The organism is uncultured Roseobacter sp. (genome assembly GCF_947491795.1).
In the GTDB taxonomy this organism is placed as follows: domain Bacteria; phylum Pseudomonadota; class Alphaproteobacteria; order Rhodobacterales; family Rhodobacteraceae; genus Roseobacter.
In genome coordinates this window covers 1-57,671 of sequence record NZ_CANLKW010000004.1, presented here as the reverse complement: position 1 = coordinate 57,671, position 57,671 = coordinate 1, and the positions used below count along the sequence as shown (strand labels likewise).

Here is a 57,671-nt window from a genome sequence, read left to right as displayed (position 1 = left end):
CAGGTCTGCAAGACCGGCCCGAGGCGCGCAATCTGGTGAATATCTACGCCGCGCTGAGCGAACAGAGCGTGGATGCGGTTCTGGCGGATGTGGGCGGTCAGCAGTTCGGTGCTTTCAAGCCACAGCTGGCGGAACTGGCTGTCTCCAAACTGTCCCCGATTTCGAATGAGATGGCGCGGTTGATGGCCGATCCCGGCGAAATCGACCGTATTCTGGCGAAAGGCGCGGTTCAGGCGCGGGAAATCACAGCGCCGATCCTGGCGAAAACCTACGAGATTATGGGAATGGTGCGCTAAGCCTTTCGGAAACTGCGCACCAGAAATGACAGGCGGATCGGTCTGGCGGTCTGCTGCCATGTGTGCAGCTGTACGGCATCCGCCGCGTTGATTTTTGCGCGCGCATCTGAGATTACCAGCACGCCTGCGGTAAAGAACGCTGCGCTGAACGAGAAAATGCCGTTTGCGCCCGTCATATACATGCCCGACAGGAAAGCCCGGGAATCCGGCGTAAAGAGGCCGCTGAAAAAGAGGCTGAGCGCCAGCGCCATGCCCGCAGCACTTACGATCAGCACGATTGTCAGACGCCGGGCCCAGCGAAACGGGCGTAATACCTGCAGCGGGTTGTCCCGGTCCTGCCCGTAGTGAAGCCAGATGCCCAAAGCAGCGCCAAGCAGCCCGGACAGGGCGACAAAGAAGAAGGCGGTCCACATAACAGCAACACACAGAACCAGCGCCAGGCAGAGCGACACCCTGCCGGTCTGTCCGGAATTCATGACTTTGTGGACCAGGTCAGATGGTGACGGGATGTTTTTGAAACGTGTCATTTCCTTAGCCCCTCAGAACAAAGGATAAAATAGCACGCCAGGCGCATTCTGTCTTACAGTTTTCCCGTCAGAGGCGAAAATCTGCCGACGGCTTCTCTGAATTTGCACACAGCCGCTGCGCTGTACTGCATCTGGCATTGCTTTGAATGCGCCCTTACCTCTGTGCTCAGAACCGGAACCGAAAGGACAAAAGCATGGCTTCACCGTCTCATCCCAGCGTCGGGCATATCCACCTGAAGGTTGCCGATCTTGACCGTGCAATTTCCTTTTACCGGGACGTTCTCGGCTTCGAGGTCACGCAAAGGTATGGGGATCAGGCGGCCTTTCTGGGGGCCGGAGGATATCACCACCACGTTGGTCTGAACACATGGCACAGCAAGGCAGGTCCGGCACCGGCGCCCGATGCCACGGGGTTGTATCACGGTGCATACCTGTACCCGGACCGTGCTGCACTGGGCGCCGTGATCAGGCGGGTTCTGGCTGCGGGTTACGCCCTCGATGGAGCGGCGGATCATGGTGTGAGCGAGGCCGTGTATCTGCGCGACCCGGACGGCAACGGTGTTGAGCTCTATCGTGACCGCGCGCCTGCAGATTGGCCACGTGACGCGCAGGGCGGGCTGGCCATGGTCAACGACCCTCTGGATGTGGAGGCCCTCATCAGTGAGGCGGACTGATCCCGGGTTCTGCACAATGGACAAAACACTTTCACCAGGCCAGTTTCCCCCCAAACGGAGAACGGGGGCACGACCATGACCACAGGGTTTTTTCATGACGAAAGGTGTTTCTGGCACGCCGGTGGAAATTATGCCTTTACCATTCCGCTGGGCGGTCACGTGCAGCCTTTGGCGGCAGGCGGGTTGCCGGAAAATCCGGAAACCAAGCGCCGTCTCAAAAACCTGATGGATGTCACCGGCATCACAGCCGATCTGTCCATGCGCAGCGCTCCGGCGGCGACCCGCCAGGACATGCTGCGTGTACACCCGGCAAGCTACCTGGATGCGTTCAAAGAGATGTCTGACGCAGGCGGCGGAGAGATCGGCCGCGCCACCCCCTTTGCCCGGGGCGGATACGAAATTGCAGCATTGTCTGCGGGCCTTGCCAAATCCGCAGTTGCGGATGTTCTGCGCGGCGATCTGACCAATGCCTATGCGCTGTCGCGTCCGCCGGGGCATCACTGTCTGCCGGACTTTCCCAACGGGTTTTGCCTGCTGGCCAATATCGCCATTGCGATCGAAGCTGCACGCGCAGAGAACCTTGCACGCCGGTTTGTCGTTCTCGACTGGGATGTGCACCACGGCAACGGAACCGAAGCAATTTTTTATGACCGGGATGATGTGCTGACCATTTCGCTGCACCAGGAAGGCAACTACCCCCTGGATACCGGTTATGTGACCGACCGGGGAGAGGGTGCAGGACACGGGTATAACGTCAACCTGCCGCTGCCTGCCGGAACGGGCCACACCGCCTATCTGCACGCTATGGAAAGCGTTGTGATCCCGCAGATCACTGCATTTAAGCCCGATATCATTATCGTGGCCTGCGGTTTTGATGCCTCTGCGATTGATCCGCTGGCGCGGATGCTTGCGACCGCCGATACATTCCGGCAGATGACCCACCAGATCAGGGAAGCCGCCGAAACACTGTGCGACGGGCGTCTTGTCCTGGTGCATGAGGGCGGGTATTCGGAGGTTTATGTGCCATTCTGCGGACATGCGACCCTCGAAGCTCTTTCAGGCAGTGCGGTCACTGCGCCCGACCCGATGGCGCATGCCCTGAACATCCGCCAACCCGGGCCACGTTTCGATGCCTTTCTCAGGTCCGAGATCGATCATCTCGCCGGTCAGCTCTGAAGACACGGAGGATTTTGAATGCCAGCACCCAATCCAGGCGCCACCGCGTTTTTGCAGACACGCCGCTCGCGACCGGCCAAAACGCTGCAAATGCCCGTTCCGGATGCGACACAGATCGCCGCGCTGCTGGAAATGGCCGCGCGCACGCCGGACCATGGCAAGCTCGAACCCTGGCGCTTTGTCGTTATCGAACAGCCCGCAATGGCGCGACTGGCCGGGGTCGTCAGCGATCGGGGTGCCGCGCTCGGCCTTGATGCAGAACAGATCACGAAAGGGCGCAATCAGTTTGATCAGGGGCTGCTGGCCGTTGCGGTCATAGAAGTGCAGAAACCCTCGGAAAAAATCCCCGCGCTGGAACAGACTTATTCTGCCGGCGCTGTTTGTCTCGCTCTGCTCAACGCAGCCCTGGCGGCAGGATGGGGCGCGAACTGGCTGTCTGGCTGGCCCAGCCATGACCGCGGGTTCATGACGGATGCTCTGGGCCTTGCAGCGCACGAGCGGATTGCCGGATTTATTCACATCGCAACCGAGACAACCGCCCCGCCGGAACGCCCGCGACCAGACACCAAAGCCATCACCAGCTGGATGGACGCATGATACTGGACGCCTTCTTCCGGTCCCTGGGGCAGCTTTCTGATCCCAGATTTCGAAGGGTTTTCCTGACGGGCATCATCCTGACGCTTGCACTGCTTATCGGTACGTCGGCCGGATTTGTATGGCTTATCGGCTGGATTGTCGGCGAGGAAACGACGCTTCCGCTGATCGGCGAGGTCCGCTGGCTGAATGATCTTGCCAGCTGGGGCTCGGCGCTTTTGCTCGCAGTGTTGTCCATCTTTCTGATGGTGCCTGTCGCCTCGGCCATTACGTCAATGTTTCTGGAAACCGTGGCTCAGGCCGTCGAGGATGAACATTACCCGCGTCTGGGGCCCGCAGAGCGTGTCCCGTTTGGCGACGCTCTGCGCGATACGATCAACTTTCTCGGAGTTCTTGTGGGTGCGAATATCGTCGCCCTGATACTGTATGTATTGTTTGCACCCTTTGCGCCCTTTATTTTCTGGGCGCTGAACGGCTTTCTTCTGGGCCGGGAATACTTCACTCTGGCGGCAATACGCAGGGTTGGCCGCACGAAAGCCCGCGCGTTGCGCAACCGTCACAGTATCCGGATATGGGTGGCCGGGATCCTGATGGCCGTGCCACTTTCAATCCCGTTGCTGAACCTGCTGATACCGATCCTCGGTGCCGCGACCTTTACCCATCTGTTCCATCGGCTGGCGCCTCAGGCGCCATATGACCGTACCAGTCCAGATCCCTGACAGAGACTACTTCTGACAGAATGATCCCGGCGACAATCGCCCAGACTACGAGGCTGATGGCTGTCGTAAGCTTTGCCTTTTTGCCCAGGTTGTGAACCTCCGGCGCTCCGGCATGTGTGCCAGGTACAATCTCCCCCAGATCTCCCTGGGTTTTGACGCGGAACGGCAGGATAATCAGAAATGTCATCGACCAGATGACAGCAAAGAGTACAAGTGCGGATGTAATGCCCATGCTGCCTCTCAGACCTGCTCAAGTTCTACAAGACAACCATTGAAGTCTTTGGGGTGCAGAAACAGCACAGGCTTGCCATGCGCACCGATCTTTGGCTCGCCGGTGCCCAGCACCCGGGCACCGGTTGTGACCAGATGATCCCGCGCTGCCAGAATATCCTCCACTTCGTAACAGACATGGTGAATGCCACCCGAAGGGTTTTTGTCCAGAAAACCCTGGATCGGGCTGTTTTCTCCGAGCGGGTACAACAGCTCAATCTTAGTATTTGGCAGTTCGATAAACACAACGGTAACCCCGTGATCCGGTTCATCCTGCGGCGCACCGACACGCGCGCCAAGCGCCGTGCGGTACTGTTCCGACGCGGCCTCCAGGTCAGGGACAGCGATGGCGACGTGGTTCAGGCGTCCAATCATGTTCGGCTCCGATAAATATCTTCTGTGCGTATATGCTGCGCGCGGGACTGCTGCGCAAGTGACGCACCGCCGCAGGCAGGCGAACACGCATTAACCGGCTGTTAGTCATGTATGCGCCATGCTGAGTCGCGACCCCGAGTCACCTGCCTGGAGACCACAATGGACAAAACAGACCCTTTTGCACCGGTAATTCCGACGCCGACGGCCCTGCGACCACTGTTGGGACTGACCGTACTGGTGATTGAAGACAGCCGGTTTGCCTGCGAAGCAATGCGCCTTTTGTGCCTGCGCAGTGGCGCGCGTATCCGTCGTGCGGACTGTCTGAAGTCGGCCCGCCGACACCTGCAGGTCTATCGCCCGTCGGTGGTGATTGTCGACGTCGGTCTGCCCGACGGCAACGGCCTCGATCTTATTGCAGAACTGACGCAATGCGACCCGCGGGTGGATGTTGTGCTTGGCACTTCGGGCGATCCTGATGCGCAGGCGCAGTGCATGGCATCCGGAGCAGACGGATTTCTGGAAAAACCGATTACCTCTTTGTCGGTTTTCCAGCAGGCCGTTATCGCCAACCTGCCACCCGACCGTCAGCCGGCAGGGCTGCGCGAAGTTTCCGACGATCAGATCAGTCCGGACATCATGGCGTTTCAGGATGACATGGCACATATCGCCGGCGTTCTGGATGATCAGTCGGACGATACAACACTGGATTATGTCGCACAGTTCCTGGGTGGGGTTGCGCGGTCAGCGCGCGACGATGGCCTGGAAAAAGCCGCCGCTGCGATCGCCGCTAAACGCGCGGCCGGAAAGTCAGCTGCATCAGAAGCCGCACGACTATCCGAGCTTATCCAGCAGCGCCTGACGCGCAAGCTGGCCATCTGAGCCAGGGCCGTCAGCCTCTCAGTATCGGATCAGATGCAACCCTGACCGGCGCCGTAAGCGTGGCCAGAGATGTCACCTGATGTCCGTTTTCATCAAAGTTCTCCGGTGACAGCCACGCCCTGTATGCCAGATCCAATGCTGGCCACTCCGCATCAATTATCGCGAACCAGGACGTGTCGCGATTGCGGCCTTTGACAACCGTCGCCTGGCGGAAAACACCCTCAAAGCTGAAACCGAGCCGCTCTGCGGCTCGACGCGACGGAATATTCAGCGCGTTGCATTTCCATTCATACCGCCGATAGCCGTTTTCGAACGCCCAACGCATCATCAGATACATCGCCTCCGTCGCTGCAGGTGTTTTCTGCAACGCCGGACTGTAGTTGATGTTCCCAACCTCGATCGACCCGTTGGCCGGATCAATCCTCAGATAACTCGCCACCCCTTCCCACCTGTTGGTCGCAAAGTTGCGAATCGCGAAAAAGAGATGGCCGGGTGTGCTGACCGTCGCGCGTATCCAGCTGTGGTAGCCGTCGTAATCTGCAAAGGGGCCGTAGGGCAGGTAATCCCAGACTGCGTCCGCATCATGATAGGATTCAAAAAGCTCCGGCCCGTGCACATCGGGATCGAGCGGCTCCAAATGAGACCATCGTCCGGACATAGTCTGGCGCACAGGTGCGGGTGGCGGCGTCCAGTCGGGAACCACAGCGCCGAACTGCGGTGCATCAGTTTCTGTCATCGCCACCGCCCCCTGTCAGATCGTCTGTTACTCCTGCGGAATCACCCGTAGCCCAAGCTCCATCAGCTGATCGCTCATGGGCTCTGAGGGTGCCGCCATCATCAGATCCTCCGCACGCTGGTTCATCGGGAACAGGATCACTTCGCGAATGTTCGATTCCTCGGCGAGCAGCATAACGATACGGTCAATACCAGCCGCGCAGCCACCGTGCGGGGGCGCACCATATTGGAAGGCGTTGACCATGCCGCCAAAGCGTTTACGCACTTCTTCTTCACCGTATCCGGCAATTTCAAACGCCTTGAACATGATCTCGGGCCGGTGGTTCCGGATCGCGCCGGACACCAGTTCATAGCCGTTACAGGCCAGATCGTACTGATACCCCAGAACCTCCAGCGGATCGCCCTGCAGCGCTTCCATGCCACCCTGCGGCATCGAGAACGGGTTATGTTCGAAGTCGATACGCCCGGTCTCGGCATCTTTTTCATAGATCGGGAAATCAACGATCCACGCGAATGCAAAGCGGTTTTCGTCCGTCAGGCCCAGTTCGGCGCCGATCACGTTCCGGGCTTTACCGGCCACAGCCTCGAATGTCTTTGGCTTACCTCCGAGGAAGAAGGCAGCATCGCCGACACCCAGCCCCAGCTGCTGCCGGATTGCTTCAGTGCGCTCTGGTCCGATGTTCTTGGCCAGCGGGCCCGCGGCTTCCATTCCCTCACCCTGATCGCGCCAGAATATATAGCCCATACCAGGCAGGCCCTCTTTCTGGGCAAAGGCATTCATCCGGTCACAGAATTTGCGGCTGCCGCCACCAGGTGCCGGTATTGCACGGATTTCGGTGCCCTCCTGCTCCAGCAATCTGGCAAAGATCGCAAAGCCAGATCCGGCGAAATGTTCGGACACCACCTGCATTTTGATGGGGTTACGCAGGTCGGGTTTGTCCGAGCCATACCAGAGAGCCGCATCTTTGTAGGAAATCTGCGGCCATTCCTGATCCACGGTTTTACCACCACCAAACTCTTCGAAAATGCCGCTCAGAACCGGCTGAATGGTGTCAAACACATCCTGCTGGGTCACAAAGCTCATCTCCAGGTCAAGCTGGTAGAAGTCCGTGGGCGAGCGGTCTGCGCGTGGGTCTTCATCGCGGAAACAGGGTGCGATCTGGAAATAACGGTCAAATCCGGACACCATGAGCAGCTGCTTGAACTGCTGCGGGGCCTGCGGCAGCGCATAGAATTTTCCGGGGTGCAGGCGGCTGGGCACCAGGAAATCGCGCGCGCCTTCGGGGCTGGATGCTGTTATGATCGGTGTCTGAAACTCGCGAAAGTTGCTGTCCCACATCCGTCGGCGAATTGAAGAGACAACATCCGAGCGCAATGCCATATTCTTTTGCATCTTTTCACGGCGCAGATCCAGGTAACGGTACCGCAGACGTGTTTCCTCCGGGTACTCCTGATCGCCGAAAACCTGCAGCGGCAACTCACCTGCCGGGCCAAGCACTTCGATGTCGCGCACGAAAACCTCGACAGCACCTGTCGGGATTTTTTCGTTCACGAGCGACGCGTCGCGTGCTTTGACTTCACCGTCGATGCGGATGCACCATTCAGCACGGACTTTTTCGACTTCTGCAAAGACGGCACTGTCCGGGTCGCACAGCACCTGAGTGACACCATAATGATCGCGCAGGTCGATAAACAGAACGCCCCCATGATCCCGCACACGGTGCACCCATCCGGACAGGCGGACGGACTGGCCAACATTTTCAACGGTCAGGTCGGCACAGGAATGGCTGCGATAGGCGTGCATAGGTATCCCTCCGGGGGTCAGATTTCGCGCCAGATACACTCGCTCGCGCGGCAGAAGTCAAGGTGATGCGGGCTGCGGCTACGGATAATTCAAACAGAGCAACAGGCTTTTGGTGATGTGCCGTCATCTGGCCTGGAAAGAGTACGGTCACTTCCCGGAAGAATAGCTTTCCAGATCGAACTCGCGAACGCCCCTCAGATAGCTGAGTGCCTGGGCCCGTTTGCGGCGCGACAGCAGCGTCAGCGGCGACAGCAGTTTCGCTGTCGCCCGCAGGTAGGCCTGCAAACCCGGAGCAGATTTACCGTGCTTTGTTTCGACATAGATCCGTGACTGGGCAATCAGATAGGCCTTGAGTTGCGCTGTCGCCACGGAGCCTCCAGACGATTTTCCGCCCAGATGCATCAGTTTTGCCGCATGCTCCAGACGCAGCTTTCCACCCGCCTGCTGCAAGCGCACAGACAGGTCATCATCCTCGTGGTACAGGAAAATCGTTTCATCAAATCCACCGATCGCCTCGAACGCCGCCTGCCTGCAAAACAGTGCCGCACCGTGCAGCAACCGGACCTCAACGCTCAGATCATTGTCCGTCCCACCATAAGACCTGGGCGTCCAGTCACGCCGGGGCAGCAGTGCCGAGCGGCGGTTCAGCCGGATACGCCCCCTGCTGTTCAGAACCGCAGGGTTGAAGGCAACGGCTGCGGGATGCGCATCCGCAGCCTTTACCAGCAGCCTGCAGCAATCCGGCGTCAGCGTTGCATCGGGGTTCACAAAAAAGATGAACTCCCTTGTGTTGCCGGCAGCACCGGCATTGCAGCCGGTGCCAAAACCCCGGTTCTGTTCCAGACGGATCAGGCGCACGCCTGCTTCTTCAACGATCCTGCAGGTGTCATCGGTGCTGTTGTTGTCGGCGACGACGACCTCGACACCCTCTGGGACACTGTCCAGAAGATTACCGATCACGCCGGCGCTGTTGTAAGTGACCGTCGCGATGCGGATACGGTTGTGCATGGGTCCTGCCTGGAGGTTCAGCTGCGCAAAATATGTTTGGCCGCCGGTTCGGGAACCGGTGGCGCTGGTGGCTCTTTATGCGGTACCGGAACCGACGGTTTCCCGGTCCTGCTCAGGCACATTCAGCGTCGACCAGGTATCGTCCTGAGGCGGCGCGGGCGGAGTTTCGCAAGCGCGGCGATGGATGTTTACCTTGGCAATAAAATTGGCCGAAATGGGCGCTGTCACAAAAAGAAAGCCCATGATCAGCAGTTCATGCAGCGACCCCTCGGCAAACGTAAACGAGTAGATGACCGATGCCAGCAGCATGGCACCGACACCGACGGTGCCGACCTTGGTGGGTGCGTGCAGACGGGTCATGGAATCGTTGAATTTCAGCAATCCGATAGAGCCAACGAGGGTAAAGCCCGCGCCGATAAGCAGGCAAAGGGCCGCAGCCCAGGATCCGATAACTTCCGGTATCATTCGATGATATCCCCCCGCAGCACAAATCGTGTGTAGGCAACCGTGGATACAAAGCCGAGCATGGCGATGATCAGGGCGACCTCAAAATAAATGCCGGTCCCCTGAGAAATTCCGAGCAATACGATCAGGCCGATGGCATTCACCACCATCGTGTCCAGCGCCAGGATCCGATCACCGGTGTCGGGGCCCACAACCAGCCGGATCATCGCCAGGATCTGGCCGATCACGACCGAAACAAACGCTATCACAAGCGCGATGTCCAGAAAATCAGTGGCGGGATTCATTGGAAAATCTCCTTGAGGCGGCGCTGATACCGGTCGTTTATTTCTTCACGAACGGCATCAGGATCATCTGTGTGCAATACGTGAACCAGCAGGCTGTGACCCTCATCAGACAGGTCTGCTGACACAGTTCCCGGGGTCAGGGTGATCGTACCGGCCAGCAGCGTGATTGCTTCAGGCTCGCGCAGTTCCAGCGGGATAACGATCCAGGCAGGTTTCAGCCTGGAATTGGGGACGGTCAGTACGATCCAGGCCACCTGAACATTGGCCACAAGGATATCCCATATCACGATAATACTGTACCGGATCATGCGTCCCATGTGGAAACCGCGCGGTGATTCCGGCCACCAGACAGAGGTTATCCAGGGGATAATCACGCCCAGAATCACACCAAAGACAATCATGCCAGCAGACACATTGTTCTGCAGCAGGGTCCAGACCACAGCCAGCAACAGCGTCAGAAGCGGGTGTGGCAGCAGCCAGCGATAAGCTTTGCTCAGCATGTCAGTGGCCCTCCTTTGGCTTGCTAAGTTTGCCCGGTGTTTCCAGAACGGTCGAGATGTAGGTATCGGGCGCGAAAAGTTCCGCCGCGATGCCAGAAGTATAGCGGTGCACGGGACCGGCAAAAACGGTATGTGCGACCAGCAGTGCAAGGAGCCCGCCCACAGCGGCATAGGACAGTACCGTCGGCGTGGTGGGCTCAGGGGCTTCGGGATCCGGTTCAATACTGCGGCACTTCCAGAATACGACGCTGCCGGCACGGGCAAAACCGACAACGCTGATCAGGCTGGAAATCAGGATCACTGCCCAGATCCATGCCACGCCCTGAGCGTCGAAGGCTGCATTCATGACCAGCAGCTTGCCCAGAAAGCCCGACAGCGGCGGCAGCCCCGCCATCGCAATTGCCGCCGCAAAAAACATCATTGCGGTAACTGTTCCCCCGGCGACGGGCGGCTGTGGCGTAAGCATCAGGTCGCGCCGTCCGGTACGGACCAGATCCGAAATCAGGAACAGCGCACCGGCGGCAAGCGTCGAGTGCACGATATAGTAAAGGGCCGCAGCGATGCTGACAGGGGTCAGAAGCGAGATCGAGATCATCACCATGCCCATGGATCCGATGACCGAATAGGCGACAAGCCGGTTCAGCTCCTTTGCCGCAAGCACACCCACCATACCAATCGCCAGTGACACAAGCGCGGCGGGCATCAGCCAGGTTTCATGCAATCCTGCAGTGATCTCCAGATCCGGATGGAAAACTATCGTATAGACCCGGATGATCGCATAGGCGCCAACCTTGGTCATGATCGCAAAAAGAGCCGCCACAGGGGCGGGCGCTTCGGCATAGCTTGATGGCAGCCAGAAGTGCAGCGGGACAAGCGCCGCCTTGATTGCAAACACCAGTAACAGCAAAACGGCAGCCACCCGGATACCCACTGTCTCTGCCGGGTCAATCAGGGCCACGCGCTGCGCCAGATCGGCCATATTGAGTGTCCCGGTTTCGGCATATATCGATCCCAGAGCAAACAGAAACAGCGTCGAGCCCAGCAGATTGAAGAGCACATACTGCACCCCGGCGCGCAGTCTTGCGTTTCCGCCCGAGTGAATCATCAGCCCGTAGGACGCGATGAGCAGAACCTCAAAGAAAACAAAGAGGTTAAAGAGGTCACCGGTCAGGAATGCACCCATGATGCCCATCAGCTGGAACTGATAGAGCGCGTGGAAATGCCGCCCCCGGTCATCCCAGCCGGACCCTATCGCATAGAGCAGAACGAAAAGTGCCAGGACAGATGTCAGCAGCACCATCATGGTGGACAGCTTGTCGCCGACCAGGACGATACCGAAGGGTGCTGCCCAGTCACCCAGCTGATAGAGCGTGACCGTACCGTCAGAAGCCTGCCACATCAGGCCGGCAGCAACCGCAATCAGCGCAAGCACACCCGCAACAGAAAACACACGCTGAATGCCCAGATGGTAGCGCGCGGCCAGAACGATGAACGGCGCCATCAGGGCCGGAATAACGACGGGTGCAATGATCCAGTGAATCATGTGGCGTCCCTCCCGCCCTCAGAGGTGGGATCGGCCGGATCATCCACATGGTCATCGTCTGACCCCAGATAGGCCCCCAGCGCAATCATGACGACCACAGCCGTCATGCCAAAAGAAATAACGATGGCCGTCAGAACAAGCGCCTGCGGCAGCGGATCTGTATACGTTTCGACACCTTTTTGCAGGATAGGAGGTGCGCCGACGGTCAGGCGCCCCGAGGCAAAGAGAAACACGTTCACCGCATAGGTGAGCAGCGAGATGCCCAGAATGACCGGAAACGTGCGCAGGCGCAGCATCAGATAGATGCCCCCTGCCGTCAGTACGCCGATCGCAGATGCTACGAGAAGTTCCATGTTACGCCTCCCCCTCTGCTGATGCCGGATCATCACGCGACGGGTCGATATCCATCGGGTGTTCGCTGTCGCGCACATGCGCACGCCGCGCCAGGCGCGAGAAGCTTTCAAGCGACAGCATCACGGCACCTACGACTGCCAGAAATACACCCAGATCAAACAGGGCCGCTGTTGCCAGCTCAAACTCCTGGAACGGGGGGATGCGCACGTAGGTAAAGTCTGAGGTCAGGAAAGGTTTGGCGACAAACCAGGACCCGATGCCCGTCAGACCCGCGATCAGCACACCGGCGCCGATGATGCCGTGGTAGGGATAGCGCAGACGCGCAGAGGTCCAGCTGAAACCACTGGCCATGTACTGCATCACCACGCCGATCGACACGATCAGGCCCGCGATGAAACCGCCACCAGGTTCGTTATGCCCGCGGAGGAAGATGTAGAAGCCGACCATAAGGACCACAGGCATGATCACACGGGTCAGCACCACCATCATGGTCGGGTGCATATCGCCCGCCAGCGGCTTGTCCGGCTTGCGGTTGAGCAGCCGGGCGCGCACCGGGCCGGACAGCAGCGTTTCAGTCAGCGCATAGATCAGCAAGGCGGCAATCCCCAGCACGATGATTTCGCCATAGGTGTCAAAACCCCGGAAGTCGACCAGGATGACGTTGACCACGTTGGTACCGCCACCGCCCTTGTAAGAGTTCGCCAGGTGGAACTCGGAGATCGGCGTCGCGATGGCATCGCGCATCAGGTAATGGAAGGACAGGCCCATTGTTGCCAGCCCACCGGCAACAGCGACAACAGCGTCGCGGGTTCTGCGCATGGCATCGCTTTCAACCGGCGTGTGATTTGGCAGAAAGTTGAGCGCCAGCAGCAGCAGAATGATTGTCACGACCTCGACGGTGATCTGCGTCATTGCAAGATCGGGCGCGCTGAAGAAAACAAACCCCACAGACACCATGAGGCCCGCAATGCCGATCAGAACCAGAGACAACAGGCGGTTGCGGTGCTGGAAGACGAGCGCAACAGTCGCAGCCACCAGCATCAGCCAGCCCGCGATAGGCACAGGACCTGCAGGCTGCATCGTGCGCGTCGCTTCACCGACCGTGCCCGTGGCCCACGCATGATATCCTGCAGCAATCACGGTAATCGCCATGATCGCGCCATAGCGCGAAAAGGCGCCGTTGTGCAGCCGGTGGCTGAACCCCTGTGCGGCGGCCACAACGCCGGCAATCAGCCCTTCAAAGATTGTTTTGGCCTCTGGGCGTGGAGCCGCATCCCAGAAACGCAGTGCCGGGCGGAACGCAAACAGCAGCAGAATGCCGCCCGCAACCGCGGCCATGGACATAAACAGCGCGGGCACCAGACCGTGCCAGATTTTGAAGTAGGCTTTGGGGACAGTCGCGGTGTCGCCCAACACAGAAGCCGTAACTATTTTGACAAAGGGTTCAGCAAGGAAAGGAGCGACGCCGATGACAACGACCAGCACCACAAGGATTGCGGGCGGCAGCCACATCCCCGCACCGGGATCATGCGGCTTGGCCGGATAATCGTCGCGCTTTGCACCGAGGAATGTGTGCGCAATCAGGCGGAATGAATACGCCGCTGAAAAAAGCGAGCCGACAACGGCCAGCGCCGGCACCAGCCAGTGAGACCCGAAGAGCACCGTGTGATGTGCCTCTTCCAGCATCATTTCCTTGGACAGAAAGCCATTGAGCAACGGAATACCCGCCATAGACAAGGCCGCAATTGTCGCAATCACAAAGGTAATGGGCATCAGGTGACGCAGGCCACCCAGTCGTCGGATGTCCCGTGTATGTGCTTCATGATCCACAATACCGGCGGACATAAAGAGGGCCGCCTTGAACGTCGCGTGATTGAGAATGTGGAAAACAGCCGCCATCGCGCCAAAGGCCGTGCCCGTCCCCAGCAGCATTGTGATGAGGCCCAGGTGGCTGACAGTGGAAAAGGCAAGAAGCGCTTTGAGGTCATGCTTGAAGAGCGCAATGACCGCCCCCAGAACCATCGTCACGAGACCTGCCGTGGTCACGATCATGAACCATTCCGGCGTGCCCGACAAAACCGGCCACATCCGGGCCATCAGAAAGATACCCGCTTTGACCATCGTGGCGGAGTGCAGATACGCCGACACCGGCGTGGGCGCGGCCATGGCATGCGGCAGCCAGAAGTGGAAAGGGAATTGAGCAGACTTGGTAAAACAGCCCAGCAGGATCAGGAGAAGTGCCGGCAGATAGAGCGGGCTGTCCTGGATCAGTTCGCGGTTCTGCAGAATAACGCTCAGATCATAGCTGCCTGCAATCTGGCCCAGGATCAGCATGCCACCGACCATCGCCAGCCCGCCCATGCCCGTAACAGTCAGTGCCATCCGTGCGCCCTGCCGCCCTTCGGGCAGATGCTTCCAATAGCCGATCAACAGGAAAGACGACAGCGAGGTCAGCTCCCAGAAAACCAGCAGAAGCAATATGTTATCGCTCAGAACAATGCCGACCATCGCGCCCTGAAACAGCAGCAGATAGGTAAAGAATTCACCCATATTGTCATCGCGTGACAGATAGAACCGCCCGTATGTGATGATCAGCAGCCCGATCCCAAGGATCAGCAGCGCAAAGAAAAAGCCCAGCCCGTCGAGCATAAGCGTGAAGTTCATGCCCAGAGCAGGCAGCCATTCTACCCCCGTCTGTACAACCTCGCCCGCAAACACGGCAGGTGCGTTGGTCAGCAGTCCGATAAAGGCTGCGAGCGACACGGTGAAGGTAACACCTGCACAGGCCTGACGCCCGGCGGAATTCATAAGTCCCGGCAGCAATGCACCAAGGAAGGGAAGGGCAACGATAAGGAAGAGGGACACGCGAACTCCTGATCTGCAGGCCTTTGAAAGTTCATACCTAAATGTGCCACTTTCCGCCTGATCTCAAGGGAAACCGACAATAACTGTCACGTTTTACGCGAAATCTGCACGACAAAGCGGGTTTGCGCGCGGTACCGGGGAATCTTACCGTCCGTCGCCCGAAGGCAGCACCTGGCCGTAAATCAGCGTTTCAGGCCCGCTTCCCGGATCTGGCTGAGAGTCTGTCCCGGTGTAAGTGCTTCGGCGGACACTCTCAGATCGAGCACGGCACCGCTGTCCGACGCCAGCGCACGTTCGAAAGCACCGGCAAATTCGTTCGTCGCGGAAACGGTTTCCGAATGAAACCCGTAGGCCTTGGCCAGGGCCACAAAATCCGGGTTTTCCAGGGTCGTCCCGGACACCCGTTCAGGATAGAGCTTTTCCTGATGCATGCGGATCGTCCCATAAACTCCGTTGTTGAGAATAAGGATAATGGGGCAGGCACCGGCCTGGGCTGCGGTGCCAAGCTCCTGACATGTCATCTGAAAGTCACCATCACCGGCAAAACAGACAACGGTGCGTTCCGGGTGTGCCACCCTCGCCGCGATTGCCGCCGGTACGCCGAAACCCATGGCACCCGACTGCGGAGCAAGCAGCCGCTGTTTTGGACCATACCGAAAAAATTTGCCCGGCCAGGCTGCGAAATTCCCGGCGCCGTTCGTCAGGATGGCATCATCAGGCAGGCGGTTCCGCAGATGTGCCATCACAGTGACCATATCAATCGGGCCCGGCTGCTGCGGTGCGTTTAACCCTGTCTCATAAGCCTCACGCGCCTGCGCTCTCCATGTGCGTCCGGTGACAGTTTCGGCGCAGCCTGCCAGTGCTTTTGAAAACGCGTTGGGCCCCGCATGTACTGCAACATCAGGAGCATAGATTTTGCCGAGTTCCGCATCTGAGGTATGCACATGAAAAAGCGTCTGCGTCGGGACGGGCACCGAGAGAAGCTCCCAGGCGCCGGTTGTCATCTCGCCCATGCGCACATTAAGGGCCAGAATGACATCGCTTTCGCGGATCAGTTTCTGCGTTGCCGGGTTCATGCCGACACCTGCCTCGCCGGCATAGCAGGGATTATGGTTGTCGAACTGATCATGAAACCTGAACGCCGCAACAACAGGAATGTCCGCGCTGGTGGCAAAGTCTTCCAGCGCCGTACGGCCCTGCTCGTGCCACCCCTGGCCACCGGTGACAATCAGCGGACGCTCCGCCGCGATCAGTCGGTGCGCAATGTCAGATACCGCAGCGGGCGATGGTTCAGGTTCCGACACTCTGACCGGTGCGACCAGCGCCGGAACGTCTGACCAGGCCGACAGTACGTCCTCTGGCAAAGCGACCACGACCGGGCCGGGCCTGCCGGAGACTGCCGTCGACCAGGCACGCGAGACATACTCCGGAATGCGGCTGACATCCGGGATCTCTGTCGCCCACTTTGCAACCGTGCCGAAAAAAGCGCGGTAATCGATCTCCTGAAATGCCTCGCGATCTCTGTCCGCAGTACCGACCTGCCCGATAAACAGCAGCATGGGCACGCTGTCCTGCATTGCGGTATGTACCCCGATGGACGCGTTGGTGGCCCCCGGCCCGCGCGTTACAAAGCAGATACCGGGCGTGCCCGTCAGTTTGCCCCAGGCCGCCGCCATAAAGGCGGCGCCACCCTCTTGCCGGCAGAGCGTGAAATCAAAGGCACCTGCGGTGTCGTGCATGGCATCGAGAGCTGCAAGATAGCTTTCACCCGGGACACCAAAGCTCTGGCGCGCGCCCATTCCCATCAGACATTCGATTAAAATCTGTCCGCCGTGTCGTTGTGTCATATCCGTGCCAGTCTGCGATCCGTTTCACCGGGACTTAAACACCGCTCCGACATCGGGTCGAGAGCAAAGCGGTGATCACAGCAGGCCCAGGGGCGTTTTCGCCGCAGCGCGCAGGCGGCAATTCCGGTCAGAGGGCAAGATCTTCAAGCATTGTGGATTTGGCATAGTCAGCCTTGTCCGCCCTTCGCCTGACCCGCCCGCCTTCGATCATGACGAACCTGTCCCCAAGGCCATAGGCGAAATCAGCATTCTGCTCGACCAGCACAATTGCCATATCCCCCCGATCGCGCAGCAACTGCAGGCAAACGCCGATCTGCTGGATCACGTTGGGCTGAATGCCTTCGGTCGGTTCATCCAGCAACAAAATGTCAGGCCGGGTGATCAGAGCGCGCGCAATGGCAAGTTGCTGTTGCTGTCCGCCGGACAGATCGCCCCCTCTGCGTCCCCGCATGTCCTTTAAAACCGGGAAAAGCTCAAAGATATCATCTTCGATGCGACGCTCGGCCACTGGCAGCAGAGCAAATCCGGTTTCGAGGTTTTCCTCGACGGTCATCATCGGGAAAATCTCCCGGCCCTGGGGGACATAGGCGATGCCCGCACGCGCAGAGACAACGGCGTTTCCGCAGCCAGCAGGTTTTCCGGATGCCTGTACATCGCCTGCCGACCAGGGGTGGCGGCCCGCAATTGCTTTGAGCAGGCTGGTCTTGCCGGTTCCGTTGTTGCCCATTACCGCCGTGATCTGTCCGCGCGGAGCATCAAACGAGACATCATAGAGGATCTGGCTCTGGCCGTAGTGCAGGCTGAGACCGGTGACTTCAAGCATTGGAACGCCCCAGATATACATCGATAACCGCCTGATCAGCGGTGACGTGATCAAGGCTCCCCTCCGCCAGCACCGAACCTTCGTGCAGCACTGTCACCCGGCAATCGAGACGGCGGACGAATTCCATGTCATGCTCTACCACAACCACCGCGCAGGTCTTCGCAGCCTCGCGCAGGATATCGGTGGTTTTTTCCCGCTCTTCGACGGTCATCCCTGCGGCGGGCTCATCCACCAGCAGCAAGCGCGGATCCTGCGCCAGCAACATTCCGATCTCAAGCCATTGCTTCTGACCGTGGCTCAACTCACCTGCAACGCGCATCAGGGAATCCGAAAGGCCGATCTCGCCTGCGATTTTGTCAATGCGCGTGCCGTTCGCCGCGGTACGCCGGTGCATCAGAACGGCAAACGGGCTGCGCGGATTTTTGAGCGCCATCGCCAGGTTCTGCCGGACTGTCTGAGTTTCAAAAACTGTAGGTTTCTGGAATTTGCGACCGATCCCCTGCATGGCGATCTCACTTTCGGACATTCCCAGCAAAGAGATGCTCCGCTCGCCCCAGATCACATGGCCTTCGTCTGGTCTGGTTTTGCCGGTTACGATGTCCATAAAGGTGGTTTTGCCCGCGCCGTTCGGGCCGATGATCGCGCGCATTCCGGTTTCGGGAAACTGTACAGACAGGTTGTTAATCGCCCGAAAGCCGTCAAAACTGACCGACAGGCCAGAGACCTCAAGAAGAGTACTGTTCATGGTTTTTTTACCAGATAGTCAAAGAGGCCACCGATGCCGCGCGGGAAAAACAGGGTCACCGCCACAAAAGAAAGACCCAGCAATACCAGCCACCAGTCTGTCCACTGAACTGTGTAGAAACCCAGGTTAATTGGTGGCGCGCCGCCGCCGGTGAACCAGCTGGACAACAGGGAAACAAAAGCCGCACCGATCACAGCGCCATAAAGACGCCCGCGACCGCCGATCGCCACCCAGACGGCCAGGTAAATTGAGGCGATGGGCGCGATCTCACCCGGGTTGATGATCCCGGCCTGGGGATAATAAAGAGCACCGGCAATGCCCGAAACGATGGCCGTGACCGTAAAGATGAAAAGCTTGTAGCTTTCGACGTGATACCCCAGAAACCGCACCCTTGCCTCATTGTCGCGAATGCCCTGCACCACGCTGCCCATCTTGCCCGAGACCACCCAGGCAAAAAACACATAGCCTGCGGCCAGTGCGGCAGCCGAAGCCCAGAAAAACACAATTGAAACCGCCGACTGCGGGGTGGTTTCGAAGCCGGGGATATTCTGCAGGCCGGACAACCCGTTGTTGCCACGCAGACCGGAGTCGTTCTGAAAAAGATAGAGCGACAGCGCCAGTGTCATCGCCTGGGTGAGAATGGACAGGTACACACCGGTGACGCGTGACCGGAACGCCAGCCAGCCGAATACCAGAGCCAGCAGTCCGGGCACCAGCACCACCATCAGCAACTGCAGTAACAGACTGTCGGCAAATGCCCAGATGAGTGGGAATTCGGAGCTGCCCACGACGCCGAAAATCTGGTTGCCGATAGCATCCGATATTTCCTGCGGTGTCGGAGGAATGACCTGTGTGCTTAGGCTTTCGAGAACGATGGTCTCTGTCCGCGCGTACATCAGCCACATCCCGACGGCATAGCCGCCAATCCCGAAAAAGGCGAAATGCCCAAGGCTGAGAATGCCGCAGTACCCCCAGACGACATCCATCGCGATCGCGATCAGACACAGGCACAGCGTCTTGCCGAGAGTTTTGACAAAGGAGGTTGGGATGACCCCTGCACCGGTAAACTCGGACAGCACAGTGATCACCAGGGTGAAAAGCCCCAGCGCCGCCAGAAACCACAGAACAGATGGGTTTTGAGCAATAAAGGATCTGCGCATGATATCAATCCGCCGCCGCCCGGCCTTTGAGCGCGACGATGCCCTTTGGCCGGAACTGAATGAAGAGAATGATGAAAAGGATCATGTATGTCTGGGCCGCCAGGGTGTTCGACGGGTTCAGCCACTCGATGCCCTTTTGCAGGAACCCGATCATGGACGCCCCGGCAAGCGTGCCCCAGACATTGCCAACACCGCCTACAACGACCGTCATAAAGGATTGTACGATGTAATCGGCCCCCATCTCGGATGTCACTTTCGCATAAAGGCCAATCGCAACGCCCGCGATCCCTGCGATGCCCGACCCCAGCCCGAAGGTCAGCATATTGATGCGGTCCGGGTTGATCCCCATGCTGGCGGCCATGCCCGGATTCTGGGTCACCGCGCGGACCTCCAGCCCAAGCCGCGTGCGTTTGAGGATAAACAGGATGAGCGCCAGAAAGAGCAGAGCCAGAACAAAAATGGCTATACGGATATAGCTGATCTGTATCGCGTCCGACAGAACCCAGGCACCATCCAGCCAGCCGGGAGACGTCAGCGGACGGGCCTGGGTACCAAAGATATTTTTGGCCAGCTGCTGGAGGGCGATGGAGATGCCGAAAGTGGCCAGCAGGGTTTCCAGCGGCCGGTGGTACAGATGACGGATCACAAGGCGCTCCATCGTGACACCCGCGCCGAAAGTCACGGCAAAAGCCAGCGGCAGGGCAATCATGATCGACAGCGTATAATCCGGCACAAACAACTGGACGACGTATCCGGTATAAGCGCCCATCATAATGAATTCGCCGTGCGCCATATTGATCACCCCCATCACCCCAAAGGTGATCGCCAGACCGATGGCAGCCAGAAAGTAGATCGATGCCAGCGACAGGGCATCAAGGCCCAGGTCAATGGTCTGCTCCCACCCGACGCGCGCCGTGACGGAGGCGAGTGCTGTTTCCGCAGCAGCTGTTATAGCCGGGTCGGCCTCGTCGTACCGCTCATAGAAAATGTGCTCGGACAGAGCCGTTTCCCGGTCCGCGGCAGTAACAAGCGGTGGCACCAGGCCCTCAGCGGCGAGCTGTATATAGGCGCGTCCACGTTGGGCGTCATTGTCCAGCTGTGCAAGCGGCACCCCCCCAGCGCGACCGTCTTTCACGTTCTGCTCGAGCCCTGCGCGTATTTCTGCAGGCGTAACCACCGGCGGTGCCAGCCCGGCCTCGACCAGCCGCAGGTAAAAGGCATCGGGCGCGACAAACGGGTCCAGAACCCGCGCGATGTTGCCATCCGCCTCGCCCGCCGTGACACCCTCTTTGGTGCTCAGAATGCGGTTGAGAACACTGCGCGCCTCCACGCTGGTATCTTTTGACAGACTTTCGATGGCAGCGATGCGCACATCTGCAGTGTCACCAAACTGCGCCGACAGAAAATTCGCCAACTGCACTTTGCGCGCCCGCAGGCTGTCTTCGGTTTCCGTTTCTACCGAAGCCTGCAGCGGTGCCAGTTGCGACGCTTCGGGACGGCGCGCTATCGCTTCAAGCGCCGCTTTGCGTCGTGCCGGGTCCGGATCGGACAGCTGAAACTGTACAAGTGCGGTACCGATGACACGGCGCACCCCGCCGTTGGGTTTGATCTGGAGAAAACCGTCTTTTGCGATGCTGACGGTCTCGCCGGTGTCCACGTCCCGGATCTCCAGCGTGTCGCCATCAGCGCGCGCGAGGAAAAACAGCCCGTCCGGGCCACGCCAGACGTTTTTCTCGGCCCACTCCTCAAGGAACACGGTCACCTGCGGCAGACCAGAAGCGACCAGATCATCCAGCAGAACACTGACACTGCGCCGCGAGGGCTTGGCCACTTCGTCAGCGTGAATTTGCAGGATGTCCTGCAGATCACCGGCCTGAACCTGCGGCAGCACACCACAAAAAACCGCGATGGCGAGGAGGATACGGCGCATAGTGTCAGTCTTTCAGGGAAATTCAGGTCTTGCGGACAGGAGCGGGGCCATCAGACGACAGCCCCGCCGCATGAGATCAGTAGTTCGAGGTCAGCTGAACGCAGGTCTCGGTTTCCATGTTGTACATACCGCAGCCCAGCTCTTTCCAGTCAGAAGTCAGAACTTTGGAGGCCGGCAGGAAGTCGGTCCATGCGTCGCCGGGTACTTCAGCCGTTTTCGAGATGATGTCGAACTGGCCGTCCGCCGTGATCTCGCCGATCAGCACCGGCTTGGCCAGGTGATGGTTTGGCAACATGACAGCCGTACCGCCTGTCAGGTTCGGGAATTCCTGACCGTACATGGCGTCGCGCACAGCATCCACATCAGTTGTACCGGCAGCGGTTGCCGCATTGACCCACATGTTAAAGCCGATGTAATGCGCCTCCATCGGGTCGTTTGTCACGCGGTCAGCACCAGCGAATTCTTTCCAGGCGTCAATGAATTCTGCGTTCGCTTCTGTTTCTGCAGACTGAAAGTAGTTCCAGGCCGCCAGGTGGCCCACCAGGTTGGACGTATCAAGTCCCGAGAGCTCTTCTTCGCCTACGGAGAATGCGACAACCGGAATGTCATCCGCAGACACGCCGGCGGCTGCCAGCTCTTTGTAAAACCCGATGTTGGCGTCACCGTTGATGGTGGAAATCACGCCTACCTGTTTGCCATCCTCGCCCAGTGCGACCACGTCGGCCACGATTGTCGCCCAGTCGGAATGACCAAATGGCGTGTAGTTTACAAAGATGTCATCCTCTGCAATGCCGTTGTCTTTGAGATACTGCTCGAGAATGTTGTTCGTGGTGCGCGGATAGACATAGTCCGTTCCCAGCAGCGCGAATTTTTCCACGCCCAGTTCTTCCAGATAATAGTCTACAGCCGGGATCGCCTGCTGGTTGGGAGCAGCGCCGGTGTAGAATACATTGCGCGAGCTTTCCTCACCTTCGTATTGCACCGGATAAAACAGCAGGCCGTTCAGTTCCTCGATCACCGGCAGCACGGATTTACGGGAAACGGACGTCCAGTTGCCAAAGATCACGTCAACCTCGTGAACCGTCAGCAGTTCACGCGCTTTCTCTGCAAAAAGCGGCCAATCAGATGCCGGGTCGACAACAACAGCCTCAATCTCGCAGCCAAGGACACCGCCGGCAGCATTCTGCTTTTCGATCAGCATCAGCATTGTGTCTTTGAGCGTTGTTTCGGAAATCGCCATTGTGCCGGAGAGGGAGTGCAGCACCCCTATCTTGACCGGATCCGCGCATTCGGCAGCCGCGATACCTGTCGAAGCAAGCAGCGCGGCGGTTACATATGAAGTGAATTTCAGTGAGTGAGCCATCTGGAAAAAAGTCCCTGAATGAGCTGCGATGCCGGCAAAGTGCGGTTGGCACTATTGTCACCGGTCCAACTGGTATAGTCAGAACCCGCAGCAGTTTTGTTGCAGTCGCGCGGTGGTCAGGATCTGCCAGGATCGTCCATCGCGCGGCGTTTCAGCGCCCCTAAAGGCCGCATCAGTTGGACCCGCGCCCAAAGATTCTGCCACTTAATGCGTCACAAATTCGTTTCAGAGCGACCAAACGCCCAATTGCGCGCCGGAATTGACGAGATGCGCTCAATTATTGGACGGAACGTAAAGTGCGGTTTTCAGCAACCGTTAACCGAACGGTGTCACCGCCCATGTGATCCGCAGAATGCGTGCATCTGTGTCTCGCAGGCGTTCAGCATCGGAATGCACCCGGGCCTCGTTCCGCACATGGATCACCAGCGCGGCAGGTGTCCGGCTGGCAGGCAAAAACTGGTGCTGCGTCAGATGGACCGCAAAGAACGGGAAATCACTTCGGCCCGTCACCCATTCTTTGTCGAATTCGGTATAGCTCGGACTGCAATCACCCGGGGCGCTGGTGATTGACCTGACAGGCGGGCTAGACTGCAGGCATCCGGTGACGCATCTGCCGCGCTGGATGCGCAAAGCAATTAAAGGGTCTGCCTCTGTCTGCTAACGCGGACGAAGTACTTCGGATCAGAATACAAGGAACACGGAAAATGAGCGTTTTTGATGAGGATCTGTTTCTGCAGGGGCTGGAGCAGCGCAAGGCAACGCTCGGCGCTGAGTATGTCGAGAATAACCTGGCCGCGGCGGATGAGTTCACGCGCCCCTTTCAGGAGGCCATGACCGCCTGGTGCTGGGGTTTCGGATGGGGCGATGAAGTGATTGACGCCAAAACCCGTTCTATGATGAACCTGTCGATGATCGGCGCACTGGGTAAAATGCAGGAATGGGAGCTTCATCTGCGCGGCGCGATCAACAATGGTGTATCCAAAGAAGAAATACGCGCAATCATTCACGTCATCGCCATATACTGCGGCGTACCACAGGGCCTTGAATGTTTTCGCGTCGCCAAAAAGGTTTTCGCCGAAGGCTGACCGCCCGGACCGCTGGCCCGGGCAGCTTTCCGTCTACACCAGTTCAGCGTCGGTCATGATTTCGACCAGCGCGGGGCCCTCAACGGCCAGGGCACGTTCGATTGCATCCGCGATCTCATCCGTTTCTGTGACTTTTTCACCGTGCCCGCCGCAGAGCCGTGCAAAGGCTGCAAAAGACGGGTTCTGCAGATCCGTTTCCCACACAGGCCATTCCCCGGAACGCTGCTCCTTGGAGATTTTGCCCAGTTCGCCGTTGTGCAGCAGGATGTGCGTTATATCCATGCCGTATTTTACGGCGGTGGTGAACTCCATCGGGTACTGGCCGAAACCACCATCGCCGGATATCGAAATCACTTTGCGTCCCCGCAGGCTGTCGATGTCCTGCGTGGCAGCCCAGGCTCCCATGGCCGCTGGTAATCCAAAGCCGATTGACCCGAGATACCCGGACATCAGCACCCGCTGGGAGCCCCTGGTCTCCAGATAGCGCCCGAAGGAATAGGTGTTGTTGCCAACGTCCACCGCAAAAATCGCGTCGTCCGGCACAAGACGGCCCAGGGCTTCGAATATCGCAAACGAGTGAATGCCCTTACCGTGTTCCTCTGACAGTCGGCGGCTTTTTTCGTCCCGCCACATCCGCCAGCGATCTGCCAGTTCTGCTTTCTGGTCCTCGGCCTCTGCATGCGGCTTGATGTCTGGCACGGCGGCATCGCAAAAGGCCCCGATCTCACCCCAGACAGGCACTTTGACCGGGCTGAATTTACCCAGCTGCATCCGGTCATAGTCGACCTGGATAATGTTCTCTTTCAGCGCGATGCCGGTGTGGTTGGAAAAACTTGCCCCAAAAGCCACCAGCACATCCGCCTCGTTCATGAACCAGCTGGCAATCGGTGTGCCGGAACGGCCCAGAACGCCTGCGCCCAGCGGATGGCTGTCCGGCACCAGCCCCTTGGCTTTGAAGGTCGTGACTACGGGGGCGCCGATTTTCTCTGCCAGAGCAATGATCTGATCACGCGCCTCATAGGCACCGTGACCCACAATGATCATCGGGCGTTTGGCGCTGTTCAGCAACGCAACCGCGGCGTCCATATCCTCCTGCGACGGGGTGACCCTTGTGCCACCCATCCGGCCATCAGGCGTACCGGCCTTCTGATCTGATGGCATTGTCTGCATGTCATCGGGGAAAATCAGATGCGAGACATCCTGGTGCACGATGGCGTTTTTGCAGGCAAGCGACATCAGCTCCGCGTGATTGGACGTGCTGAGTGCCGTCTGCGAGAACCGCGACACGGCCTCAAAAGCAGAGGCCAGATCAATGTCCTGAAATGCGCCCGGCCCGAACACCTGGGTCTGAACCTGACCGGTCAGCGCCAGAACCGGCGCACGGTCAACCTTGGCATCCCACAGACCAGTCATAAGGTTCGTGGCACCGGGTCCGGCAATCGTCAGACAAGCTGCCGGTTTGCCCGTCAGCTTACCATAGGCAGATGCCGCAAAGGCGGCAGCGCCTTCGTGCCGGATGCCGTAATACTTCAGCTTTTTATCCGCGACAGCCATACGGATCGCGTCCGCCAGCCCCAGGTTGGAGTGCCCGACCATGCCAAAGACCGACTGCACACCCCAGTTGACCATGGTTTCGGTCATGACGTCCGTCGTTGTCCGTTCATGCGGTGGCTCAGGCTCGATGCCCACAAAGATCTCACCCTCGCGGATGTCCAGCGGGTACATCTCCTGGCCTGTATCCTCGTGACCGCCGGGTGGCTTGCCGGTCAGCGGATCAAAATCCCAGCCATGCCAGGGACAGCGGATCCAGCATTTGTCATCGATGCCTTTCTCAATGGATCCTTCGCCCAGCGGACCCCGCTGGTGCGGGCAATGATTGTTCATGGCAGCCCATTGCCCGTCGAAATGCACAAGACAGATCGACGTTGTCCGGGCGGTCACTGTTTTCACACGCCCCTCAGGCAGATCGTCAATATGGCCGACAGAGATCCAGTCCAGATTTTCTTTGTTCATTGTCTCTCTCCTTATGCCACGCCGCCAAAGGCGACACCCGAGATATCAGCCATGTCGCGTTTCCAGGTCGTCAGATCATCCGCATTGAAACCTTTCAGGTGATCGTGCCCGCAGGCCCGGGCCATGACCTGCATCAGCTCGACGCTCGCGCTGAAAAAATTAGCCAGCTGTGCCGCTGATTTATCCGCAATCAGACGATTGACCAGATGGGGTTTCTGGGTCGCAATCCCTACCGGACAGTTGTTTGTGTGGCAGGCCCGCATTGCCAGACAGCCGATCGCCTGCATGGCCGAATTGGAAACCGCAATGGCATCTGCACCCAGCGCCATCGCTTTGATGAAATCCGCCGGTTTTCGCAGCCCCCCGGTGATCACAAGTGTCACATCCGCACGGTCCAACCGGTCGAGATGGTGTCGCGCGCGCGCGAGGGCAGGAATTGTCGGCACCGAAATATTGTCCCGGAAGATGATCGGCGCAGCACCTGTGCCACCGCCGCGCCCGTCCAGGATGATATAGTCAACGCCGACGGCGAGGGCGGCATCGATATCTTTTTCTATGTGCTGAGCGGACAGTTTGTACCCGATAGGGATACCGCCGGTCCGGTCGCGGACCTCATCCGCAAAATCTCTGATCTGCGCCACATCCGTCCAGTCCGGAAAGCGCGAGGGCGAAATTGCAGCGGTACCTGGTTCCAGATCACGCACCTCGGCAATCTTGCCCTGCACCTTCTCGCCCGGCAAATGCCCGCCCGTTCCTGTTTTGGCACCCTGCCCCCCTTTGAAATGAAAGGCCTGCACTTTGTCCAGTTTGTCCCAGCTGAACCCGAACCTGCCGGACGCCAGCTCGTAAAAATAGCGGCTGTTCTCGGCCTGCTCTTCGGGCAGCATGCCGCCCTCACCCGAGCATATGCCGGTACCGGCGAGTTCCGCGCCTTTTGCCAGCGCAACCTTTGCGGATTCCGACAGCGCGCCGAAACTCATATCCGACACAAAAAGCGGGATCTCAAGGCGCAGAGGCTTTTGCGCATTGGGTCCGATCACCACATCTGTTCCAACCAGTGCGTCATCAAGCAGAGGCGGTTTGTGCAACTGAGCCGTGAGCAACTGGATGTCATCCCAATCGGGCAGTTCCGCGCGTGGCACGCCCATCGATTCAACGACGCCGTGGTGGCCGGTTTTTGTCAGGCCGGATTTTGCATAGCCCTGTATCAACCCTGTGTAGGGTTCTTCGGATGTGCCGTGGCTGGGGTCTGCATAGAGCCCAAGATAGGCATCACGGTTGTAAGGTTGCGGATTCTCATACCCCCAGGCGTTTATTTCATCGGCGTCAACACAGATGTCGTCGCCTTCAATCCATGAGGTGAATTTTGGCAGCTTTTCGTCATTGGCATAGGCAGACACACCGCTGTCGAGCCGGTAATCCCAGTTGTGCACACCACAGATCAGATCATTCCCGCGCACATGGCCATCTGACATCAGCGCACCACGGTGCAGGCAACGCCCGTAAAAAACCGAAACCTCTTCGTCAAAGCGGACAACAACCAGATCAACCTCGCCGACGAGTGCGTATTCGGGTTTTCGGTCGGCAAGCTCGCTGAGCCGGTAGATAGATGTCTTGTTCATACGGTGTCCTTCTGTGGAGTTTTCTGTCCGGGAATTGCGAACCAGCATGACAAACCGCGCACACGGTGCTGGCATTCTGATCCTGTTCTGGTCGCACCACGGGCCTTTGAAACGGCCCGGATTGCGCGCTGCAGCCTCCCGGTATTGCACTTCTGCATGCGACCTTGCCCCGGAATGCTGCCACAGAGCCAATCACAATCCAAAAGAATTCTGGCATCGTTCGTTTTCGCCCCGGCAACCCCCATGCCCGCAGTGCCATACCACCGGTTTTCAGCGGCCATGTTGGGGCCTGCGCCCACCTGACCGGACAAAGAACTAGAAAAAATTGAATATCCAAGCAATAATCAACGCATAGTTGATAATTTTCAGAGCATTTTTATGGCCAGTTTTTCCTACCAACTCAAAGAATCCCTGTTTCGCATTGTCGAAGCGATACCGCCCATCGCAGATTTTGCGAACAAATGGGCGATTAACCGCGTGGTGAAGCGCGCAAGGTTCCGCCCCCATCCGCTGAGTACGCGTCAGGGATATGTCTCGTGGCCGGGTCTGACGGATCGCCGCTGGAGCGGGCGTCACCTCCCGCCGAGCCCGCGCGAAGACGCGCCTGACCCCGAAGCACTGGCCGCACTTTTCCGGCGCCGGGACGGACATCAGCGTCTGTGTCCGAAATCCACATGTCTCTTTCCGGCCTTTGCACAGTATCTGACGGACGGATTTATTCGTACCGAGACAGAAGATCTGACAGCCGCCGATGAAACCGCCGATACAAGGCTGAAACGAAACACGTCAAATCACGAAATAGACCTGTGCCCGCTGTATGGTCGTACCGAAGACCAGACGGATGCGCTGCGCCTGAAATCCGGCAAAAAAGGGATGAAAGGGCGGCTGCGCTCGCAGATGATCGGCAGGGAGGAGTTTCCGCCCTTTTTGTACAAAGACGGTGAGGTTGATCCGGATTTCGCAGTGCTTGATCCACCGCTTGGCTCCAGCGACATTGATGACGCCCGCCGCGCGAAACTTTTTGCGGTTGGCGGTGACCGGGTAAATTCAGTGCCTCAGGTCTCTATGATGAACACGCTTTTTATGCGTGAACACAACCGCCTTGCGGCCGAGATAGAGACCGCACATCCGGACTGGGATGACGACCGGATTTTTGAAACAGCGCGCAATACCGTTGTGGTGATTTTCATCAAGATCGTGGTCGAAGATTACATCAATCATATCTCGCCGCTGCCGTTCCATCTGCGTGCCGATCCGTCGGTCGCCTGGGACGCGCCGTGGAACAAACCGAACTGGATCACGACCGAATTCAGCCTGCTGTATCGCTGGCACGCGCTCATTCCGGACCAGATCCGGTGGGGTGGAAACCTGCATCCTGTACATGAGACCTTCATGAACAATGCTTTGCTGATCGACGGTGGTCTGACGGCTGGTTTTGCCGACATCAGCGCCACCCAGGCGGCCGAACTCGGGCCGCGGAACACCGCCGAACCGCTTTTGCACATTGAAATATCCTCCATGAAGCAGGACCGTTTCTGCGAACTGGCGAGTTTCTCCGACTATTGCGACTACCTGGGCCAGAACCGGCCGTTTTCATTTGAGGACATTTCCTCTGATCCCGAAGTGGCCGGCATGCTGCGCGAGTTTTATGACAAACCGCGTGACGTAGACTTTCATGTCGGCCTGTTTTGCGAAGACAGGGTGACCAACAGTCCGCTGCCAAACATCATTCTGCTCTTTGTGGCTCTTGATGCTTTCAGTCAGGCACTGACGAATCCCTTACTGTCGCGCCATGTCTTCAAACGGTCCACATTTTCCGGTCCCGGATGGGACACAATCGCGAAAACGGGCTCAATAAGGGATGTTCTCGAGCGGAATTCGGCCTCCGATCTGACGGATGTGTTTGTCGGATTTACCCGCCCGGAATGGGAGCCCGAATAACCACAGACCGCCTCCGCTCCTGGCTCTCGATCTTCGTTTAAAACATACATGAAATCGTCTTTCAGGCGGGCGGTTCTCTGACCGTCCCGACAGCTGCACGCCATTCTGGAAAAACACGATTTCCGCGCGCGTGCGGCTGCTGTCTCCCGGAAAACGCGAAAAATCCCTTGCCGAAACCGGTTTCGGAGATCAGCCTGATTCCCGGGAGGACAGATTTTTGCGAACGGCTCACGATCATCCGGCGAAAAATACGGGGGCAAACCGCGTAACGATATCCGATGTATCGGACGCACTCGGGCTGACCAAATCCACTGTTTCACGTGCTCTGAATGACTATCCCGATATCGCCGAAGGAACCCGCCTCAAAGTCCGCCGCATGGCGGAAAAGATGGGCTACAATCCACTGAGTTTCGCGCAGGCGATCCGAACCGGTCTCAGCCGTTCGGTCGGGCTGGTTATCCAGATGGCCGATCACGATGCGCACCGCCCATTTCTGGCCGAATTTCTGGCCGGCGTGTCGCAGGGCGCCAGCGCGCACGGCTGGACCCTGACGCTGGCCGCGGCCAATGACCCGGCGCACACGCTTGAGACTTTTTCCAGAATGATCCGCGACAGAAAGGTCGACGGTTTCATTGTCCCGCGGACGCTGGTGCATGATGAGCGCATCGATCTTCTGCGCGAAAAGCAAATCCCTTTCGTGCTTTTTGGCAGAACTGCAGACCCGCGTGACTGTGCGTGGTTCGATCTGCTGGGTGAAGACGCAATGCAGGACGCTGTCCGCCGCCTGGCACACCTGGGGCACAGACGGATCGGATTTATCAACGGCGGCCTGAAATATAATTACGCGGCGCTCAGACAGGATGGTTTTTTGCGTGGCATGAGGGACGCAGGTCTCAGCGTGGATGATGAACTGCTCGGCGACGATGCGGTGACAATCGCAGAAGGACAGGCAGAGGCGACGCGCATGCTGATGCTGGACAAACCGCCAACCGCCTTTGTCTGCGCTGTCGATATGGCAGCCCTCGGCGTCTATCGCGCGGCGGCATCCTTCGGCCTGAACATGGGGTCAGATGTGTCGACGCTGTCGTATGATGGCATCCCTGATGGCGCACATGCGACGCCGCAGCTGAGCACATATGCCGTGAATTTCACACAGTCAGGGAGCACCCTTTCCAGCCTGCTGATCCGCAGGGTTCTGGGCGAAGAACCCGGCAATCTGCGCGAGACGCAACAGGCAGATTTTCTGGACCGGGGGTCGGCAGGTCCGCCTGCCCTCAGTCCTGATGACATCGCGGCACGCGTTGCTCAACACAGATCATAAACAGAAATCCAATGGGAGGATAACGATGAAACTGAACCATAAATCCATACTGCTGACGGGAGCCGCCATGGCGCTGTGCCTGTCTTCGGTGGCTGCCAGCGCGGAATCTATACGTTTCTGGACAACCGAAGAGCAGCCCGAACGCCTGGCACGCCAGGAACAGATGGCCGCAGATTTTGCCGCCGCCAGCGGACATACAGTGGAGGTCATTCCGGTCACGGAATCCGACCTCGGCACGCGTGCGACAGCGGCCTATGCCGCCGGTGATCTGCCGGACGTCATCTACCACCCGCTGCAGTATGCACTGCCCTGGGCTGACGCTGGCATTCTTGACACGGACGCCGCAACGGACGTGATTGAGGCTCTGGGCGAAGACACCTTTGCGCAGGGTGCGCTGAATATGGCCGCGACTGCTGATGGTTTCGCATCGGTGCCTGTGGACGGCTGGACGCAGATGCTGGTCTATCGGGCCGACAAATTCAAGGAAGCCGGCCTTGCGCCACCGACGACATATGCAAACGTGCTGGCCGCGGTTGAGGCACTGCACAACCCACCGTCCATGTATGGTTTTGTTGCCGCGACCAAGGTCGATGAAAACTTCATGTCTCAGGTGCTTGAGCATGTATTTCTTGCCAATGGTGTCTCCCCTGTCGGCCCGGACGGCGTAACAGCCCTGGATGAGGCGGCCACGATCGAAGTGCTTGAGTTCTACAAAGCAATCGCAGAGGCGTCCCCCCCGGGCGATCTTTACTGGGACCAGTCCCGCTCGCTCTATTTCTCCGGGAATGCAGCCATGATCATCTGGTCCCCGTTCATCCTCGATGAACTGGCCGGCCTGCGTGACAGCGCTCCGCCCACGATCAACGATGATCCGACAACGCGCGATCTTGCTGCGGCAACTGGTATTGTGACGAACTTCTCGGGCCCATCCAACCCGGATGGCGCGGCATGGGGCGACATCCGTTACTTCGGCATCACGTCTGACGCTTCAACAGACGCAGCCATGGAGTTCGTTCAGTACTCGATGAATGATGGGTATGGCCAGACCCTGGCGATTGCCCCCGAGGGTAAATTCCCGGTCCGCCGCGGCACGTCAGAAGACCCGGCCGAATTCTCCAAACTCTGGGCGACCCTGGATGTTGGCGTCGACCGCAAGGCCCCTCTGGGTGATCTTTATGACCAGGCGATGATCGATGAAGTTGTCGGCGGTCTGGACGTTGCCAAGCGCTGGGGTGTTTCCGACGGTCAGCTCGCTGTTGCGTCCAAGATCATCAACAGCCAGGTGATCAACAGGCTCGTCCGCGAGTTCATCGACGGTGAGCGCGACGCCGCGGCAACGGTTGCCGAGCTGAACGCCGCAATCGCGGGCGTCCAGTAAACGACCCCGCTCTCCGGGAGGCGGCGGCAGCCGTCGCCTCCCTCAAACTCAAAAATCAGGATAAACCATGACTGATGCTGTTCCCCCCAAGGGCACAGGGCCACTTGCGCGTCTTGAAGCGCGTCTGGCCTGGAGCCTGCTGGCACCAACGATCACAGCTGTTGCACTGGTCGTGGTCCTGCCTCTTCTCGCAATTTTCTGGATCTCGGTGAAACCGGTTTCCCTGTCTGACCTGCGCCCTCCTGAGATGGTTCTGCGTGAGGATATCCGGGGTGACACTGATACTGCAGGGGACGCCGCAAACATCCGCTACAGGCTGCGGAATTCCTCTCAGGAACAACCGATTGCCAATGTGACCTTTCGCGATGTCATCCCCGAAGGCCTGACGGTCAATGAACTGGACACACGTTGTACGCTCGACGGGCGCAGTCTGGAGTGTGATCTGGGCGACTGGGAGGGGGGGCAGCGCGAACGGCTTATGATCCCGGTCACTGTAGGACAGGCCTTTATCGACAATGGTCTCCGCCCGCAGGACAGCCCTGCCGACATTACCGGCAAAAGCTCCAACGTTCTTACAAACACCACATTCACTTTTGACAACTTTGCCCGTGTTTTTGACGGCGACGAGTTCTGGGAAGTGCTCTGGGTTACACTGTTTTACACCGTGTTCGGCACAATCGGCGCGCTGTTGTTCGGGCTGTTCGCCGCACTGCTGCTCAACAAATCGTTCCGCGGTCAGGGTATTCTGCGGGGCCTTTATCTTTTTCCCTATGTCTCCCCGGTGATCGCCGTGGCCTTTGCCTGGATCATCCTGTTTGACCCATTTTCAGGATCGGCCAACGCGTTGCTGGTGCAGATGGGCGTGACGCAGCAATCGATCAACTTTTTCGGCGAGCGCCCCCTGGCGCTGATCATGGTAACTGTGTTCGAGGTCTGGCGCTATTTCCCGCTCTCTTTCCTGTTCATCCTGGCCCGGATGCAAAGCATTGACACCGATATGTATGAAGCCGCCGATATGGATGGTGCCTCTCCGTTCCAGCAGTTCTGGGCACTTTCGGTTCCGCAGCTTCTGGGCATTCTCAGCGTATTGTTCCTGCTGCGCTTCATCTGGACGTTCAATAAGTTCGACGACATTTTCCTGCTGACCGGGGGCAATGCCGGGACACGGACGCTGACCGTGAATGTCTATGAGCAGGCATTTGCCATCTCGAACATCGGCGCCGGTGCGGCGGTGGCCGTGGTGATCTTTGCCTGCCTGCTGCTTTTCTCGGTCTTTTTCTTCAAATTTATCAGCCGGGAGGAAGGGCTATGAACGCGCTGCGTCACGGATATATCACAGCGCCTGTGCTGGGCGTTCTGTGGCTCTTTGTGATCGCCACAACGGTGGCCGTCGCCATGAGCTTTGCGACAGGGTCCGCCTTTCGCCCATCAGGTACCGGCTCGATTTTCTGGGGTGTCCTGGCCGGATTTGCCTGCATCCGCGGAAAGGTCTGGCAGCCGGTGGCAGCCGCTGCTGTAATCACGGTTGCCACCCTGTTCGGTTTTGGACCGATTGTCATTGGCGTCAGTGTTTCTTCCTTCTCGGCTTTTGTTGGCGCCGCAGCCACTGCAGGGTTCTGCGCTCTGGGGCTGTGGATGATGCTGGACGATGTCGTTCCCGGTGCGATCAACCGCCATGTCTTTGAGGCGTCGGTCATCCGGTTCCTCACGGGGTTCGGCTATATCTTTTTCACGGCAATCGTGCTGATCCCCTTTTATGTGATGGTTCTGACCAGCCTGAAAAACCAGTCAGAACTGATCCAGAACCCGCTCGATTTTTCTATCGAGTTCTCGCGCGGGGCAGAACTCTTTCGTTCCTACGTGGAACTCTTCAGTCAGTTTAACTTCGGCACATACCTGCTGAACTCTTTCGTGATCTCAGTGCTGACGGTGTTCATCACGCTGCTCTTTGCCATACCAGGGGCCTATGCAGTCGCGCGTTTGCGGTTCCGGGGCCGGGCGGCATTCTCACGCTCTATTCTGCTGATCTACATGGTGCCAATGATCGTTCTGGCACTGCCTATCTACATCGCCTTTTCCATGACGGGCCTGCGCAATTCCATGATCGGTATTGTCATGATTTACCCGGTCACGACCATTCCGGTGGCACTTTACATGCTGCAGGGATACTTCCGCGGCCTGCCCGGAGAAGTCGAGGAAGCCGGGCTTATGGACGGTCTGAACAGGCTGCAGGTGATCTGGAAAATCACCCTGCCCCTGTCGCTTCCGGCCATGGCATCGGTTTCGCTCTATGTCTTCATGATCGCCTGGAACGAATTCCTTCTGGCGTTTATGTTGCTGGACGATCCCAGCAAGTTCACCCTGACGCGCGGCATCGCCTCTCTGAATTCCTCTGAAATTCCGCGACAGCACCTGATGGCGGGGTCGGTGATTGCCACAGTCCCGATCATGGCAATTTTCCTCGGCCTTGAACGGTTCATGACCAAAGGCCTGACCGCCGGATCGGTCAAAGGATGAGACATGCAGCGTGTACCTCAATCACAGCCAAAGCAACGGGGCCCGCAGTGCGGACAAGCAAAAGGACTGAGCCATGACTGAACTCACAGAACGCGCCCGCAATATTCTGCGCCAGAATGACAAAGGGGGTTACACCCTGCCCACCCATGGTCTCTATCCCTACCAGTGGAACTGGGACAGCGCCTTTGCCGCCTGGGGGTTTTCCACATTCGATCCTGCCCGTGGCTGGCAAGAGCTGGAAACCCTGGTCTCGGGCCAGTGGGAAGACGGAATGATACCGCATATCCTCTTTCACCGTCCTGACCCGGGGTATTATCCGGGACCGGATGTCTGGCAGGGGCGTGGGCCTGTCCCCTCTTCCGGCATCAGCCAGCCGCCTGTTGCGGCCTCTTTCATGGCCAAAATGCTGGCCGCTGACCCGACGGGAGAAGCCCGGGCACGCGCCATATGGCCACGGCTGCGCGACTGGCACGCCTGGTTCATGCGCTGGCGTCTTGATCAGGGTGCCGTTTGTGTCACGCACCCCTGGGAAGCGGGCCGCGACAATGCGCCGGACTGGGACCCGGCGATGAAGGCAATCGACCCCAGCAACGTCGGTGAGTACACGCGGCGGGATACCAGCCATGTCGACCCTGCCATGCGTCCGACCAAGTACGACTATGACCGATACATCAGACTCGTGCAGATTGGCGTGTCGGTGAACTGGGACCAGGAGAAACTGCTCACGCTCAATCCATTCCGCGTCGCTGACCCGACGATGACTTTTACACTGTTGAGGGCACAGCGCGATCTGGCGGCAATGGGCCGGCGCTTCGGCGAGGATGTCAGCGAGATCGAAGAATGGATCCGCGTTCTTGAAGGCGGCGCGGAAACCCTGTGGAACGAAAACACCGGAGGGTACGACAGCCGCGATGTCCACACTGGCAGGTTCAATGGTGTTCTGAGCAACGCCTCGGCCCTGTGCTGGTACGGCGGTATTGATGACGCCCGGGCGCGCCCGGCGCTTGAGCGCATGCTGACCTCGGCTGAGTTCGGCCTCGCAAGCTTTGACCCGGATGCCGAAGGATTTGAGCCTTTGCGCTACTGGCGCGGGCCAACCTGGCCGATCATGAATTACCTGGTCGGTTCCGGGCTTGAAGAACAGGGACACAATGATCTGGCGCAGCGCATCCGGCGCGACACCGCGCGCCTTATGGAAATGAACGGTTTTGCAGAATACTACGATCCTCACAGCGGCGCGCCCGCAGGCGGAGGGTCCTTCACATGGACGGCGGCAGTCTGGCTCGGATGGGCCGGACAGCCGCCCGAAACACGCCAGGGAGCCGCATAATGTCATCCATAGCACTCAGATCCGTCGAAAAATGGTACGGCGAGGTTCAGGTCATCAAAGGTGTAGACCTCGAAATTGACGAAGGAGAATTCATCATCTTTGTCGGCCCGTCAGGCTGTGGCAAATCCACGCTGCTGCGTATGATCGCAGGTCTTGAGGAAACATCGCGCGGTCAGATCATGATCGCCGACCGCGACGCCACCGCCGAGCCACCGAACAAACGGGGGCTGGCCATGGTTTTTCAGAGCTACGCCCTTTATCCGCATATGTCCGTCCGCGATAATGTTGGCTTTCCGCTCAAATCAGCAGGCCTGCCGGCGGAGGAGATAAAGGAAAAGGTCGACGAGGCCGCCAGAGTTCTGAAACTGGACGCATACCTTGATCGCCGCCCCAAAGACCTCTCCGGCGGGCAACGCCAGCGCGTGGCGATCGGCCGTTCAATTGTGCGGGACCCCACGGCGTTTCTGTTCGATGAACCGCTCTCTAACCTGGATGCGGCACTGCGCGTGGAGATGCGCTACGAGATCGCAAAACTGCACCAGACCCTGAAAGCGACCATGATCTACGTGACGCACGACCAGGTCGAGGCGATGACGCTGGCGGACCGCATTGTGGTTCTGGACGGTGGCAAAATTGCCCAGGTCGGATCCCCGCGGGAACTTTATGAACGGCCTGCGAACCTCTTTGTGGCACAGTTCATCGGATCCCCGCGCATGAATGTCTTTGCGGCCGCGCACGTTTCGGGGATTTCGCTGCCGGGCGGCGCTGATCAGATTGGTATTCGTCCCGAACACATCGCGATGACAGAAAGCGGCGGCGGAAACATCGACGGCACAGTGGATGTGCTTGAATACCTCGGTGCCGATACGTTTGTGGTGATGGACTGTGGCGCAGCGGGACGCATCACGGTTCGCATCGCCGGCGATACAGATCTGAAACCCGGAGACGCCTGCGGACTGGCGTTCGAAAGCGGCCGCAGCCACTTTTTCGGACCTGACGGCCTCGCCGTCTCAACGGCGCTCTGATCCCGGTCAGTTTCCGGCCAGAATGCCGTAGTGCTCAGGCCGCCGGTCCCGGAACAGTCCCCAGGCATTCCGGGACCGGCGGACGGCATCCAGATCCACTTTGACACAGGCGTGACCGGGCACTTCACCCATATCACAGAGCTTGTCACCGGTTTCATCTGCAATAAAACTACCACCATAAAACGACAGTCTGTCGCCCACTTCTTCAGTTCCGATCCGGTTGCTGGCCATAAGGACGGCCATATTTGCTGCAGCATGGCCCTGCATTGTGCGTTGCCAGTGCCCCAGAGACTGCACCTGGGGTGCGCGCGGCTCCGAGCCGATGGCTGTCGGATAGAGCAGAATATCGGCCCCCATCAACGCCATCGCCCGCGCGGCCTCAGGAAACCACTGATCCCAGCAAATGCCTGCGCCAATACGCCCGACAGCTGTGTCCCAGACCCGGAAACCACTGTCTCCGGGTGTGAAGTAGAACTTCTCCTGGTATCCCGCGCCGTCCGGGATATGGGTTTTGCGATAGGTGCCAAGAACTTCGCCCGTTGCGTCAATCATGGCCAGAGAGTTGAAAAACTGCCGCTCTGTGCGCTCGAAGAAGCTCAGCGGCAGCACGACACCCAGTTCACGGGCCAGAGTGGCGAAACGGGCAATCAGCGGGTTGTTTTCAAAAGGTGCGGCGAGGTCCAGGTGAATTGGGTTCTGTTCGCTGCAAAAGTACTGGCTTTCGAAAAGCTCCTGCAACAATACCAGTTGCGCACCATCATCTGCCGCTGCCCGGACAAGGGCTTCTGCGGCCTGTACGTTGCTCTCTCTGTCAGGGCTGCACACCATTTGTGTGACCGCCAGTGTGACAACTTTCATGTCTTTTCTCCCCGGGGTTGATGGTGTCCGCCCGTCATAGCAAATCCCGCAGCAACGCAAATAGCTCACGCTGGGATGTGATGTTCAGTTTTCTGTAGGTGTTTCGCCGGTGCACCCGCGAGGTTTCATGCGAGATTCCAAGGACAAGCGCCGCTGATGCGTTCGAATGCCCCTGTAACACCAGGCCGGCAATCTGGGTCTCCCGGCGTGTCAGGCTGACGCCCAGACTTTCCTCCGCCCGGGCTCCGATAATGCGGTCCAGTTGCTGAGGTTCTTCTGAGCGTCTGTCTCTGGCCGACCTTTGCTGACGAAAGATGCAATAGATCTGCAACAGCTCCAGCAGGACCGGGCTGTGATGCTCCAGGCATCGTAACTCGCGGCGGCGGTACGGTCCCGCCTTGTCCAGGCGGCTGAACGACAGATGCGCAACAGAGCCGCCCGGCAGCGGTGCCAGCAGGCCGACCTCGTCGCACAGCCGTGTCCGACGATAGTATTGCAGATAGTAAGCGCTGGAGAAAAAGCGGTCAGGTGCGATTTCGGACAGACGGTATAAGCCGCCACCCTCCGGCACGCTGTCATACCGGTAAAACGGGTCAAGGCGGTATGCGCCCCCCACATACTGGGACATGGCATCTTTGTGCAACGCTGCATGCGGCAGCCAGGAGTTGAGAATTTCCGGTGGTCTGCCCTGATCAAAGCGAACGATCAAAAAAGTATCAAACCTCAAACGACAACGCATTAACCTTTTGAAATGGTTAAAGAAGCTGTCATCCTGCGCGTGGGCCATTGCAAGGCGCAGGCGTTGGATGTCATCGAAGGTCAGTTTTTCTGGCACGAAGTAACCCTTAAAATACTGCTTTCTTACAAAAAATAACCCTGAAGGGGTATTTTACAAAAGTGGATTCAGAATAGTCTTGAGAACAGGACGGATTGAATTGCCCAAAACCGGGCGAAAGCAGGTGTCCGTACATTCGGTGGGGGCCAAACGTGAGCATTGCAATCAGCGCTCGGAATCTGAAGAAGGTCTACCCGGGCCAGCCCCCTGTGACCGCACTGGCCAATGCCAGTATCGACATTCCGGACAATGAATTCTTTACGCTGCTGGGCCCGTCCGGATGTGGCAAGACAACATTGCTGCGTCTGATCGCCGGTTTCGAGCACCCAACGTCCGGCTCGCTGGACATGTTCGGACAAAACCTGCTGGACGCACCGCCGCACAAACGCCCGGTCAACACTGTCTTTCAGAGCTATGCGCTTTTCCCTCACCTGACTGTCGCGCAGAATATCGGGTTTGGTCTGGAAATGCTTGGCAAGCCAAAGTCGGAAATCCGCGCAACCGTGGATGAGATGATGGCCCTCGTCAAAATGACCGAGATGGCCGACCGTCAGACCAGCCAGATTTCAGGCGGTCAGCAGCAGCGTGTTGCACTGGCGCGTGCTCTGGCCCCCAGGCCACGTGTCCTGCTGCTGGACGAGCCCCTGAGTGCGCTGGATTTCAAACTGCGCAAAGACATGCAACTGGAGCTGAAACGACTGCAGACGGAAACCGGGATCACGTTTATCTTTGTTACCCACGACCAGGAAGAAGCCCTGACAATGTCGGATCGCATCGCGGTAATGAACGCAGGCGAAATCCGCCAGATCGGCGGACCACGGGATATCTACGATCATCCTGCCGAACGCTTTGTGGCTGATTTTATCGGTGATACCAATTTTCTGCCCGCCGCGATCCTCTCGACAGAAGGTCAAAGCGCAAAGGTCCGCCTGGCATCCGGACAGACGGTTTCTGCACGGCTGCCCGCCCGTGACGCACCGGCTGGCAAGGTGACCCTGGCCATCCGGCCCGAGCACGCGACCTTTACGTCCGAGGCGGATGGCCTGGTGACAGGAACGCTTGCGCAGGTCGTCTACTTTGGAACGGACACGCACTTTCACATCACCCTGGATGACGGCACAGCTTTCGTGCTCCGCCGTCAGAACAGTTCCGACACAGGACCCGGGCATTCACAGGGCGACAGAGTGGGCATTCAGTTTGCCCCGGATGTCGCGCAGGTTCTGAAGGACTGAAGGATGGCGGATTTGTCGGATACAGCAGCAAGGCGGGCGTCACGGGTACGCTGGATGCTGCTGGCACCGGCACTGACTATCCTGCTGCTGGCGGCCAGTGGGCCCCTGCTGATTACACTGGTCTATTCGTTCCTGACGCCCGGGGCATATGGTGGCGTGGAATGGCAACTTTCATTTGATGCCTGGTTCAACGTCATCATGCAGCGTGACATTTTTGATGAAACGCTCGGCTGGTCGGACGCGCACCTGAGTATTTTCTGGCGGTCGGTCAAACTGTCCCTTTTGACAACAGTGGCCTGCGTTTTCTTTGGATTTCCAACGGCCTATTTCATTGCAACGCGACCCAAAAAGCAGCGCGACCTGTGGATGCTGCTGATCATCATCCCGTTCTGGACGAACCTTCTCATCCGCACCTTTGCCGTCGTCGAACTGATCCGGAACGAGGGAACGGTGAACTCTGTCCTCATTGCACTTGGCATCATTGATGAACCCATCCAGATGCTTTTTACAGAATTCTCCATCGTTCTGGGCATGGTTTATGTTTACCTGCCACTGATGGTGCTGCCGCTTTATGCATCCATGGAACGCCTCGACTTCAGCCTCATCGAGGCAGGCTATGACCTCTATGCTACGCGTCTGCAGGTGCTGCGCCGGATCATCCTGCCACTTGTCAAACCAGGCCTTATCGCTGGCTCCATCCTCGTTTTTGTGCCCTCGCTCGGCGCTTACGTCACACCGCGCGTCATGGGCGGCGGCAATCAGCTGATGATCGGCAATCTGATCGAGTTGCAGTTCGGACAGGGGCGCAACTGGCCCCTTGGTGCCGCTTTGTCGATCACTCTGCTGGCCGTGGTGATGATCGCCCTGCTCGCCTATGTCCGTGCAGCAGGCAATGAGGAGGTGCGGCATGGCTGATCGCGGCTTTGACGTGCGCAGACAGACCGGCTTTACAACCATCGCACTGGCCTGCTTTGTGCTGCTCTACCTGCCCATTATCCTGCTGGTGATCTATTCGTTCAACGCCGGTGCATCCATCGCGATCTGGGAAGGGTTTTCCTGGCGCTGGTACCAGTCAGCCTGGGCAAATGAACAGGTTCAGGAGGCCACAGTCCGCAGCCTGATCATAGCGGTCTGGGCGTCCGGTATCTCGACCTCTGTTGCCGTTCTGGCGGCACTTGCCACAACCCGCACGCCGCGATTCCGTGGACAGAGCGCTGTTTTTGCCATGATCAACCAGCCCTTGATGGTTCCGGAAATAGTTACCGCCGTCGCACTGCTGATTTTCTTTGCGATGATCAAGGTTGCCACCGGCTACACCGGTCTGTTTTATCTGATTATCGCGCATTCGGCCTTTTGCATCCCTTTTGCCTATCTGCCAGTCCGCGCACGGTTGCAGGGTATGGATCTCAGTCTCGAACAGGCTGCTGCTGACCTCTATGCGTCCCCGTTTCAGGTATTCCGGCGGATCACTCTGCCCCAGCTCTGGCCGGGTATTCTGGCGGGCGCAATGCTGGCTTTTGTGATCTCTCTGGATGATGTGGTGATCACAGAGTTTGTGAAATCCGCAGGCCAGGATACGCTGCCCACCTATATGCTGGGCCAGCTGCGCCGTGTGGTGACGCCCGAGATCAACGCAATTTCCACTGTCCTTCTGGGCATATCGGTGACGATGGTCATCGCCTTCACAGTTTTAAGTAAAATCAGAAACTGACAACCAACCGGGAGTTTAAAATGAGAAAGACAATGACAGCGCTGACGCTGGTACTGGCGGCCCCCGCCTTTGCCGAAGGTGAGCTGAACATCTATAACTGGGGCAACTACACGTCGCCCGAGATGATTGAAAAGTTTGAGGCCGAAACAGGCATCAGCGTCACCATTACGGATTATGACAGCAATGACACCGCGCTGGCCAAGATCAAAGCAGGCGGGCATGGCTTTGACATCGTCGTTCCGTCGGGCACCTATATCCCGATCTTTGTCGGCGAAGGCCTGCTGCTGGAGAGCAATCCGAACGAAATGGAGAACTTCAAACACATGGACCCGCAGTGGGTCGATGTAGATTTCGATCCGGGCCGCAAATATTCGGTTCCATGGCAGTGGGGTACGGTGGGTGTGACGGTCAACACCGCCGTCTATGACGGCGACATCAACACGGCCGCCGTGATTTTCGACCCGCCGGAAGAGCTCAAAGGCAAGATTAATGTTGTGCCTGAAATGAACGACGTGATGGGCATGGCCATTCATTATGTCGGTGGCGAACAGTGCACCGAAGATCGTGAAGTCCTCAAAAAGGTGCGCGATACCCTGCAGGCGGCCAAACCACACTGGCTGTCCATGGACTATGGCAACATCGAAAAATACGCCAAGAACGACCTGTCCGCCGGTGTGAACTGGAACGGTGCGTCGTTCCGGGCGCGCAACCAGAATGCGGATATTGCTTTTGGCTATCCGCAGGAGGGTTTCCCGGTCTGGATGGACAACGCGGCCATTCTGAGTGACGCCAAAAACGTTGAGGAGGCAAAAACCTTCCTCAATTTCATCATGGCACCAGAAAACGCGGCGATGCTGTCGTCTTTTGCACGCTATGCAAATGGCATCAAAGGGTCCGAGGCCTTCATGCCTGAGGATATGAAAACAGCGCCCGAAGTCGTTGTCCCGGACGATCTGAAGGGGGCGGCTTACGTATCCAAAACCTGCACGCCAGCGGCAACCAAACTCTATACTGCCATCTGGACTGAACTGCAGAAGTAACACAACAATGCGACCCTGCCTGGCGGGGTCGCACTTTTCCGTAAGGCCCCTGGCATGACACCTGACATCATCATCCTTAACGGCGCGCTCATGACCTTTGACGACGCGCATTCTGATGCAACGGCGCTGGCTGTTCGGGGCGGCCAGATCACGGCCGTCGGCAGCGATACAGAAATCAGTGCCCTTGCGGGTGAACACACACGGAAAATCGACGCGGGTGGTGCCACGGTCCTGCCCGGGTTTATTGACAGCCATGTGCATCTCTTTGGCGGCTCAGTCGAACTGAGCTGCCTGAACCTCTATGGCCTTTCCGGGCTGGAAGCGATGAAGTCTGCCATCCGACCATATGCATCCGCCAACCCGGATGATGACCTCGTATTCTGCGTCATGGCGGACTACGACATCCTGGGCACCGGCCACACGCTGACCCGCCACGATCTGGACCAGATTCTGAAAGAGCGCCCACTTGCCATGTTTGCCCCTGATCACCACACGGTCTGGGCCAACACCGCAGCGCTGCGCAAAGCTGGCCTTCTCGAAGGGGGTGAGGTCGATGCCGGATCAGAAATCGTCATGGGCGAGGACGGACTGGCAAACGGTGAACTGCTGGAGCCTGGTGCCTACGGGCCGGTCCTGGACATGACGCGCCATAAAGGGCGCGAAATGCTTGGCCTGACCACCGGCAAGGATCCCGTTCCGCCGGCAACGCCCGCCGAGCGGGAAATGGACAAAGATGTTATCGAAAAAGGCCTGCACCATTGCGCGGCCCAGGGCATCACCAGCCTGCACCTGATGGATGGTAACACATATCAGCTGGAGCTTCTGAGCGAACTGGAAGCCGAAGGACGTCTGGTCTGCCGGTGCGAAGTTCCTTTTCATTTCAAAGGAACCGACCCGCTGGAACGACTGACCCGCGAAGCACCGGAAATGCGCGCGCGGTTTCAGGGAGACAAAGTCCGCTGCAATCACCTGAAAATGTTTATTGATGGCGTTGTCGAAAGCGGTACCGCTTTGATGCTGCAACCCTATCCGGGCGACATGGGCGCAGACGGCAACACCGGTGACGAGGTTTTCACCCAGGCGCATTTTGTCGCCGCCTGTATCGAGGCAGATCGCCTGGGCTTTCAGATCGCGGTTCACGCCATTGGTGACGCGGGTGTGCGCCGCACCATCGATGCCTATCAGGCCGCCCAGGAGGCAAACGGAAAACGCGACAGCCGCCACCGGATTGAGCACCTGGAAGTCATGCACCCCGATGATATCCCGCGGCTGGCAGAGCTTGGAATTGTTGCCTCTATCCAGCCCGGTCACGCGCCCTGCGGGCATATCTTTCCCCCCGGCGCGGTCGGTCAGTACCTGCATGACCATCAACTGGCCGGAGCCTATGCCTGGCAGGACATCCGGCGCAGCGGTGCGCGGGTCATATTTTCAACGGACTGGCCCGTCATACCGGTGGACGTGATGCCCAATGTCAAAGCGGCTGTGGCGCCGCTGGATCTGGGAGAGGGATGGCCCGATCAGACGCAAAGCCTGACCGATACGCTCGCAAGCTACACTAAAGACAACGCCTGGGTCGAATTCCGCGAGGACCGCAAAGGCTGCCTGAAGCCCGGCATGATGGCCGATATCGCAATAATGAGCCACGACCTGACGGCGCTTGCGCCCGAAAACGTGACGGATGCTCAGACCGTCATGACGATTTGTGATGGCCGTGTCACCTATGAACGCAGTGCCGATGCGACCTGACGGAAAAACCGGGAGCGTCTGAGCCCGTTTGCGCACCGCCGCTGAGCGGGCAACGGGCCCCTGTTTCAACGCCCCTGCTGCTACTCCAGCGGCAGCCCAACGTAGTTCTCTGCAAGGCTCTGCTGTGCCGCTTCCGAGCCGCACAGATAGTCAAAATCCGCGCGCTGCATCCGCTTTTCAAAGGGCGAATGCGCCGGGAACTGATGCAGCAGGTTGGACATCTGCCAGGAAAAGCGTTCGACCTTCCAGACCCGTCTCAGAACGGTCTCTGAATAGGTGTCGATGTAGTGGTCATTGCCATTGCTGTAGTGTTCCGCCAGCGCCCGCGCCAACAACCGCACATCAGCAACCGCAAGGTTCAGGCCCTTCGCCCCGGTGGGCGGCACGATATGTGCCGCGTCACCCGCAAGAAAGAGACTGCCCCAGCGCATCGGCTCGGCCACGAATGACCGCAACGGCGCGATACTTTTTTCAAAGGACGCTCCCCGGCGCAGTCCTGAAGCGATATCGGGACCAAGCCGTTTTTCAAATTCATCCCAAAAGCGCGTGTCCGGCCAGTCGTCAATCTGATCGCCCGGATCGCACTGGACATAACACCGGCTGCGCGTTTCGGATCGCATGGACGCCAGTGCAAAGCCGCTGGCATGATTTGCATAGATCAGTTCGTGGCTTACAGGTGGCTGGTCCACCAGAATACCCAGCCAGCCAAAGGGGTAAACACGCTCATATGTCCTGAGAACATCGGTCGGAATCGCCTGGCGGGACACACCATGGAAACCATCACAGCCTGCGACATAGTCACATTCCACCGTCACCCGGTCGCCGCGGTGCCCAAAACATACCAAAGGTCTGTCTGTTCGCAGGTCACTGAGCGTCACGTCCTCAACATCAAAGAAAAACTGCTGGCCATCGGCAAAGCGGCTTTCAAACAGGTCCCGGGTGATTTCCGTCTGGCCATATACCATCACCGGTTTGCCGGTCAGCGCACGCAGGTCAATCCTCAGCCGGTCACCGTCAAATGCCAGCTCAAACCCGTCATGCGGCAGGCCTTCCCGGTGCAAACGATCTGCCACCCCGGCCGCTTCCAGCGCGTCGACGGTTCCCTGCTCAAGCACACCAGCCCGCACCCGGCCTTCGATATAGGCCCGGTCCTTGCGGTCAATCACGACCGTATCAACCCCCGAACATGCCAGCAGCTGGGACAGCAAAAGCCCTCCGGGGCCCGCGCCGACAATGCAGACAGATGTTTTAACCGTATGTTCCAGGCGACGTTCCTCCCCTTGGCGTGACACAAAAGTCTAGGCCCGAACACGCACGGGAAAAATGGATTTCTCTGGCAAAAGATTGCACTATCCGATCACCACACCATTTGTGAAACAGGCCGGACGCTCATGACTTTTTCCATACCTTCTTATGATTTATACGGAAATCTTCTGGCTGGCGGCAACGCGGATCCGGTGCATCACGAAACCATCCGTGATCGCAGCAGTCTGCACGATTGGACTATCCGACCTCATACCCACAAGCATCTGGCGCAGTTTTTCGTGCTGGAGACGCCGGGTGTACGGATCAGACTGGCCGATACGGAATACGCTGCGCCGTCTCCGGTTGCCTTGCTGATACCCCCCGGTGTCCCGCATGGGTTTCATTTTCCAGAAAATATCGAAGGCGATGTTCTGTCGATCAGAATACGGTCACTGGACACCGACACAAGAGGGAGGATCGAAGTCCAGGCGACCACGGGCGCTTTACTACAGACGCCAGAAGACACGCAGAAGTTTGAGGATATCCGTGTGCTGACCGCCCAGGCGCGGCGGGCATTTGCGAGCATCGACGCGGATCGCGAACCCCTGCTTTGCGCACTGGCGCGTGTTCTGGTGCTGTATATGACATCAGGTCCTTCGCGCGCCATCACAGCCAGCAAAATCCCGCGCCAGGAACTGACCCGGCACGAAAAGCAGGCACAGGCCTTTTGTGACTCAATCGAGCAAAACTTCCAGGAACAACTGACCGTCGAGGACTATGCCCGCGCACTTGGTGTTTCTCCACCGCACCTGACGCGTATCTGCAAAAAATATCTTGGCGTTCCGCCGAACGCCATGATCCGGCAAAGACGGCTTGTTGAAGCCAAAAGGCTGCTGGAGTTCACTCGCCATACTGTTGCAGATGTTGCCCCCAGATGCGGCTTCAGAGACCCGGCCTTTTTCAGCAGGGCATTCAGACAGCAGACAGGGATGACGCCGGGTGCATACCGCGCGCGGAAGGATACCTGACGCTCCGCTCTGGCAATGACCCTCGGAGGTCAGCGCATCACAAACGGGTCCGGGATCGGATCATCGCTGGTGCGCAGCCAGACCGTTTTGACTTTCGTATAATCCAGTGCGGCCTGAAGTCCGCCCTCGCGTCCGTGCCCGCTCAGACCGTGGCCACCGAAAGGTGCGATCGGGCTGACGGCCCTGTACGTGTTGACCCATACGATACCTGCGCGAATGCCCCGGATCATCCTGTGCGCCCGGGTGAGATCCTTGGTAAAGACACCCGACGCCAGTCCAAAATCCGTGTCGTTTGCCAGCGCCAGAGCCTCGGCTTCTGTGCTGAAACTGACCACGGACAGAACAGGGCCGAAAAACTCTTCTGTCAGGCATGGCGCATCCGGCGTTTCTGAGCAGTCGACAATCGTCGGTGGAAAATAATTGCCTGACCGTTCCAGCGCGCTTCCCCCTGTAATCACACGGGCACCCGCAGCTACGGACCGCGCAATCAGATCGGACGCCCTCTGAACCTGGGTCGGCGTACAAAGCGGCCCGACTTCTGTGGTCATATCGTCGGGCGGACCAATGACAATGGCTTCGGCTTTTTCTTTCAGCCGCGCCAGAAACTGGTCCTTCACCGAGGCCTCGATCAACAGGCGTGATCCCGCAACGCAGCTTTGTCCGGAGGCCGCAAATATACCGGAAATCTGCGCATTGACCGCGCTCTCGATGTCAGCATCTCCAAAAACAATAAAGGGAGATTTGCCCCCCAGTTCCAGTGATGTCGATGCCAGATTTTCCGCCGAATTCCGCACAATATGGCGGGCCGTCTCCGGTCCGCCCGTAAATGCCACATGGTCTATGTCCGGATGGCTGCTGAGAACAGCGCCGCATTCGGGTCCAAACCCGGTGATCACATTCAGAACGCCCGGGGGAAAACCTGCCTGATCGAAGATACGCGCAAACTCCAGCATGGGCGCGGGCCCGTCCTCGGAGGCTTTCAGAACGACCGTGCAGCCAGCGGCAAGGGCCGGGCCGATTTTAACGGCGGACAAAAACAGCTGCGAATTCCAGGGTACGACCGCCGCAACAACACCAACAGGCTCGCGCCTGAGCCAGACTTCCATGTCGGGCTTGTCGATCGGCAGATGCGCGCCTTCGATCTTGTCTGCCAGCCCGGCATAGTACCGAAAATACTCGGCGACATAGGCGATCTGGGCAGAGGTCTCCCGAATGATCTTGCCGGTATCACGTGTTTCAAGCTCAGCCAGCTTCGGCGCATTCTCAGCGACAAGGTCCGCCAGGCGAAACAGCAGTTTTCCGCGCGCCGACGCTGTCATTTCCATCCAGGACGGAGAGAGAAAAGCCTCCCGCGCGGCCAGGACGGCGGCATCAACATCCGCACCCCGCGCCTCGGGCATCAAAGCCCAGGGCTCGCCTGATGCAGGATCACGGCTTTCGAACTGAGCTGATCCATCCGAGAACACGCCGCCGATGTACTGCTGAAACTGCTGCATTTTCTGCTCCTCAGGCAAAGGCCGGCATGACATCAGAGATAAAACGCTCCAGCGATGCTTTCTTGCGCTCAAAACTCATACCGCTGTCGATCCAGAACGCATATTCATCGTAGCCCATATCCGCATAGGTGCCGATCCTTCGGATCGCCTCTTTTGGCGTAGCGATGACATTATCACGCAGCATCGCCTCTGGTGAGTAAAACGGATGGGACGCGATTTCGGCATCTGTCAGCGGCGCGATCAGACCCTGACTCACAGGGCGTTCGTTTTTGAACCAGGCCCCGAAATAGCAGTAAAAACGGTTTATCTCTTCGGCGGCCACCTGTGCATCCGCCGCGTCAGACGCGATGTAGGTGTGGTTCAGCAACATAATTTCCGGGCGCGGAATATCCGGAAATTTTGCACAGGCGGCTTTGAATGTCTCCATGAGCTTTGTGATCTCTTCATCCCCCTGCCACAGCGGCGTGACCTGGACCTGACATCCATTGGAGACGGCGAATTCATGGCTGTTGGGATCACGCGCCGCAATCCAGATGGGAGGACCGCCGTCCTGCACAGGTTTTGGTGAGGACGTGGTGGCCGGAAAACTGTGATACTCTCCCTGCTGTGCATAATCACCCTGCCACAGCCCCTGGAGCGCCGGAACAAGCTCGCGCATGCGCAGCCCTGCGTCCCAGGCATCCATCCCGGGCACCATGCGTTCATACTCATAATTGTAGGCACCCCGCGCGATCCCAAGCTCCAGCCGCCCGTCTGTGATCATATCCGTCATGGCCGCTTCTCCGGCGAGGCGAACAGGGTGCCAGAACGGTGCAATCAGCGTGCCGGTGCCCAGCCGGACATTTTTTGTCTGCCGGGCCAGATCGACCAGATTCAGAAACGGGTTGGGGGCAATGGTAAAATCCATGCCATGATGCTCGCCCGTCCAGACCGCATGCATGCCCCCCTGATCCGCGATTTTCGCAAGGGCGATAAAGTCATCATAGAGCGCACGCTGGTCCTGATCCGGCGAGATACGCTCCATATGCACAAAAAGCGAAAACCGCATCTGCCTACCTTCCCTGCTCAACCGGGCGAACTTCGCCGCTGTTCTGGTTTCCATAGTAAATTCCGAACTGACCCAGTTCAGATTCCCGCGCCAGACGTTCAAGCATTGTCAGAATGGCCGGATCGGTTACGTCATCCAGAACACCCGGTTTCAGCGGGACAAACGCGCCTCTCTGAGGCTCTCCCTCTGCGGCCTGGCACAGAAAGGATATATGCTGGCGCCCGCGCTCCGTGTCTTCGAATACGGAATAAACAAATCCGGGATCAGCCGGGACCCCTGTTGCAGCTATCAGGCGGCGCACTGCGGCAGATGCGCCGTCTTTGGTGACTGCACATTCTGGCAGTCCCACGCCGCCCGCACCGCTGTCGACCAGCAATACCGTACCGTCTCTGACGATCAGCGCCGAGACGACAAGCCCCGCAGCATTCCGGAGCATTTCTGCCTCTGTCGACGGGGTGACGTAGGTGCCGCGCACATACCCCAGCCCGGGCGTTGTAGTGCTGTCAAAGCCCCCGACTTCCCCGATCAGAATAACGTGATCGCCCGCATCCACCGTCTGCCTCAATGAGCAGTCAAACCAGGCGGACACATCATCGAGAACAGGCGAACCAACGGGCCCTTTGCGCCATGTCACCGCTGTAAACCGGTCATCGGACGGGCGTGCAAATGTGTTGGAGATGTCGGACTGGCCTTCTGAGAGAACGTTGACCCCAAAGCCGGACGCATTCACCAATGCCGCGTAATTCCCGGATGTCTTAGCCAGGCAAACCAGAACGAGCGGCGGATCGAGAGAAACCGACGTGAATGAGTTGGCCGTGAACCCCAATGGCACACCCGATGCATCCTGAGAGGTGACCACCGTGACCCCGGTCATAAACGTCCCGAAAGCATTGCGCAGGGCGCGCGGATCAAGGGCGGTCATTGCATTTCCTTTTGGCGAAGAGGTCGGTTGAGCCATTCAACGAGATACTCGTTCACAGCGTCGGGAGCAGTCAGATTGATCATGTGCCGGTGTCCGGGAATAACGGCGCACTGGCCGTCCTGAACCACTGCGGCCATCCGGGCTGACATTTCCGGGGTAGAATTCGGGTCACCCTCACCGGTGAGCGCCAGAAACGGACAGTCGATGCCAGACAATGCACCAGCATAGACAGCGTCGCCCTTGGCAAAGGCGCTGTAGGCGGTCGCATAGCCGCCCGGCTCAACAGAACCCAACCAGGCCGCGACGCATGTGCGTGCTCTGACTTCTGCAGGTGTATTTCCGAACCAGCGGTCCAGCGGTATTTGCATGTCTATGGTTCCGGCGCGGATTTCTGCTGCCCGGGATATCACCGCGGCGCGCGCCTCTGGATTTCTGCGGTAAACGCCGTTGAGCAGAGCAACACGGCGCGTCAGCTTTGGATGCTCTGCAGCAAAGCCCCCTGCGATCAGCGCCCCCATGGAATGACCGACCAGGTTGACCGGACCTGCTCCAAGGGTTTTCACCAGGTCGTGGCACCAGCGGACAAAATCCGACAGATCGCTGTCTTCGGGCAAAGGATCACTGCCACCATGTCCCGGCATATCAACAGCAATCACGCGCCAGTTCTTCTGCAAAGCCTTTTTCTGCGGTGCCCAGGCGCACGACTGCATGCCGACACCGTGAATAAGCAGCAAAGGTTCTCCTTCACCGGCCTGGCGCAGGGCTACCGTGCGACGGCTCTCAGACAGCTGCAGGGTTGTCAGCGTCATGGCCAAGTTCTTTCAGGTCCTGATAGCGATCACCGATACGGTGGTGGGGCCGCCCGCCAATCGAAGCACCCAGGGCAATCAGGATTTCATTTGCGGCCGGTGCATCAGCGACTGAGGTTTGAATGGTCAGATAATGCGAGCGTCGTCCCCCATCGTGTTTGTCCATCAGCGGGATCATAAGCGGCGCATTTGCCGGACCACGCGTATTGCAAAAAGACAGGTAGGACTTTGCACCAACCGCATTTCTGTAGTGATTGCCAAAGTGCAGCGTGTGGATCAGGGCGGATGCATGTTCCACTTCGCCGTCCAGTCCAACGATCGCAGATTTTCCATACCCTTCGACAACGTCCCCCCCGCCCGCGGCATCCAGCACCATCTCCGTGAGAAGCGCGCCAAGGCCAGGGGCGCAGTCACGTATTGCAGGTGCCAGATCTTCAACAAAGCCCTGGCCCGCCCAGGGGTTGCGGATCACCGCCATTGCCGCGATCAGTTTCAGCGGCTGTGGCGCGGACTTTCCTCCTTCGATGAAGGTTGTCTCGACATGAAGAAGTGTCTTTCGGATCTCGGCGGCCATGGGTGTCTTTCATGTGGGGTGTACCTGAGTATTTTATGGTATACCATAATACCATATGTCAATATCAGTTGTTGAGACCTGCCTCTATTGCTAGGAAGCCACATGTCCGAACCAAAGCAGTTGTTGCAGAAAATCGAACAGGCGCCGCAGACGCTGCGGGATCTCGTCCAGACGCGCATGCGTGAAGCGATCATTGACGGGCATTTCGCACCGGGAGAACGGCTGGTAGAGCGTCCCTTGTGTGATCAGCTTGGTGTCAGCCGGACAGTTGTGCGTGAAACGATCCGCTATCTGGAGGCCGAGGGCCTTGTCGAGATTATCGCCAACCGAGGCCCTGTTGTCGCGACGCTCAACTGGAACCAGGCCCGGCAGATTTATGATGTGCGCAGACAGCTGGAAGGCTCGGCCGCAGCAAAAGCTGCAGAAAAAATAACACCCGATTTTGCCAAAAAACTTACCCGCGCCCTGGAGCGCCTGGAAGCAGCACTGGGCGATACGGCCCGTTCCAGGCTCCTTCGGGAGACCTCAGCCTTTTACGAACTGATTTTCCAGCAGGCAGGCCACACAGTCGCATGGGAAATTGTACAACGACTGAACGGTCGTATCAGTCGCCTGCGCGCAATGACCATTCCCGCAACAGACAGACAGAAGCCGGGGATCAGTCATATGCGTGCCATTCACGCGGCGATTCTCAGCGGAGACCGCGAGAGCGCCCGGATGGCGGTCGAGACGCATATCGCCGATGCGGCACAGACGGCAGAGCGTTTTCTGGGCGATGCCAGCTCAACCAAAAACAATTACTGAGACACCATTTTCAACTTGGTGACACGAATTGCGCCGGGCAAAGTCAAGCACCACCTGAGATTTTTCGGTTTGCTTCAGTCCTCGCATCCGAAACTGAGGTGGCTTCTAAGCGAAAGAGCTCGACCCGAAACCTCGGGAATTTCAGTGGGCTGGGTGCCCACAAGACATATCAAACTACTCCCGAAGCACTGCGAACCATGTTCTGTTTGCTGTTTGAAAAATCTGTCGTTACCCGCCATTTTTTGCGATTGGGATATTTCATAAAATCGCAGCCTCCAAGGCCGACAGATCCACTTCAAAGTCATCATGAGCGGTATCTCTATAACCCATACGTGGGCTGATCAGATAAGACAGATTTACAGCTGACGACCGTGCAAAAGCATCCCAATAGGGGCACACAAAAAACGGATGATCGGAGGTAAGAACAATCGCGTGTGTTCCACCTCGCATCCAGAGGATATTCGAGCAGGTTGCACCGGACGGCGCAACAATTTGTTCAGCAGAAGAAAACATCTCTATCTGGTCCAAAGCACTTACAGTGGCGAGATCAATCTGAGTAAATTCGTGTCTAGCTAACAGACTCGCTACGTCTTCCTGATTGACAGGAATTCTCCAGCTCCTGTTCCGCACAAGATACAGCTTTTTCGGGAACTCGCGACCCGACTTTGGTACCCGCGCCTCAAGTTCGGACACCATCGCCTTGATCAAACCGGCTGGAACAAACATGGAGGCGTGTGAAGGGATACATTTTTCACTTTCCACATTGCGACTTACATCGGAAGGGTAGGTCAGCCTGCCAACTCTGTAACAAACCCCATCTGTCATGCGAATGACCGGCCTTTCGGAAGCGCGTACGAGATCCAAAAGCGCGTAAAGGTTTGGATGTAACCCATCTGTAATCAAAAGAGGGACCGATTTATCATCAGTCATTCTCTCGAACAGATAAAGCCGCGCCAGTATCTCGGAGATCCAGTGAAAATAGTTATGCTGATATTCACAAGTCAGGTGCACACCAGCTGGAATCCACTGTTCGGCATACTCCAACGGGTCAACTTCCAGCAGACCCCTTTTGTTGATGGACATCGACTTGTCTTTTGGCGGGCTGCGAAAGTGGCGCTGACCGAACACTAACTCGTCACTGCACGCCATCCCATCCTTGGTCACAACGATCCGACTGCCGCGTATTACCCTGGCGTCCTGGAACTCCGCGATGTAGGGACGAGGATTGCTCTGCAAACGGCTCCACGCCTCGTCCTCATCTGAAACGGCATGGAGAGAGCGAATGAATAGGCCAACGGTATCGCGGTCCACCAGGATATCGTCCGTGGCAGAACAATACGACCAATCATCCTAAATCTGGAAACGCTGCTTTGGGGCCGAGAAACGCGCCCATTTACATCGAACGACATTTATGAATCTTCTCATAGATGCAATACTATCAGAAGGTTCCAGGCCCTGTGCCGAAAGGGTCTGCGACCGGAGCTGTTGGACAATTGCCTTTAGAAACCCCTGCTCTTCTTAAGCCTGTGAAACTTACTTCGTATTTTCCTCCTCAGTGGGCCTTTGTGCCAGAACTTACTTTTAGAATTCGATCCTGAGCTAAACACGTCCAAACTCTCCAGTTGGCTGAACGGAGCCCTGGTCAGATCCGAAAGACGATACGGTTGCTGTGGAACCAAATCTGGCACGCCGAAATCACCGGCACAAAATCTTTCCAACGAAACGTTTGAAGCATTGTTTTCAACAAAGAAATTACGTGCAGCACTTGACAGTGCTCCCAGAGACGCCTTGTCCAGCGATTTGAGCACTTTTACAAAATCAGCCGGTTTGTACCAACTCGGCTGACTTGGATCTACAAAATCACCGGCCTCAGGCAAACTGGGTTTGCCGGCTCGATGATTGATACTCGGAATACCGCAAGACATGACTTCAACGCCAATTCGAGCAGAGCATACAGGGAACGGTGCGATAAAAATATCGACGCCCTGCTGCAGGAGACTTTCTCCAAAGTTATCTGCCCACGGAATATGTGTGAACTGATCCGCTCCGATCCCGGCTTGCTTCATCCGGTTTTCGATGTCAGCGATTGCGGCATCCGGCAAGGGCCCATAGTGCAAGTGATGAGCGTCGAGCTCCTTCATAATCCGAACGATCATTTCGTAGTAGGAGTATTGGTAGTCACTGTCGACTTTGTAAGCTCTGGCCGCAGCAGAAGCGGTTGTGAAACGCTTGTTCCTTCGAGGTTCATACTTTTCGATCGGACTGCGATCTGTAAAAAACGGTGCGAGCAAGCCCAGTTTTTCACGCCGAACGGTCGGCGCAAGAGCAGTCGCCTGACTGTTATTTTTGACGACAACAGTGTCGATTACACTGTTGTGGACACCCAGTGACAGACCATGATCATAAACAAAATCAAAAACCACCTGCCGAGCAAAACCCTTTTGAAGTGCCGCGAAACCAATGACGTCGTGGTGGGTCAGAAACGGGTAAATCCGATCGGCAGCCTCGGACAACAGTTCTTCCTGTAAAAACTCAATGACCGCCAGGGGAGGGAGGGAAGTATCCGCGCTAACGTACCGAACCGACGGATGACTGAAATACTCATCAATAACACTTACGGAGGTTTCGATCTTGCCCGTTGACACAATCGCCACTTCAAAACCACGGACTGTAAGGGCGTCAATGATTTCTGAAACTTCTCTGAAAACACCGCCTCCTCCGGGCACAAAACCGGACACCAGGATTACCGCTCTCTTTGCGTTGTATTTCCGATCGGCGATTCTGACAGCCCGTTTTGCTGAGACCACACATCCAATCGTCTCAACCATGCTGTCCACCAACGGCAGGGAGTACATGCCGCGGAATGCGTAGTCTTTCACACTTGGGTGGAAAACCCCAGCCGCTGATTTTCCACAGGTTTCAATAAGTTTCCCGAGTGTTCCACGATCCGGAAGTTGCGGGGGTTTTCCTGCCGCGCGTGCATAGAACTGTTGTTGTTTGACTCGCTTTTTTTCCAGCAAGGTGAATTCGACACATGTTTCGTCACGCACGACATACTTTTGGAGATCTTGCAGGATGTTGTTGTTAAGGTCAGCTTTGCTCTGCTCATCCAGACCGGACCAGATACCGTTTCCGTGGATCACATAAACACTCATGACCTTGCTCATGACGTAAAATGGCATTTTCCAATTGTACGCATGGAAGAAGAAGAAGGCGGTGTCTCCCCGCATTGTATCCAGGGAAAAGAATTCAGGCAGACCGCTTTCTATGCGGCGAAACAGGCAACTCGACGTATGACAGTAAAATTCGAGTGCACAGCATTCGAGGTAGTTGAATACTGTGTCCTGAGATACTTTCGGAATCGCATAAGCAGAGCCATCTGATGACACGCACAGCGTATTATGCCCGACGCCAAAATAGTCGTCATTTTTCTCAAGAAACTCTGCCTGGTACTGTAGCTTATCCCAGTTCGTGAAGTAGTCGTCCCCATCGAGTACATGGATATATTTTCCGCGCGCACGGTTGTAGGCGGTCAGCACTGACTGCCCTTTTCCAACGCAAACCTTGTTGGAAACAACCACAACATTGTCACAGCTTTCGGCAAAGCTCTTGGCTATTTTCAGCGTATCATCATGCGATCCATCATCGACGATGATTATTTCCGTAGGGAAGGTTGTTTTTTGGTAGATGACAGATTCCACAGCGCGGGCCAGCGTCTTGTCCTCGTTGTGAGCGGGGATGACCACAGATACAAGCGGTGAGGAGTCTTCCATTGCGGGCGCTTTCTGAAAATAGCTTTTTGCGATGTGCGTTACCGTGCACGCAGTCCGCGTACGTTCTACCCAAACTTGTGTCAATACCGACAGGCACTATAGATTCGCCCAAGGTTTCAGATTGCCACTTGAAAAACGTCCGGCATTGTGGCCGACACGAATGAACCTGCGGCTGTTGTTCGATCTGTCTGTGAGCCGGCAGTTCGCGCACTCACTATGGGATTTGCGTTTCCGATGCTAAGAAATTTTCTCCCGAAACCAAGAGGCTGACTTCACCCAACTATTTTCGTTGCGCTCCAAAAACCGGAAGTACAACGATCGACTACATCCTCGAACGACATCGGGACATCTGCGCAGCACATAGAAAAGAACCAAACTTTTTCTCAACCGATGATAACTATGAAAAAGGCGCCAAGTCGTTCTGGTCAGCTCACTTCCCACATTACAAACAGGAACGTATTGCAGCGGATTTCTCCGCCGTATACATGATGCGCTGGGCTTACAAAAAGAGTCTCTCGCGAAATTTCCAGGACTGATCACCCGGAACCGAGTTTTTTTCAGCACTTGCATCCGACATCCGCTCGCATGGCATCGGTCTCACTACTTGTACTGGGTCAGAAACGTTGACGGTTTTCGTTCCATGGCACCGTTAAACAGTACTTTTGCGAGTTATCTCGATGAAAAGCTGAGTGTTGGAGCGTTGGACACATTTCTGGAACAGCTGAAGATGCTGAAGATGCTGAAGATGCTGAAGGAAACATACTCTGGCCCAGAAGAGCGGGGAAACCTGCTGGTGCTAATCTATGAACAGGATGCAGCCGCTGATATCTCAATTGCATACCAGAAAATCTGCAACTTGCTGTCCGTTGATCCGGCGAACTTTGAGCCCATATTTGGAATCCAATCAAGAGAACGTATCGAAAGTACAGCAAACGTAAGTAAATGGATCGGATCGGGTACTTTTGACCAAATCAGAGCGAACAGCGCTTACTTTCCGGCCATATGTAAGACCCAGACAAGTGGCATAACGCAAAATGGTGAAGTGTTCTCTAAGGGAGACATTATGGTCGAACGGGATGCTTCCCACCTCACCGTAATTCGCAATCCGGACCTTCATACTGAACGCAGGTTTCTAAACTACTATGAAACCGTTTCAACTGAGTTGACGGCCTATGAGTTCAGCGCTCTCACTGAAAGGCATTTCAGTAAAGCTCTGGTCGGCTTTCGGGAACAACTGAACGACGAACTGAGTGAATGGCACCCTGACTTAATGCAAATGCCAAGAATTGAAAGTGTTATTCCGTATCCAGCCCCATTTCTATGGGCCACTTTTCAGCAAGGTTTCTGGAACTGGCGGGCGCATGTTTAGGGCCTGATGAGGT

53 protein-coding genes (1 of these 53 running past the window's edge) are annotated in these 57,671 nt (G+C 57.6%); 22 read left to right on the top strand and 31 right to left on the bottom strand.

What is annotated here, in order from left to right; all coding sequences use genetic code 11:
- Positions 1–296 carry the final stretch of a tryptophan--tRNA ligase gene (trpS, locus tag Q1A34_RS16835; RefSeq protein ID WP_300036921.1) on the top strand. Its footprint begins 721 nt before the window's first position, so 296 of the gene's 1,017 nt are visible here — the last part of the coding sequence; the start codon falls outside the window, past its left edge; the stop codon is at positions 294–296.
- On the opposite strand, the gene Q1A34_RS16830 is transcribed toward trpS, so the two are convergent.
- Positions 293–823 (bottom strand): hypothetical protein, encoded by a 531-nt coding sequence (locus Q1A34_RS16830; RefSeq protein WP_300036918.1) that lies wholly within the window; start codon positions 821–823, stop codon positions 293–295. The two genes, trpS and Q1A34_RS16830, sit on opposite strands and share 4 nt — an antisense overlap.
- Positions 824–1,017: 194 nt before the next feature.
- Here Q1A34_RS16830 and Q1A34_RS16825 point away from each other — a divergent pair, with 194 nt between their 5' ends.
- The 4 genes from Q1A34_RS16825 (at position 1,018) to Q1A34_RS16810 (ending at position 3,986) form a co-directional block, all read left to right on the top strand.
- Positions 1,018–1,497 (top strand): VOC family protein, encoded by a 480-nt coding sequence (locus Q1A34_RS16825; RefSeq protein WP_300036915.1) that lies wholly within the window; start codon positions 1,018–1,020, stop codon positions 1,495–1,497.
- A gap of 75 nt (positions 1,498–1,572) precedes the next feature.
- Positions 1,573–2,673 (top strand): class II histone deacetylase, encoded by a 1,101-nt coding sequence (locus Q1A34_RS16820; protein ID WP_300036913.1) that lies wholly within the window; start codon positions 1,573–1,575, stop codon positions 2,671–2,673.
- A gap of 18 nt (positions 2,674–2,691) precedes the next feature.
- Entirely contained in the window at positions 2,692–3,270 is a 579-nt protein-coding gene (locus Q1A34_RS16815) for a nitroreductase family protein (protein ID WP_300036910.1), read from the top strand.
- Positions 3,267–3,986 carry an EI24 domain-containing protein gene (locus Q1A34_RS16810; protein WP_300036907.1) on the top strand — a complete coding sequence of 240 codons (720 nt, stop codon included), beginning with the start codon at positions 3,267–3,269 and terminating at the stop codon, positions 3,984–3,986. Before Q1A34_RS16815 ends, Q1A34_RS16810 begins: the two co-directional genes overlap by 4 nt.
- On the opposite strand, the gene Q1A34_RS16805 is transcribed toward Q1A34_RS16810, so the two are convergent.
- Both Q1A34_RS16805 and mce read right to left on the bottom strand, forming a co-directional pair.
- Positions 3,922–4,218, bottom strand: a complete 297-nt coding sequence (locus Q1A34_RS16805) for a DUF1467 family protein (RefSeq protein ID WP_300036903.1) — start codon at positions 4,216–4,218, stop codon at positions 3,922–3,924. The genes Q1A34_RS16810 and Q1A34_RS16805 overlap by 65 nt on opposite strands.
- Before the next feature lie 8 nt (positions 4,219–4,226).
- On the bottom strand, positions 4,227–4,631 hold the full coding sequence (gene mce, locus Q1A34_RS16800) for a methylmalonyl-CoA epimerase (protein ID WP_300036900.1): 405 nt from the start codon (positions 4,629–4,631) through the stop codon (positions 4,227–4,229).
- Between the two features lie 159 nt (positions 4,632–4,790).
- On the opposite strand from mce, the gene Q1A34_RS16795 reads away from it, so the two are divergent.
- Positions 4,791–5,510, top strand: a complete 720-nt coding sequence (locus Q1A34_RS16795) for a response regulator (protein WP_300036897.1) — start codon at positions 4,791–4,793, stop codon at positions 5,508–5,510.
- Positions 5,511–5,520: 10 nt separating this feature from the next.
- Here the strand turns inward: Q1A34_RS16795 and Q1A34_RS16790 are convergent, their stop codons facing one another.
- The 16 genes from Q1A34_RS16790 to Q1A34_RS16715 all read right to left on the bottom strand — a co-directional run bounded on the left by Q1A34_RS16790 (position 5,521) and on the right by Q1A34_RS16715 (position 23,446).
- On the bottom strand, positions 5,521–6,246 hold the full coding sequence (locus tag Q1A34_RS16790; protein WP_300036894.1) for a GNAT family protein: 726 nt from the start codon (positions 6,244–6,246) through the stop codon (positions 5,521–5,523).
- 27 nt (positions 6,247–6,273) lie between these two features.
- Positions 6,274–8,049 (bottom strand): aspartate--tRNA ligase, encoded by a 1,776-nt coding sequence (gene aspS, locus Q1A34_RS16785; RefSeq protein WP_300036891.1) that lies wholly within the window; start codon positions 8,047–8,049, stop codon positions 6,274–6,276.
- Between the two features lie 147 nt (positions 8,050–8,196).
- Positions 8,197–9,057 (bottom strand): glycosyltransferase family 2 protein, encoded by an 861-nt coding sequence (locus tag Q1A34_RS16780; protein WP_300036888.1) that lies wholly within the window; start codon positions 9,055–9,057, stop codon positions 8,197–8,199.
- Positions 9,058–9,132: 75 nt separating this feature from the next.
- Positions 9,133–9,522, bottom strand: coding sequence for a Na+/H+ antiporter subunit G (locus tag Q1A34_RS16775; protein WP_300036885.1), 390 nt, complete (start codon positions 9,520–9,522; stop codon positions 9,133–9,135).
- On the bottom strand, positions 9,519–9,806 hold the full coding sequence (locus tag Q1A34_RS16770) for a K+/H+ antiporter subunit F (RefSeq protein WP_300036882.1): 288 nt from the start codon (positions 9,804–9,806) through the stop codon (positions 9,519–9,521). Before Q1A34_RS16770 ends, Q1A34_RS16775 begins: the two co-directional genes overlap by 4 nt.
- On the bottom strand, positions 9,803–10,303 hold the full coding sequence (locus Q1A34_RS16765) for a Na+/H+ antiporter subunit E (protein WP_300037555.1): 501 nt from the start codon (positions 10,301–10,303) through the stop codon (positions 9,803–9,805). Before Q1A34_RS16765 ends, Q1A34_RS16770 begins: the two co-directional genes overlap by 4 nt.
- Before the next feature lie 4 nt (positions 10,304–10,307).
- Entirely contained in the window at positions 10,308–11,849 is a 1,542-nt protein-coding gene (locus Q1A34_RS16760) for a monovalent cation/H+ antiporter subunit D (RefSeq protein ID WP_300036880.1), read from the bottom strand.
- A complete protein-coding gene (locus tag Q1A34_RS16755) occupies positions 11,846–12,202 on the bottom strand; it encodes a Na+/H+ antiporter subunit C (RefSeq protein ID WP_300036878.1) in 357 nt (118 codons plus the stop codon). Before Q1A34_RS16755 ends, Q1A34_RS16760 begins: the two co-directional genes overlap by 4 nt.
- A gap of 1 nt (position 12,203) precedes the next feature.
- Positions 12,204–15,068: a monovalent cation/H+ antiporter subunit A gene (locus tag Q1A34_RS16750; protein ID WP_300036876.1), complete on the bottom strand. Its 2,865-nt coding sequence runs from the start codon at positions 15,066–15,068 to the stop codon at positions 12,204–12,206.
- Positions 15,069–15,250: 182 nt separating this feature from the next.
- Positions 15,251–16,915: a thiamine pyrophosphate-binding protein gene (locus tag Q1A34_RS16745; protein ID WP_300036874.1), complete on the bottom strand. Its 1,665-nt coding sequence runs from the start codon at positions 16,913–16,915 to the stop codon at positions 15,251–15,253.
- 127 nt (positions 16,916–17,042) lie between these two features.
- Positions 17,043–17,738 carry an urea ABC transporter ATP-binding subunit UrtE gene (urtE, locus tag Q1A34_RS16740; protein WP_300036872.1) on the bottom strand — a complete coding sequence of 232 codons (696 nt, stop codon included), beginning with the start codon at positions 17,736–17,738 and terminating at the stop codon, positions 17,043–17,045.
- The gene (urtD, locus tag Q1A34_RS16735; protein WP_300036869.1) at positions 17,731–18,483 is read right to left on the bottom strand and encodes an urea ABC transporter ATP-binding protein UrtD; all 753 of its coding nucleotides are present in this window, start codon (positions 18,481–18,483) and stop codon (positions 17,731–17,733) included. The genes urtE and urtD overlap by 8 nt, the downstream gene beginning before the upstream one ends.
- Positions 18,480–19,643, bottom strand: a complete 1,164-nt coding sequence (gene urtC, locus Q1A34_RS16730; RefSeq protein WP_300036866.1) for an urea ABC transporter permease subunit UrtC — start codon at positions 19,641–19,643, stop codon at positions 18,480–18,482. The genes urtD and urtC overlap by 4 nt, the downstream gene beginning before the upstream one ends.
- A gap of 4 nt (positions 19,644–19,647) precedes the next feature.
- Positions 19,648–21,573 carry an urea ABC transporter permease subunit UrtB gene (gene urtB, locus Q1A34_RS16725; RefSeq protein ID WP_300036862.1) on the bottom strand — a complete coding sequence of 642 codons (1,926 nt, stop codon included), beginning with the start codon at positions 21,571–21,573 and terminating at the stop codon, positions 19,648–19,650.
- A 76-nt stretch (positions 21,574–21,649) separates the two neighbouring features.
- A complete protein-coding gene (urtA, locus tag Q1A34_RS16720) occupies positions 21,650–22,936 on the bottom strand; it encodes an urea ABC transporter substrate-binding protein (protein WP_300036859.1) in 1,287 nt (428 codons plus the stop codon).
- A gap of 315 nt (positions 22,937–23,251) precedes the next feature.
- On the bottom strand, positions 23,252–23,446 hold the full coding sequence (locus Q1A34_RS16715) for a hypothetical protein (RefSeq protein ID WP_300036856.1): 195 nt from the start codon (positions 23,444–23,446) through the stop codon (positions 23,252–23,254).
- Positions 23,447–23,640: 194 nt separating this feature from the next.
- On the opposite strand from Q1A34_RS16715, the gene Q1A34_RS16710 reads away from it, so the two are divergent.
- Positions 23,641–24,021, top strand: coding sequence for a carboxymuconolactone decarboxylase family protein (locus Q1A34_RS16710; protein ID WP_300036852.1), 381 nt, complete (start codon positions 23,641–23,643; stop codon positions 24,019–24,021).
- Between the two features lie 33 nt (positions 24,022–24,054).
- Here Q1A34_RS16710 and Q1A34_RS16705 read toward each other — a convergent pair whose 3' ends face one another.
- Together Q1A34_RS16705 and Q1A34_RS16700 are read right to left on the bottom strand one after the other, a co-directional pair.
- Positions 24,055–26,034: a thiamine pyrophosphate-dependent enzyme gene (locus tag Q1A34_RS16705; protein WP_300036849.1), complete on the bottom strand. Its 1,980-nt coding sequence runs from the start codon at positions 26,032–26,034 to the stop codon at positions 24,055–24,057.
- A gap of 11 nt (positions 26,035–26,045) precedes the next feature.
- Positions 26,046–27,656, bottom strand: coding sequence for a glutamate synthase-related protein (locus Q1A34_RS16700; protein ID WP_300036846.1), 1,611 nt, complete (start codon positions 27,654–27,656; stop codon positions 26,046–26,048).
- A 378-nt stretch (positions 27,657–28,034) separates the two neighbouring features.
- Here Q1A34_RS16700 and Q1A34_RS16695 point away from each other — a divergent pair, with 378 nt between their 5' ends.
- The 7 genes from Q1A34_RS16695 to Q1A34_RS16665 all read left to right on the top strand — a co-directional run bounded on the left by Q1A34_RS16695 (position 28,035) and on the right by Q1A34_RS16665 (position 37,168).
- Entirely contained in the window at positions 28,035–29,597 is a 1,563-nt protein-coding gene (locus Q1A34_RS16695; RefSeq protein WP_300036843.1) for a peroxidase family protein, read from the top strand.
- A gap of 217 nt (positions 29,598–29,814) precedes the next feature.
- Positions 29,815–30,918, top strand: a complete 1,104-nt coding sequence (locus Q1A34_RS16690; RefSeq protein WP_300036841.1) for a substrate-binding domain-containing protein — start codon at positions 29,815–29,817, stop codon at positions 30,916–30,918.
- Positions 30,919–30,943: 25 nt separating this feature from the next.
- Positions 30,944–32,296, top strand: a complete 1,353-nt coding sequence (locus Q1A34_RS16685; RefSeq protein ID WP_300036838.1) for an extracellular solute-binding protein — start codon at positions 30,944–30,946, stop codon at positions 32,294–32,296.
- 67 nt (positions 32,297–32,363) lie between these two features.
- Positions 32,364–33,608, top strand: coding sequence for a carbohydrate ABC transporter permease (locus Q1A34_RS16680; RefSeq protein ID WP_300036835.1), 1,245 nt, complete (start codon positions 32,364–32,366; stop codon positions 33,606–33,608).
- On the top strand, positions 33,605–34,813 hold the full coding sequence (locus Q1A34_RS16675; RefSeq protein WP_300036832.1) for a carbohydrate ABC transporter permease: 1,209 nt from the start codon (positions 33,605–33,607) through the stop codon (positions 34,811–34,813). The genes Q1A34_RS16680 and Q1A34_RS16675 overlap by 4 nt, the downstream gene beginning before the upstream one ends.
- A 73-nt stretch (positions 34,814–34,886) precedes the next feature.
- Positions 34,887–36,143, top strand: a complete 1,257-nt coding sequence (locus Q1A34_RS16670; RefSeq protein ID WP_300036829.1) for a hypothetical protein — start codon at positions 34,887–34,889, stop codon at positions 36,141–36,143.
- On the top strand, positions 36,143–37,168 hold the full coding sequence (locus tag Q1A34_RS16665; RefSeq protein WP_300036826.1) for an ABC transporter ATP-binding protein: 1,026 nt from the start codon (positions 36,143–36,145) through the stop codon (positions 37,166–37,168). The genes Q1A34_RS16670 and Q1A34_RS16665 overlap by 1 nt, the downstream gene beginning before the upstream one ends.
- Before the next feature lie 6 nt (positions 37,169–37,174).
- On the opposite strand, the gene aguB is transcribed toward Q1A34_RS16665, so the two are convergent.
- Entirely contained in the window at positions 37,175–38,026 is an 852-nt protein-coding gene (gene aguB, locus Q1A34_RS16660) for an N-carbamoylputrescine amidase (protein WP_300036823.1), read from the bottom strand.
- Between the two features lie 34 nt (positions 38,027–38,060).
- Positions 38,061–38,654, bottom strand: coding sequence for a helix-turn-helix transcriptional regulator (locus Q1A34_RS16655; protein WP_300036820.1), 594 nt, complete (start codon positions 38,652–38,654; stop codon positions 38,061–38,063).
- Between the two features lie 359 nt (positions 38,655–39,013).
- Here Q1A34_RS16655 and Q1A34_RS16650 point away from each other — a divergent pair, with 359 nt between their 5' ends.
- From Q1A34_RS16650 to Q1A34_RS16630, 5 genes are read left to right on the top strand one after another with little or no spacing between them, the layout of a single operon-like run.
- Entirely contained in the window at positions 39,014–40,093 is a 1,080-nt protein-coding gene (locus tag Q1A34_RS16650) for an ABC transporter ATP-binding protein (RefSeq protein WP_300036816.1), read from the top strand.
- A gap of 3 nt (positions 40,094–40,096) precedes the next feature.
- A complete protein-coding gene (locus tag Q1A34_RS16645; protein ID WP_300036812.1) occupies positions 40,097–41,008 on the top strand; it encodes an ABC transporter permease in 912 nt (303 codons plus the stop codon).
- On the top strand, positions 41,001–41,804 hold the full coding sequence (locus tag Q1A34_RS16640) for an ABC transporter permease (RefSeq protein ID WP_300036809.1): 804 nt from the start codon (positions 41,001–41,003) through the stop codon (positions 41,802–41,804). The genes Q1A34_RS16645 and Q1A34_RS16640 overlap by 8 nt, the downstream gene beginning before the upstream one ends.
- Before the next feature lie 20 nt (positions 41,805–41,824).
- Complete coding sequence (locus tag Q1A34_RS16635) at positions 41,825–42,844, top strand: extracellular solute-binding protein (RefSeq protein ID WP_300036806.1); 1,020 nt, start codon at positions 41,825–41,827, stop codon at positions 42,842–42,844.
- 54 nt (positions 42,845–42,898) lie between these two features.
- Positions 42,899–44,590, top strand: a complete 1,692-nt coding sequence (locus Q1A34_RS16630; protein WP_300036803.1) for an amidohydrolase — start codon at positions 42,899–42,901, stop codon at positions 44,588–44,590.
- Positions 44,591–44,670: 80 nt separating this feature from the next.
- Here Q1A34_RS16630 and pobA read toward each other — a convergent pair whose 3' ends face one another.
- Entirely contained in the window at positions 44,671–45,855 is a 1,185-nt protein-coding gene (gene pobA / locus Q1A34_RS16625) for a 4-hydroxybenzoate 3-monooxygenase (protein WP_300037552.1), read from the bottom strand.
- Between the two features lie 126 nt (positions 45,856–45,981).
- Here pobA and Q1A34_RS16620 point away from each other — a divergent pair, with 126 nt between their 5' ends.
- Positions 45,982–46,863, top strand: a complete 882-nt coding sequence (locus Q1A34_RS16620; protein ID WP_300036799.1) for a helix-turn-helix domain-containing protein — start codon at positions 45,982–45,984, stop codon at positions 46,861–46,863.
- A gap of 29 nt (positions 46,864–46,892) precedes the next feature.
- Here the strand turns inward: Q1A34_RS16620 and Q1A34_RS16615 are convergent, their stop codons facing one another.
- The 5 genes from Q1A34_RS16615 to Q1A34_RS16595 are packed head-to-tail and all read right to left on the bottom strand — an operon-like array spanning position 46,893 to position 51,712.
- Positions 46,893–48,359, bottom strand: coding sequence for an aldehyde dehydrogenase (locus Q1A34_RS16615; RefSeq protein ID WP_300036796.1), 1,467 nt, complete (start codon positions 48,357–48,359; stop codon positions 46,893–46,895).
- A gap of 10 nt (positions 48,360–48,369) precedes the next feature.
- The gene (locus tag Q1A34_RS16610; RefSeq protein WP_300036793.1) at positions 48,370–49,407 is read right to left on the bottom strand and encodes an LLM class flavin-dependent oxidoreductase; all 1,038 of its coding nucleotides are present in this window, start codon (positions 49,405–49,407) and stop codon (positions 48,370–48,372) included.
- Between the two features lie 4 nt (positions 49,408–49,411).
- Positions 49,412–50,329 (bottom strand): flavin reductase, encoded by a 918-nt coding sequence (locus Q1A34_RS16605; RefSeq protein ID WP_300036790.1) that lies wholly within the window; start codon positions 50,327–50,329, stop codon positions 49,412–49,414.
- The gene (locus tag Q1A34_RS16600) at positions 50,326–51,138 is read right to left on the bottom strand and encodes an alpha/beta hydrolase (RefSeq protein ID WP_300036787.1); all 813 of its coding nucleotides are present in this window, start codon (positions 51,136–51,138) and stop codon (positions 50,326–50,328) included. The genes Q1A34_RS16605 and Q1A34_RS16600 overlap by 4 nt, the downstream gene beginning before the upstream one ends.
- Entirely contained in the window at positions 51,110–51,712 is a 603-nt protein-coding gene (locus Q1A34_RS16595; RefSeq protein ID WP_300036784.1) for an amino acid synthesis family protein, read from the bottom strand. Before Q1A34_RS16595 ends, Q1A34_RS16600 begins: the two co-directional genes overlap by 29 nt.
- Before the next feature lie 102 nt (positions 51,713–51,814).
- On the opposite strand from Q1A34_RS16595, the gene Q1A34_RS16590 reads away from it, so the two are divergent.
- Positions 51,815–52,516, top strand: a complete 702-nt coding sequence (locus Q1A34_RS16590) for a GntR family transcriptional regulator (RefSeq protein WP_300036781.1) — start codon at positions 51,815–51,817, stop codon at positions 52,514–52,516.
- Between the two features lie 258 nt (positions 52,517–52,774).
- Here the strand turns inward: Q1A34_RS16590 and Q1A34_RS16585 are convergent, their stop codons facing one another.
- Positions 52,775–53,827 (bottom strand): glycosyltransferase family 61 protein, encoded by a 1,053-nt coding sequence (locus tag Q1A34_RS16585; protein WP_300036778.1) that lies wholly within the window; start codon positions 53,825–53,827, stop codon positions 52,775–52,777.
- Positions 53,828–54,015: 188 nt separating this feature from the next.
- Positions 54,016–56,289: a glycosyltransferase family A protein gene (locus Q1A34_RS16580; RefSeq protein WP_300036775.1), complete on the bottom strand. Its 2,274-nt coding sequence runs from the start codon at positions 56,287–56,289 to the stop codon at positions 54,016–54,018.
- 640 nt (positions 56,290–56,929) lie between these two features.
- On the opposite strand from Q1A34_RS16580, the gene Q1A34_RS16575 reads away from it, so the two are divergent.
- Positions 56,930–57,658 (top strand): hypothetical protein, encoded by a 729-nt coding sequence (locus Q1A34_RS16575; RefSeq protein ID WP_300036772.1) that lies wholly within the window; start codon positions 56,930–56,932, stop codon positions 57,656–57,658.
- Positions 57,659–57,671: the final 13 nt, after the last annotated feature.

What these genes read in the sequence shown, in the direction of transcription:
- Q1A34_RS16780 (WP_300036888.1), bottom strand. Translation starts at nt 9,057, where the DNA reads ATGCACAACCGTATCCGCATCGCGACGGTCACTTACAACAGCGCCGGC.
- aguB (WP_300036823.1), bottom strand. Translation starts at nt 38,026, where the DNA reads ATGAAAGTTGTCACACTGGCGGTCACACAAATGGTGTGCAGCCCTGAC.
- Q1A34_RS16810 (WP_300036907.1), top strand. Translation starts at nt 3,267, where the DNA reads ATGATACTGGACGCCTTCTTCCGGTCCCTGGGGCAGCTTTCTGATCCC.
- Q1A34_RS16630 (WP_300036803.1), top strand. Translation starts at nt 42,899, where the DNA reads ATGACACCTGACATCATCATCCTTAACGGCGCGCTCATGACCTTTGAC.
- Q1A34_RS16665 (WP_300036826.1), top strand. Translation starts at nt 36,143, where the DNA reads ATGTCATCCATAGCACTCAGATCCGTCGAAAAATGGTACGGCGAGGTT.
- urtE (WP_300036872.1), bottom strand. Translation starts at nt 17,738, where the DNA reads ATGCTTGAAGTCACCGGTCTCAGCCTGCACTACGGCCAGAGCCAGATC.
- Q1A34_RS16760 (WP_300036880.1), bottom strand. Translation starts at nt 11,849, where the DNA reads ATGATTCACTGGATCATTGCACCCGTCGTTATTCCGGCCCTGATGGCG.
- Q1A34_RS16705 (WP_300036849.1), bottom strand. Translation starts at nt 26,034, where the DNA reads ATGAACAAAGAAAATCTGGACTGGATCTCTGTCGGCCATATTGACGAT.
- Q1A34_RS16610 (WP_300036793.1), bottom strand. Translation starts at nt 49,407, where the DNA reads ATGCGGTTTTCGCTTTTTGTGCATATGGAGCGTATCTCGCCGGATCAG.
- Q1A34_RS16685 (WP_300036838.1), top strand. Translation starts at nt 30,944, where the DNA reads ATGAAACTGAACCATAAATCCATACTGCTGACGGGAGCCGCCATGGCG.
- Q1A34_RS16695 (WP_300036843.1), top strand. Translation starts at nt 28,035, where the DNA reads ATGGCCAGTTTTTCCTACCAACTCAAAGAATCCCTGTTTCGCATTGTC.
- Q1A34_RS16615 (WP_300036796.1), bottom strand. Translation starts at nt 48,359, where the DNA reads ATGCAGCAGTTTCAGCAGTACATCGGCGGCGTGTTCTCGGATGGATCA.
- Q1A34_RS16595 (WP_300036784.1), bottom strand. Translation starts at nt 51,712, where the DNA reads ATGGCCGCCGAGATCCGAAAGACACTTCTTCATGTCGAGACAACCTTC.
- Q1A34_RS16710 (WP_300036852.1), top strand. Translation starts at nt 23,641, where the DNA reads ATGAGCGTTTTTGATGAGGATCTGTTTCTGCAGGGGCTGGAGCAGCGC.
- Q1A34_RS16580 (WP_300036775.1), bottom strand. Translation starts at nt 56,289, where the DNA reads ATGGAAGACTCCTCACCGCTTGTATCTGTGGTCATCCCCGCTCACAAC.
- Q1A34_RS16605 (WP_300036790.1), bottom strand. Translation starts at nt 50,329, where the DNA reads ATGACCGCCCTTGATCCGCGCGCCCTGCGCAATGCTTTCGGGACGTTT.
- Q1A34_RS16620 (WP_300036799.1), top strand. Translation starts at nt 45,982, where the DNA reads ATGACTTTTTCCATACCTTCTTATGATTTATACGGAAATCTTCTGGCT.
- Q1A34_RS16755 (WP_300036878.1), bottom strand. Translation starts at nt 12,202, where the DNA reads ATGGAACTTCTCGTAGCATCTGCGATCGGCGTACTGACGGCAGGGGGC.
- Q1A34_RS16820 (WP_300036913.1), top strand. Translation starts at nt 1,573, where the DNA reads ATGACCACAGGGTTTTTTCATGACGAAAGGTGTTTCTGGCACGCCGGT.
- Q1A34_RS16680 (WP_300036835.1), top strand. Translation starts at nt 32,364, where the DNA reads ATGACTGATGCTGTTCCCCCCAAGGGCACAGGGCCACTTGCGCGTCTT.
- urtC (WP_300036866.1), bottom strand. Translation starts at nt 19,643, where the DNA reads ATGCGCAGATCCTTTATTGCTCAAAACCCATCTGTTCTGTGGTTTCTG.
- urtD (WP_300036869.1), bottom strand. Translation starts at nt 18,483, where the DNA reads ATGAACAGTACTCTTCTTGAGGTCTCTGGCCTGTCGGTCAGTTTTGAC.
- Q1A34_RS16590 (WP_300036781.1), top strand. Translation starts at nt 51,815, where the DNA reads ATGTCCGAACCAAAGCAGTTGTTGCAGAAAATCGAACAGGCGCCGCAG.
- Q1A34_RS16655 (WP_300036820.1), bottom strand. Translation starts at nt 38,654, where the DNA reads ATGTCCCAGTATGTGGGGGGCGCATACCGCCTTGACCCGTTTTACCGG.
- Q1A34_RS16635 (WP_300036806.1), top strand. Translation starts at nt 41,825, where the DNA reads ATGAGAAAGACAATGACAGCGCTGACGCTGGTACTGGCGGCCCCCGCC.
- urtB (WP_300036862.1), bottom strand. Translation starts at nt 21,573, where the DNA reads ATGCGCCGTATCCTCCTCGCCATCGCGGTTTTTTGTGGTGTGCTGCCG.
- Q1A34_RS16805 (WP_300036903.1), bottom strand. Translation starts at nt 4,218, where the DNA reads ATGGGCATTACATCCGCACTTGTACTCTTTGCTGTCATCTGGTCGATG.
- Q1A34_RS16675 (WP_300036832.1), top strand. Translation starts at nt 33,605, where the DNA reads ATGAACGCGCTGCGTCACGGATATATCACAGCGCCTGTGCTGGGCGTT.
- Q1A34_RS16830 (WP_300036918.1), bottom strand. Translation starts at nt 823, where the DNA reads ATGACACGTTTCAAAAACATCCCGTCACCATCTGACCTGGTCCACAAA.
- Q1A34_RS16640 (WP_300036809.1), top strand. Translation starts at nt 41,001, where the DNA reads ATGGCTGATCGCGGCTTTGACGTGCGCAGACAGACCGGCTTTACAACC.
- Q1A34_RS16825 (WP_300036915.1), top strand. Translation starts at nt 1,018, where the DNA reads ATGGCTTCACCGTCTCATCCCAGCGTCGGGCATATCCACCTGAAGGTT.
- urtA (WP_300036859.1), bottom strand. Translation starts at nt 22,936, where the DNA reads ATGGCTCACTCACTGAAATTCACTTCATATGTAACCGCCGCGCTGCTT.
- Q1A34_RS16795 (WP_300036897.1), top strand. Translation starts at nt 4,791, where the DNA reads ATGGACAAAACAGACCCTTTTGCACCGGTAATTCCGACGCCGACGGCC.
- Q1A34_RS16700 (WP_300036846.1), bottom strand. Translation starts at nt 27,656, where the DNA reads ATGAACAAGACATCTATCTACCGGCTCAGCGAGCTTGCCGACCGAAAA.
- Q1A34_RS16645 (WP_300036812.1), top strand. Translation starts at nt 40,097, where the DNA reads ATGGCGGATTTGTCGGATACAGCAGCAAGGCGGGCGTCACGGGTACGC.
- Q1A34_RS16745 (WP_300036874.1), bottom strand. Translation starts at nt 16,915, where the DNA reads ATGACACAACGACACGGCGGACAGATTTTAATCGAATGTCTGATGGGA.
- Q1A34_RS16790 (WP_300036894.1), bottom strand. Translation starts at nt 6,246, where the DNA reads ATGACAGAAACTGATGCACCGCAGTTCGGCGCTGTGGTTCCCGACTGG.
- Q1A34_RS16600 (WP_300036787.1), bottom strand. Translation starts at nt 51,138, where the DNA reads ATGACGCTGACAACCCTGCAGCTGTCTGAGAGCCGTCGCACGGTAGCC.
- aspS (WP_300036891.1), bottom strand. Translation starts at nt 8,049, where the DNA reads ATGCACGCCTATCGCAGCCATTCCTGTGCCGACCTGACCGTTGAAAAT.
- Q1A34_RS16575 (WP_300036772.1), top strand. Translation starts at nt 56,930, where the DNA reads ATGGCACCGTTAAACAGTACTTTTGCGAGTTATCTCGATGAAAAGCTG.
- Q1A34_RS16770 (WP_300036882.1), bottom strand. Translation starts at nt 9,806, where the DNA reads ATGAATCCCGCCACTGATTTTCTGGACATCGCGCTTGTGATAGCGTTT.
- Q1A34_RS16670 (WP_300036829.1), top strand. Translation starts at nt 34,887, where the DNA reads ATGACTGAACTCACAGAACGCGCCCGCAATATTCTGCGCCAGAATGAC.
- mce (WP_300036900.1), bottom strand. Translation starts at nt 4,631, where the DNA reads ATGATTGGACGCCTGAACCACGTCGCCATCGCTGTCCCTGACCTGGAG.
- Q1A34_RS16775 (WP_300036885.1), bottom strand. Translation starts at nt 9,522, where the DNA reads ATGATACCGGAAGTTATCGGATCCTGGGCTGCGGCCCTTTGCCTGCTT.
- Q1A34_RS16815 (WP_300036910.1), top strand. Translation starts at nt 2,692, where the DNA reads ATGCCAGCACCCAATCCAGGCGCCACCGCGTTTTTGCAGACACGCCGC.